This is a genomic window from Winogradskyella epiphytica (assembly GCF_003217215.1).
Lineage (GTDB): Bacteria > Bacteroidota > Bacteroidia > Flavobacteriales > Flavobacteriaceae > Winogradskyella > Winogradskyella epiphytica.
In genome coordinates this window covers 115,344-173,014 of the sequence record NZ_QJTD01000005.1, presented here as the reverse complement: position 1 = coordinate 173,014, position 57,671 = coordinate 115,344, and the positions used below count along the sequence as shown (strand labels likewise).

Annotated in this window: 52 protein-coding genes and 2 tRNA genes (2 of these 54 cut by a window edge); 22 read left to right on the top strand and 32 right to left on the bottom strand. The window is 34.2% G+C overall.

Going from position 1 to position 57,671, the window contains the following annotated elements:
• A protein-coding gene (locus DFQ11_RS11725; protein ID WP_110476067.1) for a helix-turn-helix domain-containing protein crosses the window boundary here: on the top strand, nt 1–130 show its 3' end. Its footprint begins 2,306 nt before the window's first position; 130 of the gene's 2,436 nt are visible here — the last part of the coding sequence; its start codon lies beyond the left edge, outside the window; it ends in the stop codon at nt 128–130.
• A 19-nt stretch (nt 131–149) separates the two neighbouring features.
• On the opposite strand, the gene DFQ11_RS11720 is transcribed toward DFQ11_RS11725, so the two are convergent.
• The 14 genes from DFQ11_RS11720 to DFQ11_RS11670 all read right to left on the bottom strand — a co-directional run bounded on the left by DFQ11_RS11720 (nt 150) and on the right by DFQ11_RS11670 (nt 13,287).
• Complete coding sequence (locus tag DFQ11_RS11720) at nt 150–446, bottom strand: hypothetical protein (RefSeq protein ID WP_110476066.1); 297 nt, start codon at nt 444–446, stop codon at nt 150–152.
• A 202-nt stretch (nt 447–648) separates the two neighbouring features.
• The gene (locus DFQ11_RS15185; protein WP_158525003.1) at nt 649–798 is read right to left on the bottom strand and encodes a hypothetical protein; all 150 of its coding nucleotides are present in this window, start codon (nt 796–798) and stop codon (nt 649–651) included.
• Nucleotides 799–1,032: 234 nt separating this feature from the next.
• Nucleotides 1,033–1,188: a hypothetical protein gene (locus DFQ11_RS15180; protein ID WP_158525002.1), complete on the bottom strand. Its 156-nt coding sequence runs from the start codon at nt 1,186–1,188 to the stop codon at nt 1,033–1,035.
• A gap of 36 nt (nt 1,189–1,224) precedes the next feature.
• Nucleotides 1,225–1,761, bottom strand: a complete 537-nt coding sequence (locus DFQ11_RS11715; protein ID WP_110476065.1) for a hypothetical protein — start codon at nt 1,759–1,761, stop codon at nt 1,225–1,227.
• Between the two features lie 187 nt (nt 1,762–1,948).
• Complete coding sequence (locus DFQ11_RS11710) at nt 1,949–2,206, bottom strand: hypothetical protein (protein WP_110476064.1); 258 nt, start codon at nt 2,204–2,206, stop codon at nt 1,949–1,951.
• Complete coding sequence (locus DFQ11_RS11705; RefSeq protein WP_110476063.1) at nt 2,178–2,501, bottom strand: hypothetical protein; 324 nt, start codon at nt 2,499–2,501, stop codon at nt 2,178–2,180. The genes DFQ11_RS11710 and DFQ11_RS11705 overlap by 29 nt, the downstream gene beginning before the upstream one ends.
• Before the next feature lie 17 nt (nt 2,502–2,518).
• Nucleotides 2,519–3,388, bottom strand: coding sequence for a hypothetical protein (locus DFQ11_RS11700; protein WP_110476062.1), 870 nt, complete (start codon nt 3,386–3,388; stop codon nt 2,519–2,521).
• Nucleotides 3,389–3,399: 11 nt separating this feature from the next.
• The gene (locus DFQ11_RS11695) at nt 3,400–4,002 is read right to left on the bottom strand and encodes a hypothetical protein (RefSeq protein WP_110476061.1); all 603 of its coding nucleotides are present in this window, start codon (nt 4,000–4,002) and stop codon (nt 3,400–3,402) included.
• A gap of 12 nt (nt 4,003–4,014) precedes the next feature.
• On the bottom strand, nt 4,015–5,718 hold the full coding sequence (locus DFQ11_RS11690) for a hypothetical protein (RefSeq protein WP_110476060.1): 1,704 nt from the start codon (nt 5,716–5,718) through the stop codon (nt 4,015–4,017).
• A gap of 10 nt (nt 5,719–5,728) precedes the next feature.
• Nucleotides 5,729–6,070 (bottom strand): DUF4870 domain-containing protein, encoded by a 342-nt coding sequence (locus DFQ11_RS11685; protein WP_110476078.1) that lies wholly within the window; start codon nt 6,068–6,070, stop codon nt 5,729–5,731.
• A 160-nt stretch (nt 6,071–6,230) separates the two neighbouring features.
• Nucleotides 6,231–6,383 carry a hypothetical protein gene (locus DFQ11_RS15300; protein ID WP_189343016.1) on the bottom strand — a complete coding sequence of 51 codons (153 nt, stop codon included), beginning with the start codon at nt 6,381–6,383 and terminating at the stop codon, nt 6,231–6,233.
• 143 nt (nt 6,384–6,526) lie between these two features.
• A complete protein-coding gene (locus DFQ11_RS11680; protein ID WP_110476059.1) occupies nt 6,527–7,783 on the bottom strand; it encodes a T9SS type A sorting domain-containing protein in 1,257 nt (418 codons plus the stop codon).
• A gap of 275 nt (nt 7,784–8,058) precedes the next feature.
• Entirely contained in the window at nt 8,059–11,988 is a 3,930-nt protein-coding gene (locus tag DFQ11_RS11675; RefSeq protein WP_110476058.1) for a hybrid sensor histidine kinase/response regulator transcription factor, read from the bottom strand.
• A 156-nt stretch (nt 11,989–12,144) separates the two neighbouring features.
• Entirely contained in the window at nt 12,145–13,287 is a 1,143-nt protein-coding gene (locus tag DFQ11_RS11670; protein WP_110476057.1) for an acyl-CoA dehydrogenase, read from the bottom strand.
• 89 nt (nt 13,288–13,376) lie between these two features.
• On the opposite strand from DFQ11_RS11670, the gene DFQ11_RS11665 reads away from it, so the two are divergent.
• The 7 genes from DFQ11_RS11665 to DFQ11_RS11635 all read left to right on the top strand — a co-directional run bounded on the left by DFQ11_RS11665 (nt 13,377) and on the right by DFQ11_RS11635 (nt 18,202).
• Nucleotides 13,377–14,444 carry an anhydro-N-acetylmuramic acid kinase gene (locus DFQ11_RS11665; RefSeq protein WP_110476077.1) on the top strand — a complete coding sequence of 356 codons (1,068 nt, stop codon included), beginning with the start codon at nt 13,377–13,379 and terminating at the stop codon, nt 14,442–14,444.
• Between the two features lie 150 nt (nt 14,445–14,594).
• Complete coding sequence (locus DFQ11_RS11660) at nt 14,595–15,290, top strand: MotA/TolQ/ExbB proton channel family protein (protein WP_110476056.1); 696 nt, start codon at nt 14,595–14,597, stop codon at nt 15,288–15,290.
• A 2-nt stretch (nt 15,291–15,292) separates the two neighbouring features.
• The gene (locus tag DFQ11_RS11655) at nt 15,293–15,685 is read left to right on the top strand and encodes an ExbD/TolR family protein (RefSeq protein WP_110476055.1); all 393 of its coding nucleotides are present in this window, start codon (nt 15,293–15,295) and stop codon (nt 15,683–15,685) included.
• A 64-nt stretch (nt 15,686–15,749) separates the two neighbouring features.
• Nucleotides 15,750–16,637 carry an energy transducer TonB gene (locus DFQ11_RS11650; protein ID WP_110476054.1) on the top strand — a complete coding sequence of 296 codons (888 nt, stop codon included), beginning with the start codon at nt 15,750–15,752 and terminating at the stop codon, nt 16,635–16,637.
• A 1-nt stretch (nt 16,638) separates the two neighbouring features.
• Nucleotides 16,639–17,856, top strand: a complete 1,218-nt coding sequence (locus DFQ11_RS11645) for a bifunctional folylpolyglutamate synthase/dihydrofolate synthase (protein ID WP_110476053.1) — start codon at nt 16,639–16,641, stop codon at nt 17,854–17,856.
• Nucleotides 17,857–17,919: 63 nt separating this feature from the next.
• Nucleotides 17,920–17,994 (top strand) — tRNA-Val (locus tag DFQ11_RS11640).
• Nucleotides 17,995–18,127: 133 nt separating this feature from the next.
• A tRNA-Val gene (locus tag DFQ11_RS11635) sits at nt 18,128–18,202 on the top strand.
• Between the two features lie 283 nt (nt 18,203–18,485).
• On the opposite strand, the gene DFQ11_RS11630 is transcribed toward DFQ11_RS11635, so the two are convergent.
• Both DFQ11_RS11630 and gldJ read right to left on the bottom strand, forming a co-directional pair.
• Complete coding sequence (locus DFQ11_RS11630; RefSeq protein ID WP_110476052.1) at nt 18,486–19,766, bottom strand: UDP-N-acetylmuramoyl-tripeptide--D-alanyl-D-alanine ligase; 1,281 nt, start codon at nt 19,764–19,766, stop codon at nt 18,486–18,488.
• A gap of 66 nt (nt 19,767–19,832) precedes the next feature.
• Nucleotides 19,833–21,509, bottom strand: a complete 1,677-nt coding sequence (gene gldJ / locus DFQ11_RS11625) for a gliding motility lipoprotein GldJ (RefSeq protein ID WP_110476051.1) — start codon at nt 21,507–21,509, stop codon at nt 19,833–19,835.
• Between the two features lie 324 nt (nt 21,510–21,833).
• Here gldJ and porU point away from each other — a divergent pair, with 324 nt between their 5' ends.
• From porU to DFQ11_RS11590, 7 genes are all read left to right on the top strand, one after another.
• Complete coding sequence (gene porU, locus DFQ11_RS11620) at nt 21,834–25,685, top strand: type IX secretion system sortase PorU (RefSeq protein WP_110476050.1); 3,852 nt, start codon at nt 21,834–21,836, stop codon at nt 25,683–25,685.
• A gap of 63 nt (nt 25,686–25,748) precedes the next feature.
• Entirely contained in the window at nt 25,749–27,008 is a 1,260-nt protein-coding gene (porV, locus tag DFQ11_RS11615; protein ID WP_110476076.1) for a type IX secretion system outer membrane channel protein PorV, read from the top strand.
• Nucleotides 27,009–27,087: 79 nt separating this feature from the next.
• Entirely contained in the window at nt 27,088–27,570 is a 483-nt protein-coding gene (gene cdd / locus DFQ11_RS11610; RefSeq protein ID WP_110476049.1) for a cytidine deaminase, read from the top strand.
• 112 nt (nt 27,571–27,682) lie between these two features.
• A complete protein-coding gene (gene pdhA, locus DFQ11_RS11605) occupies nt 27,683–28,684 on the top strand; it encodes a pyruvate dehydrogenase (acetyl-transferring) E1 component subunit alpha (protein WP_110476048.1) in 1,002 nt (333 codons plus the stop codon).
• A 3-nt stretch (nt 28,685–28,687) separates the two neighbouring features.
• Nucleotides 28,688–30,310 carry a pyruvate dehydrogenase complex dihydrolipoamide acetyltransferase gene (locus DFQ11_RS11600; RefSeq protein ID WP_110476047.1) on the top strand — a complete coding sequence of 541 codons (1,623 nt, stop codon included), beginning with the start codon at nt 28,688–28,690 and terminating at the stop codon, nt 30,308–30,310.
• 87 nt (nt 30,311–30,397) lie between these two features.
• On the top strand, nt 30,398–31,351 hold the full coding sequence (locus tag DFQ11_RS11595) for a M28 family metallopeptidase (protein WP_110476046.1): 954 nt from the start codon (nt 30,398–30,400) through the stop codon (nt 31,349–31,351).
• Nucleotides 31,341–32,027, top strand: a complete 687-nt coding sequence (locus tag DFQ11_RS11590) for an SDR family NAD(P)-dependent oxidoreductase (protein ID WP_229791286.1) — start codon at nt 31,341–31,343, stop codon at nt 32,025–32,027. The genes DFQ11_RS11595 and DFQ11_RS11590 overlap by 11 nt, the downstream gene beginning before the upstream one ends.
• A gap of 6 nt (nt 32,028–32,033) precedes the next feature.
• Here DFQ11_RS11590 and DFQ11_RS11585 read toward each other — a convergent pair whose 3' ends face one another.
• The 5 genes from DFQ11_RS11585 to DFQ11_RS11565 all read right to left on the bottom strand — a co-directional run bounded on the left by DFQ11_RS11585 (nt 32,034) and on the right by DFQ11_RS11565 (nt 34,564).
• Nucleotides 32,034–32,330 (bottom strand): chaperone modulator CbpM, encoded by a 297-nt coding sequence (locus DFQ11_RS11585; RefSeq protein ID WP_110476045.1) that lies wholly within the window; start codon nt 32,328–32,330, stop codon nt 32,034–32,036.
• A 2-nt stretch (nt 32,331–32,332) separates the two neighbouring features.
• Nucleotides 32,333–33,229 carry a DnaJ C-terminal domain-containing protein gene (locus DFQ11_RS11580; protein WP_110476044.1) on the bottom strand — a complete coding sequence of 299 codons (897 nt, stop codon included), beginning with the start codon at nt 33,227–33,229 and terminating at the stop codon, nt 32,333–32,335.
• Nucleotides 33,230–33,433: 204 nt separating this feature from the next.
• A complete protein-coding gene (locus DFQ11_RS11575; protein ID WP_110476043.1) occupies nt 33,434–33,829 on the bottom strand; it encodes a T9SS type A sorting domain-containing protein in 396 nt (131 codons plus the stop codon).
• A gap of 33 nt (nt 33,830–33,862) precedes the next feature.
• Nucleotides 33,863–34,102: a hypothetical protein gene (locus tag DFQ11_RS11570; protein WP_110476042.1), complete on the bottom strand. Its 240-nt coding sequence runs from the start codon at nt 34,100–34,102 to the stop codon at nt 33,863–33,865.
• A gap of 180 nt (nt 34,103–34,282) precedes the next feature.
• Nucleotides 34,283–34,564 (bottom strand): hypothetical protein, encoded by a 282-nt coding sequence (locus DFQ11_RS11565; protein WP_146221534.1) that lies wholly within the window; start codon nt 34,562–34,564, stop codon nt 34,283–34,285.
• Nucleotides 34,565–35,008: 444 nt separating this feature from the next.
• Here DFQ11_RS11565 and DFQ11_RS11560 point away from each other — a divergent pair, with 444 nt between their 5' ends.
• The 4 genes from DFQ11_RS11560 to DFQ11_RS11545 all read left to right on the top strand — a co-directional run bounded on the left by DFQ11_RS11560 (nt 35,009) and on the right by DFQ11_RS11545 (nt 42,385).
• The gene (locus DFQ11_RS11560) at nt 35,009–39,049 is read left to right on the top strand and encodes an FG-GAP-like repeat-containing protein (RefSeq protein WP_110476040.1); all 4,041 of its coding nucleotides are present in this window, start codon (nt 35,009–35,011) and stop codon (nt 39,047–39,049) included.
• Between the two features lie 31 nt (nt 39,050–39,080).
• Nucleotides 39,081–39,698, top strand: coding sequence for a SprT-like domain-containing protein (locus DFQ11_RS11555; protein WP_110476074.1), 618 nt, complete (start codon nt 39,081–39,083; stop codon nt 39,696–39,698).
• A gap of 20 nt (nt 39,699–39,718) precedes the next feature.
• Nucleotides 39,719–40,801 (top strand): mannose-1-phosphate guanylyltransferase, encoded by a 1,083-nt coding sequence (locus DFQ11_RS11550; protein ID WP_110476039.1) that lies wholly within the window; start codon nt 39,719–39,721, stop codon nt 40,799–40,801.
• Nucleotides 40,802–40,879: 78 nt separating this feature from the next.
• The gene (locus DFQ11_RS11545) at nt 40,880–42,385 is read left to right on the top strand and encodes a DUF389 domain-containing protein (RefSeq protein ID WP_110476038.1); all 1,506 of its coding nucleotides are present in this window, start codon (nt 40,880–40,882) and stop codon (nt 42,383–42,385) included.
• 1 nt (nt 42,386) lies between these two features.
• Here DFQ11_RS11545 and DFQ11_RS11540 read toward each other — a convergent pair whose 3' ends face one another.
• Nucleotides 42,387–43,157, bottom strand: coding sequence for an ABC transporter ATP-binding protein (locus tag DFQ11_RS11540; RefSeq protein ID WP_110476037.1), 771 nt, complete (start codon nt 43,155–43,157; stop codon nt 42,387–42,389).
• Nucleotides 43,157–43,894, bottom strand: coding sequence for an MlaE family ABC transporter permease (locus DFQ11_RS11535; protein WP_110476036.1), 738 nt, complete (start codon nt 43,892–43,894; stop codon nt 43,157–43,159). Before DFQ11_RS11535 ends, DFQ11_RS11540 begins: the two co-directional genes overlap by 1 nt.
• Before the next feature lie 112 nt (nt 43,895–44,006).
• On the opposite strand from DFQ11_RS11535, the gene pafA reads away from it, so the two are divergent.
• Nucleotides 44,007–45,674 (top strand): alkaline phosphatase PafA, encoded by a 1,668-nt coding sequence (pafA, locus tag DFQ11_RS11530; RefSeq protein WP_110476035.1) that lies wholly within the window; start codon nt 44,007–44,009, stop codon nt 45,672–45,674.
• 13 nt (nt 45,675–45,687) lie between these two features.
• Nucleotides 45,688–46,473 (top strand): DNA/RNA non-specific endonuclease, encoded by a 786-nt coding sequence (locus DFQ11_RS11525; protein ID WP_110476034.1) that lies wholly within the window; start codon nt 45,688–45,690, stop codon nt 46,471–46,473.
• Between the two features lie 49 nt (nt 46,474–46,522).
• Here the strand turns inward: DFQ11_RS11525 and DFQ11_RS11520 are convergent, their stop codons facing one another.
• From DFQ11_RS11520 to gcvP, 4 genes are all read right to left on the bottom strand, one after another.
• On the bottom strand, nt 46,523–47,371 hold the full coding sequence (locus DFQ11_RS11520) for a glycosyltransferase family 2 protein (protein WP_110476033.1): 849 nt from the start codon (nt 47,369–47,371) through the stop codon (nt 46,523–46,525).
• A gap of 63 nt (nt 47,372–47,434) precedes the next feature.
• Nucleotides 47,435–47,971 carry a class I SAM-dependent methyltransferase gene (locus DFQ11_RS11515; protein WP_110476032.1) on the bottom strand — a complete coding sequence of 179 codons (537 nt, stop codon included), beginning with the start codon at nt 47,969–47,971 and terminating at the stop codon, nt 47,435–47,437.
• Nucleotides 47,972–48,003: 32 nt separating this feature from the next.
• Nucleotides 48,004–49,062 carry a 3-oxoacyl-ACP synthase III family protein gene (locus DFQ11_RS11510; RefSeq protein ID WP_110476031.1) on the bottom strand — a complete coding sequence of 353 codons (1,059 nt, stop codon included), beginning with the start codon at nt 49,060–49,062 and terminating at the stop codon, nt 48,004–48,006.
• A 161-nt stretch (nt 49,063–49,223) separates the two neighbouring features.
• A complete protein-coding gene (gcvP, locus tag DFQ11_RS11505; protein WP_110476030.1) occupies nt 49,224–52,073 on the bottom strand; it encodes an aminomethyl-transferring glycine dehydrogenase in 2,850 nt (949 codons plus the stop codon).
• 120 nt (nt 52,074–52,193) lie between these two features.
• On the opposite strand from gcvP, the gene DFQ11_RS11500 reads away from it, so the two are divergent.
• A complete protein-coding gene (locus DFQ11_RS11500; RefSeq protein ID WP_110476029.1) occupies nt 52,194–53,030 on the top strand; it encodes a UbiA prenyltransferase family protein in 837 nt (278 codons plus the stop codon).
• Here the strand turns inward: DFQ11_RS11500 and DFQ11_RS11495 are convergent.
• The 5 genes from DFQ11_RS11495 to DFQ11_RS11475 form a co-directional block, all read right to left on the bottom strand.
• Nucleotides 53,013–53,270: a hypothetical protein gene (locus tag DFQ11_RS11495; RefSeq protein WP_110476028.1), complete on the bottom strand. Its 258-nt coding sequence runs from the start codon at nt 53,268–53,270 to the stop codon at nt 53,013–53,015. The two genes, DFQ11_RS11500 and DFQ11_RS11495, sit on opposite strands and share 18 nt — an antisense overlap.
• A 28-nt stretch (nt 53,271–53,298) precedes the next feature.
• Entirely contained in the window at nt 53,299–53,856 is a 558-nt protein-coding gene (locus tag DFQ11_RS11490; RefSeq protein WP_110476027.1) for a sigma-70 family RNA polymerase sigma factor, read from the bottom strand.
• Nucleotides 53,857–54,030: 174 nt separating this feature from the next.
• A complete protein-coding gene (locus DFQ11_RS11485; RefSeq protein ID WP_110476026.1) occupies nt 54,031–56,061 on the bottom strand; it encodes a M3 family metallopeptidase in 2,031 nt (676 codons plus the stop codon).
• Nucleotides 56,062–56,227: 166 nt separating this feature from the next.
• Nucleotides 56,228–56,707, bottom strand: coding sequence for a 5-(carboxyamino)imidazole ribonucleotide mutase (gene purE, locus DFQ11_RS11480; protein WP_110476025.1), 480 nt, complete (start codon nt 56,705–56,707; stop codon nt 56,228–56,230).
• Nucleotides 56,708–56,731: 24 nt separating this feature from the next.
• A protein-coding gene (locus tag DFQ11_RS11475; RefSeq protein WP_110476024.1) for a 5-(carboxyamino)imidazole ribonucleotide synthase crosses the window boundary here: on the bottom strand, nt 56,732–57,671 show its 3' portion. It continues 251 nt past the right edge of the window; only the last 940 of its 1,191 coding nucleotides appear in the window; its start codon lies off the right edge, out of view — the gene reads right to left on this strand; it ends in the stop codon at nt 56,732–56,734.

Genomic DNA, 57,671 nt, shown 5'->3' with positions numbered 1-57,671 from the left:
ATATGAAGAATTAAAACAACTTATACCTACCAAGACATTTAAAAATCTCTCAGATTTAAAACTTCAATTAGATGATAAATATACTTTTGGAGAATTGAGATTAGTCCTTGAAGAGTTAAAGGGAAGTTGATTCTAAATAATAAGTTATCTTAATGATAGAAGTAAGTACCATAAAATCTTACTGGAATGTTTTGTTTATCGAATCCGATGTCTTCTTTTTTGAACTTGAATTGTGACTCAGAGAGCTCCACATTTTTATATACTACCCTGGGTGAATTGTTCAAATCGAGTATAATTTCCATTTCATTATTTTTTAATGTCCATTTGAAAGAGACTATTTGATTTTTAGCTGTATCGATAAACTTCCCAGTTCCGTTATTATAAAATGTAGATTCAATGGTTTGACTATTATCGTAAACCCAAAATTTAATAAGAGCTTCATTCACGTCTGCATCTTGCTTATTAATAATCTTTAATAATTCATAACTCTCAAATGACCATGAACTATTGTTGACTAATACGTCTTGGTTTAGATACGTTTCTTTATCTGCAACTGTTGTATTGGAACAATACGTGAGATATCCTATAAATATAATGACTGCGATTTGAGAATTACTTTTTTTTAAGTAATCCAGCTTATTAATTTATTTACTGAGGTACATTATACTGAAACGTACCATTCACAATATGTGATTCTTTAACTACACCTCTATTAACCATTTGTTTATACACCGCAATACCTTCAAACGTTCCCTTAATATCGCTTACGTATATTGTTATGTGCAATTTCTTGTACATTAACCGATTTAGATTTAGCTTCTATATTTAGATTTTAAAACTAAAGAGCAAGCCAAAATCAATGTGCCCTTCTAAAACCTCCACTAGACCTGTTCTAGCAGGAATGCATATACTTACGTTTAGCTTCTGGGTATTGTCCATAAATACAAAGATTGCTTTTTTTAAGCTACGTGAATCGCGTTCTAGTAATACTGTAGCTATGGCTGTTATATTGGTATTTGCAATATCTGCAACTTAAATATAATACGTGTCATTAATTTGAGTTCCTGCAACGCTATAATTAATGTGTGTGTCACTTTGCAGAGCATCGTCTATGGAATCATCATTATTGTCACAGGAATAACTTGATGGAGAAATAATGATTAGAAATAATAGAATGAACCTTTTCATTCTTCGATATATTAAACATTAATAATTTTTATTTTTCTACTCATCTGCATGATATTCAAACGACCCTGTTACTGAATGATCTAGTTTCATAGGTGCCGTAGTAGGACTTGTATATGCGGTAAAATATCCATTACCTGTAAGATAACCTTTAATGTAAGACGGAACTGTTAATCCTAATCCATTAGTGGTTTCTTCAAATTCTCTAATATCAACACTTATCGTACGTGATAGTAGATTGGAATTAATATCATTTGTATTATTGTTATTACTGTCGTAAAAAGCAACATCATCATCAAATATAAATGTGATATAATACAGAGGATATACAGGGTTTCCATAAGAGTCAACTGTCGTTTCTCCAAGACCATAGACACCTTTTTGTGATGGTAATACCATTATGAAGTCATAGGGCTTTTTATTTGGACCATAATAAGTGAATCTAAAATGGGTCACTCTATTTATCCCATCATTAGCGAAGTGGGCAACCGCCGTTGCAGTGGTACCATTATTATCTTCTGGGATACTATCTCTGTAAGTCCCCCTAAGAGCGATTCCGTCAATATCAATATTCACATGTGTAGAACCAACTAATGAATTTTATGGATTTTGGTAGGTGTCGTTGTTACTGTCCTTGCTACAGTTTAGTAATGTAATCGTAATAACTAACATTATAAGGTTGAAATATTTTATAGTCTTCATGATCTATTATTATTATTATTATTAAGTTTTAAACCGCCTGCGATTACGTGTAATACACCACCTATTGGATAATTTCAAACTCTCCGTCGTTTATGGTATGCACGTCTGCTTCAACGAGGTTATGTCTATAAAAATCTCCAGAGAATGTCCCTTTGCTACGAGTTACGGTACCCCCATTTAATTCTAGTGCGGTTATATTTAGTGTAACATTTTTAGCATAATAATAGTCCTCAGTTGATTCTAGCTGAATGGCTACATTATTATCATGAGGGCCACTTTTATACCATATATTAATGAGTTCCTGTGCTATTAGGCGCAACTACCAAAAAATTAGAAGAAGAGAAAGATTTACATATATATAGTTGAATTTGATCTTCTGGTAAATTAGGTTCTTGTACCATTGTATACAAACGACCAGTTGTGTTAAATTCGTCAGATGAGCTTTCATCTCTATAATCATAATTGCCATTTGAAGTAGGGCCATATATTGTAAATTCAGCATAAGATACTGGGTATTCAACATTTTGTTCATTATCTTTATCGTCACTACAAGTGAAAAAGATTGCACATAATACTAGTGCGAAAATATTTGTAAGTTTTAAAGAATTTTTCATTGTATTTTGGTTTTAAATTAATAATTAAGTTTTCTAAAAAAGTAATCGGCATCGCTTGGTATTTTATCTAAAACTGAATGTTCGTGTTTTTTAAACCATGACGCATTGAGACCTCGTTCATGTTCTAGGTCATATTTACCTATGACTTCTGTTTTTACGATGTTCCAGCCAGGTTTATATTCTAAACTATAGACGACGATATTCTCGGCTTCAATAGTATTTGTCCCATCTCTACGAACTTTATTCCTCGTTGTTTCTGTCCCTTTCATAGTGGCCGCTTCATCTAAATACACCCATGAGAGGATATACCCTTCATCACCCATAGTTAAAGTGCTTTGGTTGGTAAGGTTGTAGGTAACTCGTACTGAATTGCCTAAGGTTAATGCACCTAGATTCGTATTGTTTTTCTCCACATATATCGTGGTCTTACCAAAGTAACCAGCTTTAGGATTTTGACAAATTAATGTTGTAATGTCTTGAATATCATGAAATACTAAGTTGCCTGCATTATCAATTTTAGTTTCTGTCTTTATCGTTTCTGGCAAATTGATTGTTATACTTCCTTTAGCATCAATATGTCCTACGTTTAACTTTTCTGGTGAAGATTCATTTTGTTTATAACGATATAGCATCACCAAATCGACCTTGCCATGTTCCCAATTTTCAAAAGTATTATTGCTACTCTTCATAGTGTTTTTCCAGTACCAATCTTCTTGGGTATTAGTAGTGTTTTTAACTCCATTTCTGATAGAACTCTTAGTTGTACCAATAATTTCGGTTGTTTTTGGTTTTGTATCACGTTTTTCTACTATTGTTTTTGACGCTTGTTTATTATTACAAGCTGTACAAATAATAAGTATGAGAAATAAATAGCTGTATGGTTTCATGGTATTATGGTTTACAGACGGTTTAATTTTGCTACATCTAACATGGCAATAGTTTGCCATAGTTCATCATAACTCAAGCCGTTACTTTCTACGGTTACTCCAAATCTCATATCGTATAAAAATAGGACTCGATAGAAGTCGTCTTTTTTTACATAAGTTTCTAAAACTTCAAACCCGTTTTTTTCATAAGTTTTTTCATAACCCGAATCTCTAGTGTTATTCATTTCTAAGTTTTGTGCCATATAATGCGACTGTATTGCTAAAAGTCCACTGTTACTAGCTCCATCGGCAATATGAATTTGCAGTTTGGTATTCTTATCGTTATCTTTATAGTATATACCTGCTACCTGGGCAATCTCTTTTTGCGAACCTCTAAAATTAAAGAAATCTGTGAGGGTATAGCCGTTTAGATTTTTTGGAAACCAATTTTTAAGCGCTTGCTCAGTTACTGGCTCGAGAGCTTTTAATCTTTCTCTGAAATCTTCGGCTTTATTGACCTTTTTTAAAGTCTTCATTGATTCTCCTAGTATTCTTTCATTATCTTTTGAATTGTTGCCACAACTAAATAGCCCTAGAAAGAAGAATAATACAGATATTAATTTTAGATTTTTCATCTGAATGTTGTGTTAGTTTTGGAATAAATTTCCACCGGAAAACATATTCAAACTTTTATAATTTTTAGTTTGAATTGTTGTTGATGTTTTATCTAAAGACTTGGCGGTTATGATAAAATTATTTTTCTTCTTTTTTTTATCTTCATAGTGCATTTCCATCACTAATCCGTTTTCAAATTGCTTTAATAATCTTGAATCCATTTCAGGTAGATTTAATTTTTTTGAAGATGAAGAGCCACCAAATCCGAAAAAGTTGCTCAATGTAACTGGCGCATTTTTAGTGTGATAAACCTTTAAGATGTATGTGTCGTTTTCTAATTGTAATCCAGTAGATTTGAAACCTATTATAGTTTTTGGAGGTAATTCAGTAATTGTAAAATCGACTTCGACATCTTTGTTATCTACCTCTGGAATATTGGTGATTTGAACCATATTATTTCCACCATGGCCATTTATAAACATTGCCATAACGTTAAGATCTAAATCAAAAACCATATACATTGTTCCCTGTTTTGAGAGTTTAGGATCTATATATTCTGAACCGCTATAAGTGGTTGTATTTGTATTGATTAAAAAATTCATATCTAAAGCATTTTGCTTTTTAGAATTTTGAACCAAAGTGGTTTTAAAGACATAATCAAACTCATAGGATTCAGGAAGCATATCTGCTGTAACCTTATTATTCTTCATTGATTTTTTTGCAGACTTTATCATGCCTTTAGAGTCGGTGGTATCATAGTCTTCTTCATCGTAATCTTCAGATTTACTATCCTTTTTATTAGAGCCCATTACCATTTCCATCAAGCCTTGTCCGGCCATTTTCTTTTCTCTCGCCGATGGTAATTTAATTTCTACAGGTTTGTAATCGTATAGAATTCTACCTTCACTAGGCTCTCGTATGCCCATTTCAAAGTTGTCTTGACTTTGATTAGCGCTCGTTTTATTGCTGTAAATTTCTACCAAACGGTCTTTATCGTCGAATAGAACGTAGCTGCCTTCATAGCCAGGTTCATTTAAAAAATCAAACTTTATATACTGTTTGCCATTGACTATTTTCTTTGATTCTTTGAAATCCTCGTACCTAAAATGTTCTGGTTCATAGATAAAAGCAAATTCAACAATTCCATTAAAGGGATTAGGAGTAAGACCTAGGTCTTGTTGCTTGTCTAGATTGGCTAAGAAAGGTTCTGGTGGTAACTTGTAAGCTTCCAACATCATGGTAGGAACCATAAGTCCTTGGCTTTGTAATTGTATAATTGATGATTTAAAATATTGACTTTCTGCTTCGTTATAAGCATAAATAAAACCTTCACTATCTATGTAACCTGATTTGGGTTGATTGTCTTGGTTTAATTTTACAGCCACTTCATCTTTGTCGAAATACTGAGTTTGTGATTTTGCATTATTTTCAAAGAGTTCAATGACCATATCTTCTTTATAGAAATCTTGTTTCGCTTTGGTGTTTAATTCTAGTGCAGAATTATCTGAGACATCATTTGTTTGATCGTCGTCTGTTCTGTCTTTTTTTTCATTTTTACTTGTAGCATCATCAATAGTCTTTTCTGTTTTTTTAGTGACTATTTCATCTGTCTTTCGTAAAATGGTACGTTCGGCAGCTTGTTCAGCTTTTTTTCTTAATTTTTTTAAAATTTGAGCTTCCGCATTACCTCCGACTAAAAGGCCGATAATAAGGAATAGTATATGTTTCGTTTTCATAATCAGTTTATTAAATGTTTTTTAACCATTCGATGTAGTGATTTCCTAAAATAGGAACAGGTTGTTCTTTCTCATTTATGGCGTTTACTAATCCCATAATCCACATATAAAGTAGTACTAAAACCCCAACCATATTTATTATCCATCCTATTATTGGAATAAGTCCGATGAGGCCTAAGGCTAAACCCGTTAGCCCTAATCCTAAGGATTGGACAATGTGGTATTTCGCAAAAGCATTCTTTTTTTCATTGTTCATTATAAAGGCTATGACTAAGCCAATAATGGTGATGTACGCTATTAAGGCTATTGTTTTACCTTCTGATGTGGTGCTGTTTGTTTGTGTAGTTTCCATAATTTTTAATTTTTTAATTGAAAATAAAAAGGGAAACAAATCCATGTTTGTTTTCAATGTTTCCCTTTTCAACCCTGATTAATAGCATCTTTAATACTGTAGTTAATTAGATGAGTATGTTGATCTGATCTCTTTGTCGATACTGTTTTTTTAAGAGGATTTATAATTTACTTACTTTAAAAGATTTGATGATTTTATTATTCAATAAGATATTTATCGTGTAACTTCCTTTTTTTAAGTGGTCTATGTTTATATAGATGTTTTGATTTTCATCTGATAATCGGCCTAACTTTTCTGTATTTAACTTTTTCATTTCTACTCCTGTTAGACCTAATCCTATCGCTAGGACAGATAGTTAAATTTGAAATTTTTAATGAAAGGAAAACAATTCAGTTTTTGGCTTCATTGTTTTCCTTATCACCCCTGATTAATAGCCTCTTTTATGTGGTTCTATCCTCATTGACCTTTAACAATCTTATAAGTTTGCACCGATTCTTTTGTTTTAATTTTTAATAGATAAATTCCGTTTTGTTGGTATTTAATTGGAATCTGGACTAGGTTTATACCTTGCTGTATTTTTAATGAGTATATTAATTTTCCTTGTACATTATAGAGCTGTGCTTCGCTTATATTAGATGTTGGGATTTTAAAATTTACGTTAATAACATCTGTAGTTGGATTAGGATAGGTACTTATATTATTAATGCTATTAAAACTTACACTTAAATCTGTAGCTTCCTCCCAGAAATAGTCACGTCTAATACTGTTTTCTAATCCTTCACCTGTATAGTCTGATTGACTTATAGTTTGGATGTAATTGTCATTATTGTCATATGTCCATGAGGTAGTGCTAAAGGTGGTCCATTCTCCTGAAGGTCCTAAATCTGCGTCCCATACTTGAGTAGTGGTAGATAAGATGTTGTTATTTGCGTTTCGAGTATAAAGAATTCTTGATTCATTTATCCAATTGCCTGCCTCATTCATTTCTATAAGGATTATTAAATCATAAGTGGGGTCAGTCCTTATATAGCTTGTTCTACTATAAGGCAGTGCTTCCCAATTGGCTGGAGACAATGTAGGATCCCAATAAAAATATTCAAAGACGTCCCATTGATCCTCTGAAGTATATGAAACTTCTACTTTTTCATCATTTTCCCAATCCGAAGTGGATACGTTCCAAAACTGTTCAATTTCTCGTATAAGTTGATTGTTAGATATAAAGGTGATTGTTTTAGTGTCTGGTTCTAATGTTCCCGTATTATTTCTTACCCAGTTTTCAGTATTATAACCATTTGCAGTGGTAGTAACAGTTGATTGATTATTTAATACCCAAGCATTAGCAATAAATTGATCGTAAAATGAACTTACCTCGGTTTGATCAGCTTGATTATAAGTGTTTTCTCTTTTGGTGCTATTTAGCCAATTGATACCATTCCACAGTTGTTTTATATCTGTTAAAAGAGAGTTATTTGAATCATAAGTTTTGGTATGACGAAAACTATCTATAAACGTAGTGCCATCTGATGACACTTTATTTAGTATGGCGGTTTCTTCTAAGCCTCCATTATCGTAATCGTAGTAAACCTCTACGATTCTTAACCAATCTTCATTGTCCCAAGTATAACTATGGGTATGATCTAAACGATATACCGTTTGTGACAGGCATAATTGCGATATAAATGCAAATACCAGTATGTGTGTAATTCTTTTCATAATATGTTGTATTAATTAGTGACTCTTTGATCTCAACATCTTTTGTACGCTCTTTGAATATTAAATCTAAAATGGAGTCGATACTTAGATATAACTAACTCGTTTTAAGAGTAATTGAATTATTAGGGAAGGGGATTCGTGCGAGATAATTGCTAATTTAAAACAGCGCCTATTTCGCTTAGTGTAAAGCTATAAGTAAAGATTAAAAGCGGATATCACTATTGTAACAAAGTATAACACTTATGTAACAGTATTCCTTGAAGTGTAGCTATTTATTAATCTGAGATGTATTCTGCAGGTGTTGCATTATAAACCTCTTTAAAACATTTTATAAAATAGGAAGGTGTATTAAAACCTACTTGATAAGCAATTTCTGATACGGTTTGTTTGGAGTTTTTGATAAGATTAAGCGATAGTTTTAATCTTTCGTTTCTAATAAAAGCAGTTGTAGACAATCCTGTGAGGGCTTTTAGCTTTCTATGAAGTTGCATTCTACTCATTAACATTTTTTTTGCTAATAATTCTGAGTTAAATGACGAATCTGTAATATATTCATTTAAAACTGCCATGAGTTTGTTAAGGAATAGTTGATCTATAGATGTAGTTGAAATTTCCTTTAATTCAAAATTATGACTATAACGTTGTTGGAGCTTTTGTCGAAGTTCAATGAGTTTTTCAACCCTTATTTTAAGTTTATCGCTATTAAATGGTTTGATGACATAATCATCTGCTCCTGTTTTTAAACCTGTAATTTCATTTTGGTCTCCCGTTTTTGCGGTTAATAAAATGATAGGAATATGACTTGTTTTTTCGTCAGTTTTAAGAACATTACACAATTCAATACCATCTACTTTAGGCATCATGATGTCGCTAATAATAATATCTGGAATATGTTTAAAGGCTTTTTTTATCCCAACTTTTCCATTGTGAGCTTCTACTATTTTATAATTGTTTTCAAAGATTGAACTAATAAATTCTCGTATGTCTTTGTCATCCTCTACAATAAGAAGTATGGGGTGGTCTTTCGAGGTATTTATTGTGCTTAAAGGAATTTCGGTAGTTGTTTCTTCAATTATTTGATCATCCTCTATGAGATGTAATTCATTATTAATTTCAGATGTATCATAAAATGAACGTTCAATCGGTAAGGTTAGAGTGAACTGTATCTCATCGTTATTCATGCAGTGCGCAACAATATTACCATGAGATAGAATGGCTAACTCTTTGACTAATGAAAGTCCTATGCCCATGCCATCTGCATTTTTACTATTTTGGTAATACCTTCTAAATAATTTTCCCAATTCTTCATTAGACATGGTGTTACCATTGTTTATTATAGTGATGACGATTTGCCCATTTTTTTCTAATGCATCAAAGTGAATTCGGCCCTCTTCGGGCGTGTACTTAATGGCGTTTGCTAATAAATTAGATATGATTTTTTCTATAACATCTATATCAAACCATGCTTCTTTTACTGAAGGAATTTTATAGGTGAAGTTGATGTTCTTATCTTTTGCTTTGAATTCAAAAGCCGCAATAATTTGTTTTAAGGCAACCGCTAGATTTCCCTTTGATACCGATAGTTTTAGATTTCCAGATTCTAATCTTGAAAGATCTAACAATTGATTTACTAAATTTAATAATCGTTTAGAATTGTTTTGAACTAGCGTGAGTTCCTTTTTGTCTTCTTTAGAGAGATTCGGTTTTGAAAGCTGTTTTTCAATAGGTCCAGAAATTAAAGTTAATGGTGTTCTAAACTCATGAGAGATATTCGTATAGATTCGAGTTTTAAATTCATCAAGCTTTTTTAATCGTTCAATTTCCTTAAGCTCGTATTCTAACTGCATTTTTATATGCCAACGCCACTTAAGGTAAGAATAGACAAGGTAAGTGCCAATGAGAAACATTAACACATAGCCGAGGATTGCCACTTTACTCAGGTACCAAGGTTGATTGATGGTGAAGGAAAAAGTTGCCGGTTCCGTATTCCATACACCATCATAATTACTGGAAATTACTTTAAAGGTATAATCATTAGGAGGTAAGTTGGTATAATGCGCTGTGTTATTATTGTCTGAGTTGATCCAATCGTTATCATAATTTACCAATTGGTATTTGTATAAATTTCTAGACGGTTGTGAAAAGTGTAAACTTGAAAAGGTGAATGTTACGGTGTTTTTATTGAATTTGTACGCTACATTTTGAGTTAAGGGTTGTTCTTTATTATAAACTTCAAAATTGGTGATTATGGTTTCTGGTTTAATAGTGTTAAACGTAAGCTGTTTCGGATTGAACCAATTTATGCCTTCAAGTCCGCCAAAATATAAATTACCCTGGTCGTCTTTATGGTAGGCACCAGTATTAAATTCTAAAGATTGTAAACCGTCATAGTTGTTGAAGTTTTCAAACTTATTGGTTTCAAGATGATTAAATTTGCTTATCCCAGAATTAGTGCTTAACCATAAGTTTCTTTCATTACCAGGAAGGATGCCGTAGATTACATTATTTGGTAAACCGTCTTCTGTTGTAAATATTTGTTTAGAATCATCAGAAGGATTGTATTTTATCAAACCTTTACCATTAGATCCTATCCACAGTATGTTATTTTCAAAATACAGTGATTTTATTTTACTATTCACTGTTGTAATATTGGTAATTACATCTGTATTTGTATCTAATTTATATAGTCCGTTAACATCACTTCCAATCCATAAAATTCCGTTGTCTCCTTGAATAACCGTTTTGATATCGTTAGTTTCTAAGGCAGAATTATCTTTATCGAATTGTTTAATAATTCCTTTATTCATATCAAAAAGTATAATTCCATTACTTTCTGTACAAAGCCAACTTTGATTATCATTTTCTTTAACTATTCGCCATATCGTGAAATCGGCTATCTCAGGAAAAGATTTATAAATGCCGTTTGCATCTCTGATATTTAGTCCGAAACCTTGATGTCCAATCCATAAATTATGATTGTTATGCATTAAACTTATAATTCTATTACTCACTAAAGGAGAGTTAGAAGTGGTATAGGTTTTAAATTCATCTTTTTTAAAGTTAATATAGGTAAGGCCTTTACCAGAAGTGCCTACCCAAATATTATTGTTGTCATCAGTACTAATACTTCTAGACACGTCTACATTTACGGTTTTAGGCACTTGGTTGTTGGTGAGTACATTAAACTTGATCAGGTGTGCATCGTAATAGTTGGCTCCAGTTCCATCAGAACCTAACCAAATAATTCCTGTAACATCTTCATATAAGCATAAGATATCATTATAGTGAATGGCGAAAGGGTTGTTTTTGTCTACTTTAAAATTTATAGCAGAGTTCGTCTCCAAGTCTAGTAGAAACGCACCGTTACCGTAGGTAGCAATCCATAACCTATTTTTGGAATCGATTAATAAATCTTCAATATTTAGATTGTCGGGTAGATTAGAGTGCTGAAATTTTAAAATTGTTGCACTGTCTTTTCCTTTGTAATAAATACCTTGACCATAGGTTCCTAACCAGAGGTTATTATCTTGATCTATCTCTATAGCGCTGAAATTAGAATTGTCATGAGAATTAATTTGAATTTCTTTATATGATCCATTATTCTTAATTTCAAAAACAGAACCTGAAGCTGCGACAATTATAGTATTATCGATTTCAACAAAATCATATACCGTTTTTAGAATGTCTTTCGACTTAAATACTTGGAGTGTGTCTTTGGTTTTAGCATCTATTTTAAACAGACCATTTCCATAGGTACCAATAAAAACATTAAGTTTTTTGTCTTGAAAAATGTTGCTTACATTTTCAAATGTTTTTATATGATCGAATTGATCTGTGCTTTGGTTATAACGTTCTAATTTGCCAGAATTGGTGATAATCCACAATCTGTTTTGTTTGTCGTTATAAATTTTACCGAGTTTGCTAAACGTGGGTCTTGTGATATCTTCAAATTGCTTATCGTAATATTTGAAGCTCCTTCCATTATATTTATTTAGCCCATCTTGAGTTGCAAGCCACAAGTAACCAATGCTATCTTGAGCAATGCTAATAACACTACTCTGAGATAAGCCGTCATTAATCGTTAAGTTATTAAATGAAAATGGTTTCTCGCCTAAAGGTTGTTGCGCATTGGCCAAAAAATGACAAGCCACAACAAAGCAAATAAAGAGTGTGAGATTTGCTAAACTTCTATACCGCGAAACCATAAATTTAATTTATAGATTCTAACATTATTTCTAAATAATGGGGGATTTTTTAGAATTGTTCTTATACTACTAATATACAGAATTTTAGTTTATGTTTTTGTATAAAAAAACCCATCAAATTTTTTTGATGGGTTTAAAATATCGATTCTAATTTTATTAGTCTCTTAGCACACCTCTAGAAATTACAATTTTCTGAATTTCAGAAGTTCCTTCATAAATTTGTGTGATTTTAGCATCACGCATTAAACGTTCTACATGGTATTCTTTTACGAAACCATTTCCACCGTGAATTTGTACGGCTTCAACGGTGTGTTCCATAGCGACTTTACTTGCGTAAAGTTTTGCCATAGCGCTAGACATATCGTAATTATTACCTTGATCTTTATCCCATGCCGCTTTCATTACTAACATTCTAGCCGCTTCTATATCTGTGTGCATATCTGCTAACTTGAAAGCAATAGCTTGGTGATTGCAAATTTCAGTTCCAAAGGCTTTACGCTCTTTAGAATATTTTAGAGCTAATTCATAAGCTCCTGCAGCGATACCTAAGGCTTGTGCTGCGATTCCGATACGTCCACCTGAAAGGGTTTTCATGGCGAATTTAAATCCGAATCCATCGTCACCAATTCTGTTCTCTTTAGGAACTTTAACATCGTTAAACTGAAGCGTATGTGTATCACTTCCTCTAATTCCTAATTTATCTTCTTTAGGTCCTACATCAAAACCAGGAGTTCCTTTTTCAACAATAAAAGCGTTAATGCCCTTATGTCCTTTTTCTCTATCTGTTTGAGCAATGACTAAGTAAACATCTGCACGTCCACCATTTGTAATCCAGTTTTTTGTACCATTAATAATATAATGGTCACCTTTATCAATGGCTGTAGTTTTTTGAGATGTTGCATCACTTCCTGCTTCAGGCTCAGATAAACAAAAGGCTCCAATTTTCTCACCTGTAGCTAATTTAGTAAGATACTTTTGTTTTTGTTCTTCAGTACCAAAAGCTTCAAGCCCGTAACAAACCAAAGAGTTATTTACAGAAACCATAACAGAAGCCGACGCATCAATTTTAGAAAGTTCCTCCATAATAAGCACGTAAGAGATGGCATCCATACCACTTCCACCGTATTTAGGGTCTACCATAATCCCCATAAATCCTAATTCTCCCATTTTACGAACTAGCGTATCAGGAAATGTTTGCGTGTTATCGCGCTCGATTACGCCTGGAAGTAATTCGTTTTGAGCAAAATCTCGTGCTGCATCACGAATCATTAAATGTTCTTCTGTTAAACTAAAGTCCATAAATTATATAGTTATTGATTTCTTAAAATTTGCTGCAAAGATAATTGTTTCTTATGGCTTTTTCAATAAGTAGCATTATTTTTACTCTTATGAAACAATCCAACTTTAAGATTCTCGCTTTAATGTCAGGTACATCCTTAGATGGGATGGATATTATATATGTCAATTTTAAATATAATGAAGGATGGAGTTTTAACATATATAATGCCGAAACTGTACCATATCCACCGCATTGGAAAAAAGATTTAAGTCGGTTGGTTACTATGTCTATGGACGAACTTAAAATTCTTGATAATAAATATTCAGAATATTTAGCCGATGTCATAGCCGATTATATTAATAGGAATACTATTGAAACTATTGATTTCATCGCCTCTCATGGACATACAGCCTTGCATCAGCCTCAAAATGGCTTGACCTATCAGATCGGTAACCTACCGGCTTTAGCTAACAAGTTGAATTTGAAAGTTATTTGTGATTTTAGAGTTCAAGACGTGAAATTAGGAGGCCAGGGTGCGCCACTAGTACCTATTGGAGATCGTTTATTGTTTAATAATTATGATTATTGTCTCAATTTAGGTGGATTCGCTAATATTTCGTTTGAATCGAATTCAGAAAGAATCGCATTTGATATTTGCCCTGTGAATATTGTTTTAAATCATTATGTTTCAAAATTAGATTTAGATTATGATGATAAAGGTTTATTAGCTTCAACAGGACGTATAAACGAAGACTTATTATCTCAATTGAATGCGCTTCAGTTTTATTCTGAACAAGCTCCTAAATCATTAGGTTTAGAATGGGTTGAATTAAATATCTTACCTTTAATAGATAGTTATAAGCTTAATATTAAAGATGTGCTTAGAACTTTTGTAGAACATGTTGCTATTCAAATTTCTAAAATTATAGAAGGAGATAAAAAGAAAGTTTTGATTACAGGAGGTGGTGTATATAACGAGTTTTTAATAAAACGCATAGACTCTTTTTCAAAAGCCGAAATTGTAATCCCTGAAAATGAGATAGTGGAATTTAAAGAAGCATTGATTTTTGGATTGCTTGGTGTACTTAAAGAACGTGAAGAAGTGAATTGTTTAAAAAGTGTAACAGGCGCAAAAAGTGATCATTCATCAGGCGTGATTTTAATACCGAATGATTAAATTATTAAAGGAGAACTAGCAATAGAAAGCCTAGTACGAAGTGATATATGATGTATTGAATAAAATGCTTTTAAAAATGGAATTATAAATATACTTTAGCCAAAAACTAAACGTTATAACAACAATAACTTAAAATAAAAATATCATAGTATGAGTTTACTAAATACTATTCAAGATGAAGCAGAGATTCTAACTGACGGAGAATCTGTTGAAAAGACTTTATCCATAATAGAATTAATTACAAGTGGAGGAACATCAGGAATGGTGATTATTCTCATTTTATTTCTACTCTTAATTGTAGCCACGTATATTTATTTTGAACGTATTTTCGCTATAAAAGCGGCATCTAAGGTCGATTCAAATTTTATGAATCAAATCAAAGATCACGTGAGTAATGGGAAGATTGATTCTGCTCAAATGTTATGCGCTCAACAAAATTCGCCGGTATCTCGATTAATTGGAAAAGGAATTACAAGAATAGGTAAACCTTTAGAAGATATTAATACAGCCATTGAAAATGCGGGTCGTTTAGAAGTTTATAGTTTGGAGAAAAACGTAAGTGTATTAGCTACGATTTCGGGAGTGGCGCCAATGATTGGTTTCTTAGGGACTGTCGTTGGTATGATTATTTCCATTTTCGAATTAGCTAACGCAGGAGGAACCATTCAAATGGATGTTTTAGCTAGCGGATTATATACAGCGATGACCACAACTGTTGGTGGTTTAATTGTTGGTATTATTGCTTATGTAGCTTACAATCACGTGGTAGTGAGAACAAATAAGGTCGTTTACCAAATGGAAGCGAACTCCGTAGAGTTTTTAGACCACTTAAATGAACCTATCTAATTATGAATATTAGAGGACGAAATAAAGTAACACCAGAATTCAATATGGCTTCAATGACCGATATTGTGTTCTTGTTACTTATCTTTTTTATGATTGCTTCAACCTTAGTAACTACTAATGCCATTGATATTATTTTACCAAAGGCTAGTGGAAAGACTGAGAACAAAAAATCTACAGCAGTAAGCATCAATAAAGATTTGAACTATTATATTGATCAGAAACGAGTTGGCGAAAGTGTATTAGAGTCTGAATTGGTTTCTATTATGGCTAATCAGGAGAGTCCAACCATCGTATTAAGAGCAGAGAAATCTGTTCCGGTTGAAAATGTTGTAAAGGTGATGGATATTGCAAATAGGAATAAATTTAAAGTCATATTAGCCGTACAGCCTAATTAATTGGCATCACTATTGAATACAAATAAAGTATCATTCAGATTTAAATTTAACAAGAATCATTAAGGTGAAATATTTAGAGACCAAACACGAACGTAATTCTGCAAAAATCACAGTGCTTATCGCATTGATTTTACTATTGCTATTGTTTGTGTCTGGATTTCAATATATGGATCCGCCAGAAGAATATGGCGTTGCTGTTAATTTTGGTACTACAGATATGGGAAGCGGTAACAAGCCATTAAGTGAACCAAGAAAGGCTGTTGAAGACAAAGTTGTTGAAGAATCACAACCCGAAGAAACCAAAGTGACTCCTGCACCAACCGAAGCCAGTACCAAAGCTGAAGATGTGATGACTCAGGATAATGCGGAAGAGATTGCTATAAAAAAGCAGAAAGATGCTGAAGCAAAAGCTAAAGCGGAAGCCGAGGCGAAGGCTAAGGCAGAAGCTGATCGTAAGGAACGTATAGAGCGTGAAAGACAAGAAGCCGAAGAGAAGAAGCGTCGTGAGGAGGAGGAGAAGAAGAAACAATTAGACAATCTTATTGGTGGTGTTAAAAATGCTGAAGGTAATACTGATGGAGGAGAAGGACCTGATAAGCAAGGAGGCAATAAAGGTCAATTAGATGGTGATCCTTATGCGCCAAGTTATTTTGGTGGTTCTGGACCAGGCAAAGGAGGTATTGGTTATGGATTGGGTGGTCGAGGAAGACCTTCACGACAGATTTATAAGCAAGACTGTAATGAATACGGGTTGGTCGTTGTTAGAATTGAAGTTAATCAACAAGGTAATGTTGTAAAGGCAGAGCCAGGGATTAGGGGAACCACTAATACACATCCATGTTTATTAGAGCCTGCAAAGAAAATAGCCATGTCACATAAGTGGCCAGCAGACCCTAATGCACCAACTACTCAGGTTGGGTTTGTGAGTATTAACTTTGATGTAGGTCAATAATATGAATTATCAAGATACAGTGAATTGGATGTTTCAACAACTTCCAATGTATCAGAATAAAGGCAACTCTGCCTTTAAAAAGGATTTAACCAATACCATAAAATTAGCACAGCATTTAGGTCATCCTGAGGATGGTTTTAAATCAATTCACGTTGGAGGTACTAATGGGAAAGGATCTACAAGTCATATGCTCGCTTCCATTCTACAGGAAGCAGGTTATAAAGTAGGATTATATACGTCTCCACATTTAAAAGACTTTAGAGAGCGGATACGCATTAACGGAAAGGTCATTAGCAAGCAATTTGTAATTGGATTTATCAAACGAAACCAAACCTTTTTTGAAGCGAATAGCTTGTCTTTTTTTGAAATGACTGTTGGTATGGCTTTCGATTATTTTGCAAAGCAGAAGGTGGATATTGCCGTCGTAGAAGTTGGTATGGGTGGGCGTTTAGATTCAACTAATACTATAACTCCAGAACTATCTGTTATTACCAACATAGGTTTTGATCATACTCAGTTTTTAGGAAACACTTTAGAAGCTATAGCAGGAGAGAAGGCAGGAATTATTAAAGAGAAAATTCCTGTTGTAATAGGTGAGACGCATTCGGAAACTCAATCTGTATTTATAGATAAGGCTAATGAAAAACATGCTGAGGTCTATTTTGCGGATCAATTGATCGATGAAACTCTAGAAAGTGATTTAAAAGGTGCTTATCAGGTTCATAATAAAAAAACGGTATTACAGTCGATAAAGGTTTTAAAGGCGCTAGGATATTCTATTGCTGATAAGCATATAAAAGAGGGTCTTCTTAATGTTATGGCTAACACAGGACTTCAAGGACGTTGGCAGATAATAGGGAATGCACCTAAAATTGTTGCTGATACGGCTCATAATAAAGATGGATTAACTTCTACCATGCAGCAATTGAAAAAGGAAGACTTCAATGTGCTTCATATTGTATTTGGTGTTGTTAATGATAAGGATTTAGATAGTATTATTCCTTTACTTCCTAAGGAGGCCATCTATTATTTTTGCAAACCTGATGTACAAAGAGGACTTGATTCTAAAATTTTGCAAAAAACATTTAAAAAAAATAAATTATTTGGAAATACTTATAAAAGTGTTTTAGATGCTCTAAGTGACGCAAAATCAAAGGCTAATAAAAATGATTTAATCTATGTTGGTGGCAGTACTTTTGTTGTTGCAGAAATAATTTAAATTTTTTTCGAAAAAAAGTTTTGAGATATTAAAAAGTAGTCTATATTTGCAATCCAATTCAGAGGGCGCGTAGCTCAGTTGGTTCAGAGCACTTGGTTTACACCCAAGGGGTCAGGGGTTCGAATCCCTTCGCGCCCACAACACATAATTCCGATTTGATCGTTTTCAAATCGGAATTTTTGATTTTATAAAGTACAGGAATGTTGTTAAGGTGCTTTTAAGTTAGATAAGTTTTAAAATGAATTTAGGAAAGCTTATTTTTGAAAAATAGGGGTCATTAACTCAGTTGGTTCAGAGTGTCACGTCGACAACGTGGAAGTCACTGGTTCGAATCCAGTATGACCCACATCAAGCAGAAAATCCACACGGTAGTGTGGATTTTCTTGTTTAAAAAAACAACCAAAGTTTTACTTTGTAGTTGTTTTTTAAACAAGAAAATAGAAATCGCTTCTTAGCGATTAGGATTTTCTATTTGCATTAGAGGTTCAAGTCTGGATCAACGGTGTTTACCGAATGCGTATTACCTTAAAATATAGTATGGATAAGGATTAGAGTAAAATAGTATTAGTGGAGATCCCTTATCTTACATTGAGAAAAGGACATGGGCTCCACTAATATTATCTAAGTATCTATAACAGCTCTAAAATGCGCTCTAAAGCCATCCCTCGAGAACCTTTTATGAGTATAGTGGCATTCGTGAAATCTAACTTATGAATTTCAGATTTTAAGTCGTCGAAGCTAGCTAATTTGTGAGTAGAGGATTTTGTGCTAGTTTTGTAGAAATTCTTACCTATTATATAAATATTCTTGTCAAATTGTTCTTCAATAAAGCTAACCAAGGATTGGTGTTCTTTTTCAGCATCAACTCCTAACTCGAACATATCGCCAAGAAACAGGAATTTTTTTTCGCCTTCTAGTTGTTTGAAATTTTTGACGGCTGCCATCATGCTAGTCGGATTGGCGTTATAGGCGTCTAAAATAATCTTTGTCGTATCTTTTTCGAGAATCTCTGAACGGTTGTTATCTGGTTTATAAGTTTCAATCGCCTTTTGTATGTTTTGGCTAGTCACATTAAAATGTAGACCAACCACTACAGCTACAGCTATATTTCCATAGTTATAATCGCCTATCAATTGACTTTTAATAGTTGAGTTCTCATACTTTAATTCAACAAAAGGATTGGCTTGTATAAATTGAATATTGTAGTCGTTACTTGTATTCGAACCAAAAGTAATCCTATGAGGATAGTCGCCAATTTGTTTTACCTGTTTAGGGTCGTCAGTATTAATAAATGCAACTTTATCGTTAGCTTTTAAGAAATCATATAATTCAGATTTACCCTTGATTACTCCTTCTGTACCTCCAAATCCTTCTAAGTGAGCCTTGCCAAAATTGGTAATTAGACCGAAATCAGGTTGTGCAATTCCGCATAAGAAGTTAATCTCTGTTAGATGATTCGCACCCATTTCCACAATTCCAAAATCTAGATTGCTAGAAAAGCTTAATAAGGTTAATGGAACACCGATATGATTGTTGAGGTTCCCTAGTGTAGCTTTTACTTTGTACGTTGTGGATAGAACGGCTTTAATCAATTCCTTTGTTGTTGTTTTTCCGTTGCTACCAGTTAGGGAAATGATAGGAATATCAATAGAGTTCCGATGGAAAGTAGCCAATTCTTGAAGTGCCAATAGTACATCATCGACTATAATACAGTTATCGTTAATTACCGCATTCTTATCGTCTACAATGCAATATTTGGCGCCTTCTTCAAATGCCTTTTTGACAAATTTGTTTCCATCAAAGTTATCGCCTTTAAGTGCGAAATACATGCAGTCTTCCTCCAGCTTTCTTGTATCTGTAGAGACCGATGAGCATTGTTTAAATCTTGAATATATATCTTCTATTTCCATAGGATTAAAAATAAAAAAAGTCCTGATACTTTTATCAGGACTTTTTAAATATTATTAAACGATTAATTACTTACGTCTCTTACTAGATTTGTTGCTCTTAGATCCTACTCTTGATACAGCACATCTGAATCCGATATAATCTGTAGCCATATCTTGTGGGAAGTAGCGACGTTGTGCTGGATCAATCCAGTATGCTCTGTCTCTCCATGAACCACCTTTGTAAACTCTAACTTCATCGTTAATTAAAGAAGTTCTACTATCAGACTTATCGTATTCTCTGATAAGTTTACCTTCAGCTGAATCTACTTGAATAGAATGCTTTGGTGAGTTGTACATTTTTCCAGTAGTGCTCTTGTCTTCACCTTCGTCAAAACTTTGTCTGTAGAAACGGGAAGAACGTTTGTCACCATCTCTAAAGTTTCTATTGTCACTCTTACTGAAATTTGTTCTTAAGTATGTGTCTTCTTCATCGATTGGAACTCTAGCTATTTCACCAGGTAAATCTCTTGCGATGATTTTACCGTTTGGTAATGTATCATAAACGATTTCGTCAACTGTAACTATTTTTACAGATCCATCTTCGTTAATAGCGTTTTTAGTATATACGTTACCTCTATAGTAGTTGAAGTCGTTAAACTCATCATCAACTATTGGTCTGTAAACATCGGCAACCCATTCTGCAACGTTTCCGGCCATATCATATAAACCGTAATCGTTAGGTTCGTATGATTTTACTTCTGCTGTAATATCAGCGCCATCATCAGACCAACCTGCGATTCCACCGTAATCACCTTTACCTTGCTTGAAGTTAGCCAATTGATCTCCACGATTCACACGCTTACCTGATCTTGTGTATTGACCATCCCAAGGGTATTTTTTACGACCTCTATGTACATTGTACTGGCGTAATTCACTCATACCTAAAGCAGCGTATTCCCACTCTGCTTCGGTTGGAAGTCTATATTTCACAGGAATTAATCCAGATTCTCTGCTTGCATAAACATTGATTGGATTTCCTTCTGCATCTGTTTGTTGTCTACGTTTTCCGCCTTCTAAAACTTCAGTGTTACCACCATAAGTTTGTGTTGGAGCGTGTAAGTAAGTGTCTGTACTAAATGTACTCTCTGCACTTACGTCAGTATATTGCGCGTCTCTTTTAATATAACCAGCTTCTTGTAAAGATAATTCGGCAACACGGTCTGTTCTCCAGTTTGCGTATTCAACGGCTTGAATCCAACTTACACCAACCACAGGGTAGTTTGCGTAACCAGGGTGACGTAAATAGTTTTCCGTCATCATTTCATTATAACCTAAACGATTTCTCCATACTAATGTGTCTGGAAGTGCCCCATTATAAATTAGAGCATAATTTGGATCGTCTGGTGGATAAACACTCTTAAGGTAATCTAAATAGAAAAGATAATTTAAATTCGTAACCTCATGTTCGTCCATATAAAAAGACTGAATGTGCTGCTGATTAGGAGTGTTGTTCCAATCATGCATTGGGTCATCTTGAACTTTACCCATGGTAAATGTTCCACCTTCAACAAAAGCAGTTCCCGGAGGAGTTTCTTGCTCTTTAAATTGAGTGTTGTACTGAAAACCACCTTTTTTATCGTTGATTTTCCAGCCTGTGGCACTATCTACATTGCCTGAATTCGAAGAACGCTTACAGCCAACAATCGAGGCGCAAAGCGTTAATGCTATTAAAAATTTTAGGTTTGAGACATTTTTCATATCCATACGTTTAAGTAAGCTCGTTTAATTTTAGAGTCGCAATATAACAATTAAAGGTAAACTAACAACTTTTTTTTACGTCTAAATGTAAAAAATTATGCATTTCATCCTTTTTTTTTAACATCACAACGGATTTTTTTCTCTTAATCCATGTATTTTGCTCTTTAATAACGAGTAGAGAAATGAATTATTGTTGTATTTTTGAAATAAAAATTGCGAAGTCATAATAACAGGCTTTAATGGCCGTTATTTTACAGTTATATATATGAATCTATTCCTCTATCGAGAAAATATGCAGTTTTTTGGGTACTAAAAAATCAAAATAGATAAATGAAGAATTGCTATTTAATTATTCTTGTTTTTTTTACAATGTTTGGCTATGGGCAGCAGAAACAATTCCGAATTAATTGGAATGGTATTCAAGTCTTACAAACCGATTATAGTAAGATTGAAGTTCCTTCTTTTGATAAAAAGTATTTTAATTACGACCAAAGTGAGGGGGTGAGCTTTATTGCGGAATGGGGTAATAGTGGCGTTTTGATAGACGAAAGTTCAGTCGCTTTATCCAATATTGTATATGAAACGATTTCTGAACCAGATTTAAAAGATTTAAATTTAGATCTAATTCCATCTGCAGCAAAATATAAACTATCTAATACGAATGCCAGAGGAAAGCGTTCTCTTTTTCTTGAACTAAGTCCTATTATTAAGGACAGAGGATTGTATAAAAAAATCAAATCATTTACGGTAAATTATAATTCTGCATCAAGTTCTTTATCATTAACAACTATGGATTCAAATGGAATTTACAATTCCGTTTTAAGTTCTGGGCAATGGTATCGCTTTTATATTGAAGAGTCAGGTGTCTATAAATTATCGAAATCTTTTTTAGAAAGTTTAGGAGTGAATACCAATGTGGACCCTCGAACGATTAAGGTATATGGAAATGGAGGCCGAATGTTGCCTTTGCTTAATTCTGCGAACTATCCTTTTGATGTAGTAGAAAATGCCATAAAGTTTGTAGGTGAGGATGATGGACGTTTTGATAACGGTGATTATATCCTCTTTTACGGAGAAGGACCAACAACTTATAGTGAAGAAAGTGAAACCAATATTAACCTTTATACAGATAAGACTTATTATTATGTAAATATAGGATCGGGTAATGGTAAACGTATTCAAGAAATGCCTTCTATTGATGCTCCGGCAGATTTTGAAATAAATACATTTCAAGATTATCAGTTTTACGAAGTCGATGAGTATAACCTTGCTAAATTAGGTCGACGTTGGTTTGGAGATCGATTTAATATTGAAACAGAGAAAACTTACGAGTTTGATTTTCCAAACTTAGTGACTACAGAACCCGTAAAACTTAATGTCGCAGTTGGTGCAGTTTCTGAAGTAGTTACAAGTATGCAATTGTCTGTTAATGGGGCTCAAGTTTCAACTTTAGGACTTAGTGCTATAAATCCTGGGTCTGTTCTTGGCTCTGCATCTTCTTATACGAATGCTCTTAATGTAAGTGGCGATGCTATTTCAATAACCTTGAATTATAATAATAGTGGTAACCCTTCAGCAAATGGGTATTTAGATTATATAAATATTGAAGCGACGAGAGGTTTGATTTATGAAGGTAGTCAATTGGTGTTTAAACACAAGGATGTCGCATTAACACCAGGGATTGTTCAGTATAATTTAACTAGTGCTTCGGCCGTCGCTGAAATATGGGATATCACAGATCGTTTTAACGTCGCTAATAAAAGGAATATCGGTAATTCGAGTGAATTTTCGTTTAAAGCACCATCTGGAGAGGAACGAATTTATGTGGCTTTTTCCAACGGAAATGTTCTTCAGCCCAAAAAGGATCCTCGGTCAGTGGTTGCTAATCAGAATTTAAAAGGAACTATATTCAACAATGCACAAGGTGAATTTGAAGATATTGATTATATCATTTTATCTCCAAGACTGCTTTTATCCCAAGCAGAACGACTAGCTCAAATTAACCGAGATCAGTATGACTTAAGAGTGAAAGTGGTTGACTTGCAAACTATATATAATGAATTCAGTACCGGAAGTCAAGATATAGCTGCACTTAGAAATTTTGTAAAATATGTCTATGATAACGCAAGTACGCCGAGTAAACGATTAAAGTATCTCTGTCTGTTTGGTGAAGGTTCTTATGATTATAAGGATAGAATACGAAATAATACAAATTTAGTTCCGTCTTGGTATTCAAAGAATAGCTTTGGATTAACTAATTCTTTCGTTTCAGATGACTTTTACGCTATGATGGATGAAAACGAAGGAGGCATGTCTAATGCAGATCGAATGGATATCGCAGTTGGACGAATTGTAGCAGAAGATTTAAGCAGGGCTAGAGACATGGTTGACAAAATACATACTTACTATCAACCAGAATCTTATGGTAGTTGGAGAAATAATGTCATTATGATTTCTGATGATGTTGATGTGGCATGGGAAAAGATAATTCAAGAAACCACTGACGGAATTGCGACGAGTATCGAAACTGAGAAGCCGTTTTTGAATATGATAAAAATTCATTCAGATGCTTTTCAACAAGAATCTTCAGCTGCGGGAGATAGATATCCAAAGGTGAACAAAGCCGTTAAAGATGCTATTGAAGTTGGTGCCTTAGTTGTAAATTACTTTGGTCATGGTGGAGAGGATGGATTAGCGAAAGAGCGAATCTTTGATAAAATAGATTCTCAAGAGGTGAATAACATCTGTAAATATAATTTATTTGTCACAGTAACTTGTGAGTATACTAAGTTTGATGATCCGCATAGAGATACAGCAGGGGAATTTGTCTTTTGGAATAAAAAAGGAGGTGCTATTGGCTTAATAACTACTACTCGTCAAATTTATGTAAATATAGGAGTAGCGTTTAATGAAGCATTAGATGATTATTTATTGGCTTTCGGATCTAACGATTACCCATCTATAGGAGAAGCGTTGCGTTTAACAAAAACGGGTAGTAATGTGAGTGGGGCAGGACAAAAACGGTTAGTATTTTTAATTGGAGATCCTGCTATGAAATTAGCCATTGCAAAACCAGATATTAGACTTACCAAAGTTAATAATGTGCCTATTACTCAAACCATAGATACTCTAAAAGCTCTTAGTCATACAACATTAGCTGGAGAGGTTGTAGATACAAATGGAAATTTATTATCTACCTATAATGGAACTCTAACAGCGACTGTATTCGACAAACCTATAGCTCGACAAACCTTAGGCAACGACGGTGTAACCGACTCCGATGGTTTAATTATAATGGACTATAATACTTTAGGAGAAGTGGTGTTTAAAGGGCAGGCAAGTATTGTTAATGGTCAGTTTGAATTTGATTTTATTGTGCCAAGAGATATTGGCATACCGGTTGGACATGGGAAAATTAGTTTTTATGCACAAACGGACAATCCTTTATCCGATCAGGCAGGAAGTAATTTTGATGTTAAGATTGGTGGAATTAATGAAAATGCCCCAGAAGATAATATCGGACCAGTAATACAATTATATATGAATGATGAAAATTTTGTTTCCGGAGGTATTACTAATGAATCACCAACTTTGTTAGCGAAGCTTCAGGATGACAACGGAATAAACACAGCAAGTGGTATAGGTCATGATATTACGGCAATTATTGATGGAGATGAAACCAATCCAATTATTCTAAATGATTATTACCAAGCCAATGTCGATGATTATACTAATGGTGTAGTTTCTTATCCGTTTAGAGATTTAGAACCAGGTTTACACACTTTGACCTTAAAAGCCTGGGATGTTTATAACAATTCGTCTACTGCCGAAATTCAATTTGTAGTTTATGATAAAGATGAAGAATTGGTAATTAATAATGTGTTAAACTATCCTAACCCATTTGTTAGTTATACGGAGTTCTGGTTTAATCATAATACCGCAGAGCCTCTAGATATTTCAGTTCAAATCTTTACGGTTTCAGGAAAATTAGTAAGAACTTTAAATGGTCAAACATCAGGCGGAACAAAAGCGCCAAGCTCGCTTTCTAAGGATATTATTTGGGACGGAAGGGACGATTTTGGAGAAAAAATTGGAAAAGGTGTGTATGTATATAAACTAAAAGTGAAATCTCAACGTTTAAATAAACAAGTTGAAAAAATTCAAAAACTTGTCATACTATAATAATAATTTATATTTGCTAACTATTTTGTGCTAACATGAGCACTTATGCTTCAAAATTTTAACATGAAAAAACAGATAATAACACTTATCGCCTTAACCACATTGGGATTTGCTTTTGGACAAAACCCCAACACCGTATTAATTCCTAAAAATAATGACAGTCGTGTAATTACTACAGGATTGCCATTTATGCTTATTGCACCAGATGCGAGATCAGCATCTTTAGGAGATATGGGAGTAGCAACGTCAGTAGATGGATTTTCTCAACAATACAATCCGGCTAAATATGCATTCTCTGAGGCTAAACAAGGTGTTAGTTTAAGTTATACACCGTACTTAACACGTTTGGTTAATGATATTTCTTTGAGCTATGTGACTTATTTCAATAGAATTAATGAATACAGTGCATTCTCAGTAGGTTTAAAGTATTTTTCTTTAGGAGAAATTGTTTTAACACAAGACGCTAATGATCCTGGAGTGGCTGTAAAACCAAACGAATATGCCATAGATGCAGCTTATTCTTTAAGATTAAGTGATCAATTTGCAATGGCTGTTGCTATGCGATATATGAGATCGGCTTTAAGAATTGATACGGTAGATCCTAATGCAAGTCCAGGAAGTACATTTGGTGCAGATATCACAGGTTATTACCAAAGTGAAGAAGAAGCATATAACGACTTTAATGGGCGATGGAGAGCAGGTTTCGCGATTCAAAATTTAGGACCAAGATTTAAATATGATGATGGTGGTAGAGAAGTGTTTCAACCAACAAATTTAAGATTGGGTGGTGGATTCGATTTTATTTTCGACGAGTATAGCAAGTTGGCTGTATCTGCAGAGGTGACTAAGTATTTGGTGCCAACGCCTCCAATTTTAGGAGATGAATATGAGTTTGTAGACAATAATAATAACGGTCAATATGATGAAGAAGAAGATGACTTAATTGGTTACCCGAACAATCCTGTAAATCGTGATATTATTGTTTCTGGTCAAGACACAGACGTTAGTTTCTTAAGTGGTGTTTTTCAATCTTTCGGTGATGCACCAGGAGGTTTTAAAGAAGAGTTAAAGGAGTTCACTTGGGCTTTAGGAGCAGAATATACGTATCAAGATAACTTTGCATTCAGAGCAGGATATTTTAATGAGTCCGATGATAAAGGAGCTCGTAAATTCTTTGCTTTAGGAGCGGGGTTTAAATACACGACCATTAACGTAGATTTATCATATTTATTCTCAGCATCAAAAATTCAAAGTCCACTAGAGAACACCTTGAGATTCTCATTGACCTTCAATTTCGGTGATGGTGAATACACAGAGTATTAAAAATATATAACTAATAAAATTATGAAAAAACTATTGTTAAAAAGCAATAGTTTTTTTGTCTCTAATAAACAGTAAACTTATGAAGGAGCTGAAAATTGAAACCACTTTAGAAGTCTATACAGATATTGCAGAGCTTCCTGAAGATATTCAAAAACTGATGAGAGATGCCATTGATGCACGAGACAATGCTTATGCCCCTTATTCCAAATTTAATGTTGGTGCGGCTATTCTATTAGATAATGGTGAAGTGATTATAGGCAGTAATCAAGAGAATGCATCTTTTCCTTCAGGTCTATGTGCAGAACGTACGGCTATTTATTATGCTGGTGCCAAATACCCAAAAGCAAAAATGTTGAAAATGGCTATTTCTGCCTCTTCACGAAATCAAGTGACTAATCAGCCAATTCCGCCTTGTGGCGCATGCCGACAATCGATAGCTGAATACGAAGTAAAACAAGAGTTGCCTATAGAACTTTACTTTATGGGAGCCCAAGGAAAAGTGATAAAATCTAAGTCCTTGGCCAACTTATTGCCTTTACTTTTTGAAAGTTCATCATTATAGGTCTTTCCTTGCGTATTATTCATTAATCCTTTATTTTTTTACGATATACTGTTTCTTTAGTATTTTCTAAAGTGTTATTTTTGTTCTTCGAATTTAACGAACTCATCAAGAAATGCAGAAAATAACGAAAGAGGTATACCTTAAGTGGTATGAGGACATGTTGTTCTGGCGAAAGTTTGAAGATAAACTTGCTGCCGTTTACATTCAACAAAAAGTTAGAGGATTCCTTCATTTGTATAATGGCCAAGAAGCTGTTTTAGCAGGAGCTTTACACGCCATGGATTTGACAAAGGACAAAATGATTACGGCTTATCGTAATCACGTTCAGCCTATAGGTATGGGAGAAGATCCTAGACGTGTCATGGCAGAATTGTATGGTAAAGCCACAGGAACTTCTCAAGGACTAGGTGGATCTATGCATATTTTCTCAAAAGAATTCCGTTTTTATGGAGGCCACGGTATTGTAGGTGGACAAATTCCTTTAGGAGCAGGTATTGCTTTTGGTGATAAATATCACGGAAGTGACGCTGTAACTATTTGTTGTTTCGGTGATGGTGCGGCAAGACAAGGTTCGTTACACGAAACTTTTAACTTAGCAATGCTTTGGAATTTACCTGTAGTATTCGTTTGTGAGAACAATGGTTATGCTATGGGAACTTCAGTAGAACGTACTGCAAATCATACAGAAATTTGGAAATTAGGTCTTGGTTATGATATGCCTTCAGGACCGGTAGATGGTATGAATCCAATTAAAGTTGCTGAGGCTTTTGATGAAGCTATTCAACGTGCTAGAAACGGAGGAGGACCTTCTTTCTTAGAAGTGAAGACTTATCGTTACAGAGGTCACTCTATGTCCGATGCACAACATTATAGAACCAAAGATGAGGTTGCAGAGTATAAGAAAATAGACCCTATCACACAGGTAAAGGATATTATTCTTGAAAACGAATATGCCTCTGAAGCCGATTTAAAAGTTATTGATAAACGAGTGAAAGCACTTGTTAACGAATGTGAGAAATTCGCAGACGAATCTCCATATCCAGACAAGAATGTGATGTACGATGCTGTTTACGAGCAAGAAGATTACCCATTTATAGACCACAAAATTAAGTAAGCTATGGCAGAAGTAATTAATATGCCGCGTTTGAGCGATACAATGGAAGAAGGAACTGTTGCCACTTGGTTAAAGAAAGTTGGCGACAAAATTGAAGAAGGTGACATTTTAGCCGAAATTGAAACAGATAAAGCCACAATGGAGTTTGAATCGTTTCATGAAGGAACATTACTTCATATAGGTGTTCAAGAAGGTGAAACCACTAAAGTTGATCAACTTCTCGCTATTATTGGTGAAGAAGGCGAAGATATTTCAGATTTAATTTCTGGTTCTAATTCTGACGACGAAGATAAAAAAGAAGCTGAAGAAGCTAAAGATGAAAGCGAAAGTGAAGCATCTTCAGGCTCTTCAGAAGATCAAGAAATACCAGAAGGTGTTACTGTTGTAACCATGCCACGACTAAGTGATACCATGGAAGAAGGAACAGTAGCGACTTGGTTAAAGAAAGTTGGAGATGAGGTTGAAGAAGGTGATATTTTAGCCGAAATTGAAACGGATAAGGCGACTATGGAATTTGAATCATTCCAATCAGGGACCTTATTACATATTGGTTTAGGAGAAGGGGAATCTGCGAAAGTGGATTCGTTATTAGCTATTATTGGTCCAGCAGGAACAGATGTCTCTGGAATTGCTAAAAACTATAGTGCAGAAGGTGATGCTAAAAAAGAGTCACAACCTGAAGCTAAGATAGAAACTCCAAAAGCTGAAACTAAAAATGAAGAGGTTAAGACAGAAGCACCAAAAACGACAAGTTCAACTTCAACTTCAGACTCTGGAAGAATCTTTGTTTCTCCATTAGCTAAGAAAATGGCTGAAGAAAAGGGAATCAACTTATCTCAAGTTAAAGGTTCTGGTGAAAATGGAAGAATCGTTAAACGCGATATTGAAAACTTTACACCTGTCGCTCAATCGGCTTCAGTTGGTAAATTTGTACCAACAGGGCAAGAAGACTTTGATGAGATTCCAAATTCTAACATGCGTAAAGCTATTGCAAAGAACTTAGCAAAATCTAAATTTACGGCACCACATTATTATTTAAATGTGGAGTTTGATATGGAAAATGCAATTGCATTTAGACAACAATACAACTCTATTCCAGATACGAAAATCTCATACAACGATATGATTGTGAAAGCTTGTGCATTAGCTTTAAAACAGCATCCTCAAGTAAATTCACAGTGGTTTGATGATAGAATGAGATTGAACAACCATGTTCATATTGGTGTTGCAGTTGCTGTATCAGATGGTTTAATGGTGCCAGTTGTAAAATTTGCCAATGAGCAAAGTTTACCACAAATTGGTGCTGCTGTGAGAGAATTTGCAGGAAAAGCAAGAAACAAAAAACTGTCTCTAGAAGAAATGGAAGGCAGTACATTTACGGTTTCTAATTTAGGAATGTTCGGCATTGATAGTTTTACATCAATTATTAATCAACCAAATTCAGCTATCCTATCTGTAGGAAATATTGTTGAAAAACCGGTTGTTAAAAACGGACAGATTGTAGTTGGTAATACAATGAAGTTGTGTCTAGCTTGTGATCATAGAACTGTAGATGGTGCAACTGGAGCTCAATTCCTTCAAACTTTAAAAGGTTATATAGAAAACCCAGTAACTATGTTGGTGTAATACCTAGATAGACGACCATAATATAATCCTGATTTGACAAGTTTCAAATCAGGATTTTTTTATATTTAGACACAAATAAAAAATATCATGAGAAAACTAATACCTTTTTTAATCTTACTTCTAGTTTTAAGTTGTAAAACTACTGTAAAGCCCGAGTCTGAAACCATTACGATTACGAGTGCAGAACTCGAAGAAATGGTGACTTATCTCGCTTCAGATGAACTTAAAGGAAGAGATACAGGAACGGAGGGTATAGAGAAAGCTGCCTTTTATTTAGAAAATAAATTAAAGTCATATAGTGTTAAACCATATTTTGAAACCTATAGAGATTATTTTAAAGTAGATACTCTCGATGCCTTTAATGTGGTTGGTGTTATTGAAGGGAATGACCCAAAACTCAAAAACGAATATGTGATCATTGGAGCGCATTACGATCATATTGGGATTTCAAGAAAAATTGTAGATAACGACTCTATTGCAAATGGTGCTAATGATAATGCAGCAGGAACGAGTTCAGTATTAGCTATGGCGAAATACTTTTCTGCTAAAAAGAATAACAAACGAAGCTTACTATTTGTATTCTTTTCAGCAGAGGAAAGAGGTTTATTAGGCTCTAAGCATATTGCTTCAAAATTAAAATCTCAAAATATTGATTTGTACACTATGGTGAATATGGAAATGATTGGAGTGCCATTTGTAGACCGAGATTATATGGCCTTTTTAACGGGTTATGAAAAGTCGAATATGGCAGAGAAAATGAATGAATATTTAGGCACAAAGGTTGTCGGATTTTCGGAAATTTCAAAAAAGTATAACCTATTCCGTCAGTCGGATAACTATGCTTTTTATAAAGAATTCAAGTTGCCTAGTCATACTATTTCTTCATGTGATTTGTCTAATTATGATTACTACCATCACGTGGATGATGAGGCTGATAAATTAGATTATAATCATATGGCGAATTTAATCAACAAAATTATTCCTGCCATTGAAACTATGAGTAATACAGAAACTAAGGAAATTGTAATGAATGATGAGTAAAAATATAATTATAACAGGAACGAGTAGAGGTATTGGATTTGAATTAGTTCAACTCCTAGCCAATCAAGGTCACAATGTTTTAGCCTTGTCTCGAAATTCAAATCCTGTAAGTCAGCTTAATTTAAATAATGTATCTTCTTTTACTTTCGACTTATGTAATGAGAACGATTATGTGAAAGTTGAAGACTTCATAAAAACGGAATGGAAGCATGTTGATATTTTAATTAATAATGCGGGCGCCATTGTAAATAAGCCTTTTGCCGAAACTACTTTTCAGGAATTTCAAAAGGTCTATCAAACCAATGTATTTGGTGTTGCCGAATTAACTAAAACGGTTCTTCCTTTTATGAAGAATGATGGTCATGTAGTGACTATTAGTTCGATGGGGGGGATACAAGGTAGTGTAAAATTCCCGGGACTATCTGCATATAGTTCTAGTAAAGGAGCTGTTATTACCCTTGTGGAGTTATTAGCAGAAGAATACAAGGAAACAGGACCTCAATTTAATGTCTTAGCATTAGGTGCTGTTCAGACTGAAATGTTAGAAGAAGCATTTCCAGGGTATAAGCCACCAACGACGGCTAAAGGAATGGCAGATTACATTCAAGATTTCGCATTAACAGGAAACAAATATTATAACGGAAAGGTGTTACAAGTTTCCAACTCTACACCGTAATTTGAATTAGAAATCTTCAAATCGCTTTAGTTTATTATGAGCGATCATCAGTTCTGTTTGTAAATTATCAATTTTATCCAATAGATTAAAGACGGCATCAATACCTTCAACGTTTAAATGAAGGTCTTGGTGCAGTCTGATCATTTTCTCTAGGTCTGCAATCTTATCTTGATGGATACAATAGGTTTTTTCAACCGAGACAATTTCAATGAGCCCATGATCGTTTAGACCATCAAAAAATGACATTTCTATTTCGTAATGCGTGCATAAACTCGGTAGTGGTATTAGATGTGTGTCTTGCATAACTATTGTAATTTTGCCAATTCTTCAAAAAGTTCTTTTTCTTTATCGGATAGTTTCTTTGGTAATTCTACATTATAAGTAATGTATAAATCGCCAAATTGTCCATCCTTTTTATATTTAGGGAATCCTTTACCAGATAGTTTAACTTGAGTTCCGTTCTGAGTTAGTGGTTTTAATTTTAGCTTTACTTTACCATCGAAGGTATCAACCATAATATCACCACCTAAGACAGCTTTATATAAACTAAGCGTAACTGTTTTATACAGGTTTGAGCCATCGCGTTTAAATTCCGTAGTATTTACAATTTTAAACTCGATTAATAAATCGCCATGAGGTCCGCCATTAATTCCTGGACCGCCTTTGCCTTTAATTTTTATAACTTGGCCATCTTGAACTCCTGCAGGAATAGTTAATCGAATATTTTTTCCATTTACGGTTAGGACTCGTTTTTCTGTGGTGTAGACATCTCTTAAATTCAGTTCAAGGTTTGCATTAAAATCTTGACCTCTAAATTTTACATTGCTACGACTCTGTCTAAATCCGCCTCCGAACATAGATTCAAAGAAATCTGAATATTCCCCTTCTCCAAAACCTTCAAACTGTTGGCCTTCTTGATATTGTCGCTGTTGCTGTGACTGACGTTGCTGCTGTTGTGCTTGCTCATAGGCTTCACCGTGTTGCCAATTTTCACCGTATTTATCGTATTTTTTACGATTTTCATCATTACTCAATACTTCGTTCGCTTCATTGGCCTGCTTAAACTTCAGTTCAGCTTCTTTATCATTTGGGTTTAAATCGGGATGGTATTTTCTTGCCATCTTTCGATAGGCTTTCTTGATGTCACTTTTGGTAGCATTTTTATCAACGCCAAGTATTTTATAATAGTCAATAAACGCCATAGTCTCTGAATCTTAATTTTGATAAGTCAATAGTAAATTTAATGGTTTTTTAGCCCATAATCAAGACAATTCATATTCAGAACTGTGAATAGGGCAGGATTATTTATGTTGAATCTATTTGATAAATACAGATCTAGTTAATTACTATTATAGAATTACCTATAATTTAATTCTTCGTTATAGCTAGTTCTTGATGTTTCTTAATTATCGTTTAATAAATCGTTTTGATACACTAGTTCCATTAATATTAGTGATTTTTACTGCATAAACACCATCTGTTAACGGGCTAATATCAATTTTATTTTTATCACTTTGAAGTATCTTTTTTCCAGTTAAATCATAAACATCAATTGTTTCTATCGCGACGTTAGAGTCAACATTTAAAAAGGTACTTGAAGGATTTGGGTAAAGGTTGATTGTGGTTCTACTTAACATTGGAACTTCATCAATACTTAAAGCTTGATTATAATTGTAGGTGGTTAAATAACCATTCTCATTAACTTTAAGTATTTTATTATAGAATGGATATTCTTCAGCAATATAATCGGTTCCAGTTTTATTTCTAAAAGGATTAGCGAAATTACTCAATAGAGCTGTCATGTCGTAGGTATACGTCTTATATACGAATTACCGTCATAAGTTTCGGTCAAAGAGAGTCTTATTACCATTAGCGTCTATTGTATAAGTGATTAATCCATCAGAAATCCAGGCACTTCCGTTCCATATCTGATATTCTGTTTTAATAATTCTATTGTTGGCATCATAGCTATATACATCTTTACCGTAAAGTTCCCAATTGCCATTTATATATTCCTCATCTATAAGTTGCGTGATATTTCCATTTCCATCGTAAGTTGCAGTATACCTATCCAACAAAACCCATTAGGTTCCATTCCATTCTTGATCTAAGGCAGAAGTTATATTGTTTCCTGTGTAGCCATAATTTATTTTATATTCGTTAGTCAAGGTGCTGTTAACCATTTCTTCATATAAAACTTCAGTGAGATTGTCATTTGCATTGTAAGTATAAGTGCCAATATAATCTGTTTCGAATTATTGAGATATATCATTATAATTTTGAGAAGTCTCTGTGAGTATTTTATTTGTCCCACCATAGGTATATACGTCCCTATATTGAGGCTCCCAATCGCTATTATTCCAATAAAAATTGGTCTCAATAATCAAATTGTCGTTGCTGTCATATTCATAGTTGAAACCGTTGCTGTTTTCCCAATTATTGCCATTTTGATATTGTTCAATTGACGATAGTAGTTTCGTTTGGCTATAGCTTATCATAGTAAATGATAGTATAAATAGAAGTGTAATCGTGCTCATAAGTGATTGATTTTGTTAAGCTTACTAATAAGATAGTTGTTTTGTTTCTATAAAGGAGAGTTGATTTTATTTTTTTTTAGAGCAAGTGGGCTTCTCATTTGTGAGCTTATAGTATTGCTATTTAGTGAATTATGTAATTTTTAGTATATGATGTGTTTGGGTTTAATTTTGCCTCAATTGGAATTGTTAAGTTATATGATTTTAATATTGTACTATAAATCTTTCATATTATTTTGAACAAGTCAATGAGAAACATGTAAAACAGAAAACCTTCGATCAATTTGGAGAATCTAAGGATTGACCTATTATTTTAATCAACTATCCAAAGCGAGATTATATGATAGACATGAGAAGTGCAGATGAAATAGTCCTTTATAAAGTCTTAATACTTATAAATTTATATAAATGTAAAAACGAATTTCTATATTTAGAAAAAATAGAATTATGATTTGCCAATTCCGTAACTTATACCTTCTTGGTTTTATTCTTTTTTTATTTGTGTTTGCTACTAAAAAAAGTAGTGCTCAAGTATTTGAACGCGTTGAAATGGTGGCAGGCTTAGGTACGCTCAAGGAAAATAATGGTATTGCCGTTGCTGATTTCGATGGTGATAATGACCTAGATATTTTTGTTGTCGCAAAGGGTAAGGATAATTCCGATAGACCTAAATCTATTAGTAGATTAATGCGCAATAACAACGATGGGACATTTACAGATGTAACTGCTGAAGCGGGATTTGTTGATTTACTGACTTCAATTGAAGGAGGAGATGCTTATTTTGGCTTAGCGGGCTTTAAACATGGCGCGTCATGGGGAGATTATAATAATGATGGTTTTCCAGATTTATTTCTTACAAACTCTTACAAGGTTCAGCTATGGAGGAATAATGGGGATAGCACATTTACTAATGTCACGGAAATGGCGGGATTTGATACTTCAGATTCATGTAGAAATACTGGAGCCACTTGGTTTGATTATAATAACGATGGCTTCTTAGATATATATATTAACGATTGGAATGGTTGTGGAGGAAATAGGTTATATAGAAACAACGGAAATGGTGGGTTTACTAATGTAACGTATATTACTAATTTGAATATCAATAATAATTTAGAGAGTTATACAGCTCTTCCATTCGATTTTAATCAGGATGGTTTTTTAGACTTGTATGTTACTAACGATTTCAACCACAGTAATAATTTATATATAAATAATGGCGGAATTTCATTTGAGGATCAAGCGGTAAATTATGCAGTTATTAGTGCGTTAGACGATATGGGAATCACAATGAGTGATTTTAATAATGATGGTGATTTGGACTTTTTTATCACCGCTATAGATGAGAATCGTTTGTATTTGAATAATGGCGATCAAACATTTACAGATTTGGCTGAAGATAGAAACGTTGGAAATACGGGGTGGTCATGGGGTGCTTGTTTTGCAGATTTTGATCTAGATGGTGATGAAGACCTTTTTGTGACGAACGGCTTCGATTTCTTTACTAGACAACAAGAACCTAATCATTACTTTAAAAACCTTCATGTTGAAGGAAATGATACTTTTCAAGATGTTTCTGCTGATTTAGGTCTCAATGAAATGACAATTAGTGTTGAAGCAATTCCATTCGATTACGATAATGACGGAGATTTAGATTTAATAGTGACTAATTCAGATCAATCTATTTTTTTATATGAAAATAAGACAATCGACCTCTTGACTAATAGCGGAACTATAAATTGGCTTAAAGTACAATTTGAAGGCACTGTTTCTAATAGAGATGCTATTGGAGCAATTGTAACAATTCATACAGAAAACAGAACTTTAAAGCGTTATTATTCAGGGGTAGGTTTTTTAGGACAAAGTTTACAAGGAGTTCATTTTGGACTTGGCAATGAAACAAATATTTCTAGTATAGAAGTTCAATGGCCTTCAGGGCTAGTAGAAACATATAATAATTTAGATTCGAACAGAACAATAAAACTCACTGAAGGCTCGGGTTATCAAATTTTAAATATTATTCCAAGCCAAAAAACATCAGGTTGTACAGACCCTTTATCTTGTGCTTATAATCCACAAGCAACTATAGATGATGGTTCGTGTACTTATATTATGAGCCAATCTATAATTGGGAGTGCTAATTCATCCTTTTTAAAAAATGAAACTTATACTTATAACATTGCTGAAGGTTCTATAGCGAAATGGGATATTACTGGTGGAGAAATTATAAATGGTCAAGGTACAAGTAGTGTTTCTGTGAAATGGGCCTTAGAAGAGTTTGGTGAAATTTCAGTAGTAGAATCAAATGAGCAATGTGTCAGCTTAAGTACGTCTATGCAAGTTGCAATTGGAGCTGATGATTTGCCGGAAGATGTTTCTATTGCTAGATTGTGGAATGAAGTATTGCTCGAAGCTATTCGAAGAGATAATGCAAGAGCAACTGTGCATGCAAGAAATCTATTCCATTCGAGCATTGCAATGTACGATGCTTGGGCGATTTATGATGAAGTTGCAAGACCTTATCTCATGGGGAATACGGTTCATGGATTTACAAGTACATTAGAAGCTTTTGAAGCTGAGGAAGAAACCAAGGAATCACAAAATAAAGCGATAAGTTATGCCATGTGTCGTTTAATTTTACATCGCTTTCAAAACTCACCAGGATTTGAAGCGACACAAAATCGGGTTCAGTTATTAATGGAGGAATTAGGATATGATATGTCCTTTACTTCGCTACTATATGAAGAAGGAGATGCGGCCGCTTTAGGAAATTTTATAGCACAAACCGTTATAGATTATGGATTACAAGACGGTTCTCGAGAAAGTACTGGTTATGATAATGCTTACTATAGCCCTGTTAATACACCCTTAGCTTTATTCTCCAATTATGCCCATCAAATCAATGATCCTAATCGTTGGCAACCACTAGCATTCGTAGTTTTTATAGATCAGGCTGGAAATATTACAGATAATAATGTGCCTGATTTCTTAAATCCAGAATGGGGAAATGTAACACCGTTCGCTTTAAGAGATGAAGATAAACTCACCTATCAGAGGAATGGTAATAACTACCATGTTTATCATGATCCATCAAATCCACCATATATTAATTTAATGGAAAATACGGCGGAGTCAGAAGCTTATAAATGGGGATTTACAATGGTTTCAGTTTGGCAATCACATTTAGATACCAACGATGGTGTCATGTGGGATATATCACCAAAGTCTATTGGTAATATTGATATCAATTCATTCCCTACTAATTTTGAAGATTATCCTAACTACTACAATTATTTTGAAGGTGGTGCAGTGAGCAACGGTCACGCTATAAATCCAGTAACGGGAAGCTCCTATGAGTCTAATATTGTTCCCCGAGGTGATTACACACGAGTTTTAGCCGAGTTTTGGGCAGATGGCCCAGATTCGGAAACTCCTCCAGGACATTGGTTTACACTGTTAAACTATGTGAGTGATCATCCTCAGTTCGAAAAACGCTTTCAAGGTCAAGGTGAGGTTTTAGATCCTTTAGAATGGGATGTTAAATCTTACTTTATTCTAGGTGGAGGTATGCACGATTCAGCTATTTCTGCATGGAGTATCAAAGGTTGGTATGATTATATACGACCTATTTCAGCAATTCGTTCAATGGCAAAGCGTGGCCAAAGTACAAATATGAGTTTGGATAACTATCATGTTGCAGGAATTCCACTAATAGAAAATTATATTGAGGTAGTAGAAGAAGGTGATCCTTTAGCAGGTAATGCAAACCGACATCTTGGCAAAATTAAATTGTATACCTGGAAAGGTCATGATTATATAAGTGATACAGATACCGATCTTGCGGGTGTTGGATGGATTCTAGCCGAAGATTGGTATCCATACCAGAGACCTACATTTGTAACTCCTCCCTTTGCTGGTTTTGTTTCTGGGCACTCCACTTATTCTCGAGCAGGAGCAGAGCTTTTGACAATGATTACTGGAAACGAATTTTTTCCAGGGGGGATGGGAGAATTTGTAGCAAAAAAGAATGAGTTTTTAGTGTTTGAAGAAGGTCCTTCTGTCGATGTGGTTTTACAATGGGCAACTTATAGAGATGCCTCGGATCAAACAAGTTTAAGTCGAATTTGGGGAGGGATTCATCCTCCTGCGGACGATATTCCAGGTCGATTAATTGGAAAAGAAGTAGCAGAATTAACATTTAGTTTTGCCGTACCATATTTTCAAGGAGCTTTAAATATCGAGAAGTATGAAATCAAATCATGGAGTGTTTATCCAAATCCAACTCGTGATGGAACCTTAACCATTACAAATACATTGGGTACAGAAAGCATTGACGTTTATGATGTGACAGGTCGGAAAATTGAAATTAAAGCTCGTCGATACATTTCGGATAATTCAACAACATTTATAGAGCTGAATACAGTAGCCACTGGCTTATATATTTTAAAAGTTGATGGGCACTCTGAAATGATTGTATTTAAGGATTAAAATTCCAATTATTACATTTAATTTTGCCACAATGCAAACACCACTTTTAGACTTTATTCCAGCTGCGGCTCATCCTTTGGTCTCTGAACTTCTAGCAATTGATAATCTGGTGATTAAGGTCAAAAACGAACGAAAAACGCGTCATGGTGATTATAGAGCTTTATCTAATGGGCAGCATGAGATTACGGTAAACTCCAATTTAAATCCCTATCGTTTTTTGATAACCCTGATTCATGAAGTGGCTCATTTCGAAGCTTATAAAAAGTACGGTCATGCCATTAAACCACATGGGAAGGAATGGAAGCGAACATTCCAGCATTTAATGTTGCCGTTTTTACGACCGGAAATTTTCCCAATGGATTTATTACCCTTATTAGCGAATCATTTTAAAAACCCTAAAGCTTCAAGCGATACAGATACAGTATTGGCATTGGCTTTAAAGCAGTACAATGAAGACAATGATAAAACCTATGTTTTTGAACTGCCATTAGGAACGACATTCAAATTATATAACGGTAGAATCTTTAAGCGTGGCATTCAACGAAGAAAACGAATCGAATGTGTTGAAGTTAAATCGGGAAAGTTATATTTGTTTAATCCTAATGCCGAAGTTGAGGTGTTAGAAGAAGAGTTTATCTCAAGACATTGAGAATTTGAAGCGTTATTATGATGAAAAATAAAAACTATTACGCCATATTAATGGCTGGAGGAGTAGGATCAAGATTTTGGCCGGTAAGTACTCAAGACTTTCCTAAGCAATTTCACGATATGTTAGGAACTGGTGATACACTGATTCAAAAAACATTTAATCGATTAGCAAAGTTAATTCCAGAAGAAAATATTTTCATTTTAACAAATGAGCGCTATAATGATCTAGTTTTAGAACAATTACCAAGCGTAAGCCAACGACAAGTGCTTTTAGAGCCAGCTATGCGAAATACCGCACCATGTATTTTGTATGCCTCATTAAAAATTCAGAAAGAGAATGCAGATGCTGTAATGATTGTAGCGCCAAGTGATCATTGGATAGAAGACGAACTAGCATTTTCTCAAAATGTGAAAACAGCCTTCGATTATTGTGAGTCCAACGATGCTTTAATGACATTGGGGATTACACCAACGTTTCCTAACACAGGTTATGGTTATATAGAATATGATAAATCTGGAAAAGAAGAGATAAAACAAGTCAGTCAGTTTCGTGAAAAACCAGATTATGAAACGGCAAAATCTTTTATCAATCAAGGTAATTTCCTATGGAATGCAGGGATTTTTATGTGGAGTGTCAAGTCGGTTATTTCAGCATTTAAGACAAATCAACCAAAATTGTTTGAACTTTTTGAGAGTGGTTATTCGACTTATAATACTGAGCTTGAAGACGATTTTATCAAAGAAAACTACGGGAAGGCTGAAAATATATCGGTCGATTATGCTTTAATGGAAACAAGTGATAATGTCTATGTAATTCCAGCAAGTTTTGATTGGAACGATCTAGGTACTTGGGGAAGTTTATACGATAAATTAGACAAAGACAAGAGTCTAAACGCTGTGGTTAACGCAAAAACCTTATTAGAAGATTCTAATGGGAATATGATTCGTTCGGAACGGGATAAGGTGGTTGTTATCGACGGATTAAAAGATTATATCGTTGTTGATAAAGACGAAGTTTTACTTATCTTTCCTAAAGCAAAAGAACAAGATATTAAACAAGTTCTTGAAAATGTGAAAGCTAAGTTTGGAAAAGAATATGGATAAAATCAACTTAAATTGCACAAACAGTTTTTATTGTAAAAGATAGGTTTTGGAATTTAAGATTAAAATTTTTTTTAAAATATGAGTGACGAAAATAAATTTAACTTTTCTGAAAAGGAGGAAGAAAAGCAAAGAATCACTAATGAGATGAATAAAGAAGCAGCTGTTGAAGAAAAGAAAGCTGCTGTAAAAAAGGATGCTCAAGGGTTATTTGCTAGTGTAAAAACCTTTTTAAATGAATTGCTCGACTTTAGGGACGACACCGATAGAGATGCTACCATAACTGCTATAAAAGCAGATATTCCATTTAAAGGTGCCACGGCTTGGATTTTAATCTGCTCAATATTCGTCGCATCGGTAGGTCTTAACGCTAACTCTACTGCAGTAGTTATCGGAGCCATGTTAATTTCTCCGCTAATGGGGCCAATTTTAGGAGTTGGCTTATCTATTGCTATTAATGATATTGATACTTTAAAAAAGTCGCTCATCAACTTAGCAACCATGATTGTGTTAAGTTTATTAACCGCTTTTCTATTCTTTTGGTTATTTCCGTTAAGTGCAGACACCTCAGAATTAATGGGTAGAACCCGACCAGATATCCGAGATGTTCTTATTGCGTTCTTTGGTGGATTAGCCTTAATTATAGCTCGCACCAAAAGAGGTACCATTGCTTCCGTAATATTTGGTGTAGCGATTGCAACCGCCTTAATGCCTCCTTTATGTACGGCAGGTTATGGACTGGCGATTGGTAATTGGGAATATTTTGGTGGTGCCATGTATTTATTTACAATTAACACCATTTTTATAGCCCTAGCCACCTTTTTAGTTTTAAAAATATTGCGTTTCCCAATGCTGAAATATGCGAATTCGGCAAAGCGTAAGCGTATATCTAGAGTGGCAACTGCTGTAGCCGTAGTTGTTATGATTCCTGCGATTTGGACGTTTTTGACGGTGTTGCAAGAAACGAAATACCAAAGAGATTTTGATAGCTTCATTGAAAATGATATTGAAAGTAATCCTAATTTATGGCTACAGAGAAAGAAAGACGATTTAGATCCAGATAAGAAAATAATCCGCCTACATTTTAACGGTGATGTGAGTGATGAGATGATTTCGGCATTACAAAACGATATGAAAGGTTATAGTAGTATCAAAGATTTTGAACTTATTATTAATGCGAATAAAACGAGAAGTGCAGATCGCCTCGTACAGTCTCTTGATAGAGCTTATGCCGATTTAGATAGAAAGGATAATATTATAGATGGCTTACAAAAGCAAATCAAAGAGTTGGAAACTAATATTTCTAACCTAAATAAAGTAATCGAGTCTAGAAGTCCTGAACAAGGAGGAGTTTCATTTAGTACTTTATCTCGTAATGCTAAATTGAAATTTAATGACCTTGAATTTTTTGGTTATGCTAGAATGTTAGAATCTAAGGATTTTATAAATATCGATACTGTAACCGTGGCCAATGTAAGGTGGAAAGTTAAACTCTCTGATAGTGTAGTTTTAAATAAAGAAAGAGAATTACAAAAGTGGTTAAAGAATGAACTTAAAGTGGATACCGTATTGATTAAACGAAACTAAATTATAGCGCATCGTCTTCAAGGTACATTTTACGTACTCTTCTAAATAATTCTGAAGAGTACACGAAATTAGTAACGGCTTCGTTATCTGTTTTAAAAATGGTATCCCTAGAGCCTTCCCATTCTTTTAGTCCGTCTTTAAGAAAAACGATTTTCTTACCAATCTCCATTACAGAGTTCATGTCGTGAGTATTAATTACTGTGGTAATATCAAACTCTTCTGTAATTTCTTGAATTAGATTATCTATGACAATCGCAGTTTTAGGATCTAAACCAGAGTTAGGTTCGTCACAGAATAAATACTTTGGCCTATTCACTATAGCACGCGCAATTGCTACACGCTTTTGCATTCCACCCGAAGCTTCACTTGGCATTTTCTTGTGAGCATCGTCTAAGTTGACACGTTTTAGTACAATATCTACACGGTCTTCCATTTCACTTTTACTTTGCTTAGTGAACATCCGTAGTGGGAACATCACATTTTCAGCAATAGTCATAGAATCGAAAAGCGCACTTCCTTGGAATACCATACCCATTTCGGCACGTAGATTGGTTTTTTCATCGCGAGTTAACTGGCTAAAGTTTTTACCTTCATAAGAGATTGAACCTTCTTCATATTCAAACAATCCCAATAAACATTTTAAAAACACAGTCTTACCAGAGCCACTTTGGCCAATGATTAAATTGGTTTGTCCTTTTTCAAAAGTGGTAGTAATTCCTTTTAAAATTTGATTAGCACCAAACGACTTTTTTAAATTCTTAACTTCAATCATTATCCTAATAATAAGCTGGTTAGTAAAAAGTTGACTAAAATAATCATGACACTAGTCCATACGAAAGAAGTGGTACTAGCTTTACCCACTTCTAAGGCGCCACCTTTCATAAAATAGCCATAATAGGAAGGGATAGTTGCAAGTAAAAATGCAAATACAAGTGTTTTCAAAAAGGCATAAATAAAGTGAAAAGGAATAAAATCCAATCGTACGCCTTCAAGATAATCTTCCATGGTCCCATAACCACCGTAAACACAAGCTATTAGTCCTCCTAGAATTCCTAAAAACATAGCGATAGAAATCACAAATGGGTAGAGTGTTAAGGCAATGAATTTTGGAAAAACCAAATAGTTAATGGCATTAATTCCCATGACTTCTAAAGCATCTATTTGCTCGGTAACTCTCATTGTTCCAATACTAGATGTAATAAATGAGCCCACTTTACCTGCCATAATTATGGAGATAAATGTTGGTGCAAATTCTAATATAATAGATTGTCTTGTAGCAAAACCTACAAGGTATTTTGGCATAATTGGGCTCGTCATATTCAAAGAAGTCTGGATAGCAACAACGCCACCAACGAAAAAGGATATAAACGCCACAATACCTAAGGATCCAATGATGAGATCATCAATGTCTTTTAGAATTAAAGGTTTCATCACCGACCATTTAGTTGGTCTGCGAAAAATATCCTTAATCATTATAAAATAGGTGCCAATATTATGCAGGTAAGTCATGTGAAATTATATTAATGCTAAAGTATAAAAAATGATTAGTTATTCATGTTAATTTAATTTAAGATAGTTTAAAAATTGTATTTTTGAAAATCAACTTAAAGTCAATATTCAAATGAAAAATCTCTTCGCTGTAGTTTCATTTCTACTTGTATTTTATTCTTGTAGTGCACAAAACACATCGATTACGTCGTCAACAGAATCCTCTATTTCCAAAGTTAATGATCAACCTAAATTAATAGTAGGAATAGTTGTAGACCAAATGCGTTACGATTATTTAACACGCTTTAAATCAAAGTTTGGTAAAGGTGGTTTTCTCCGAATGATTAACGAAGGCTTTAATTGTAAAAATAATCATTTCAATTATGTGCCAACTTATACGGGTCCAGGTCATGCCTCAGTGTATACAGGAACAACGCCTAAATATCACGGTATTATTGGAAATAATTGGTACGATAAAGAAACTAAAGAAAGAGTTTATTGCGCTGGAGATGATAATGTAGAGCCCGTAGGGACAAAGGACAGAGCAGGGAAAATGTCGCCTCATAGAATGCAAACCACAACTTTTGGTGACGAAAATAGAATGTTTACGCAAATGCGTGGTAAAACTATAGGAGTTTCATTAAAAGATAGAGGAGCAATTTTACCTGCAGGACACACAGCGAATGCGGCGTATTGGTTTCATGGCATGGATGAAGGCGCATGGATTTCAAGTTCATTTTATATGAACGATTTACCTCAGTGGGTAAAAGATTTTAATGTGTCTGAAAAAGCGGATTCATATTTAAAAGAATGGAATACTTTTTATGATATTTCCACTTATACTGAAAGTGGTCCTGATGAAAATACTTTTGAAGGAGGATTCAAAGGGAAAGATAAAGCAACATTTCCTTACGACTTAAAAGCTTTAAGTAAAGATAATAGAGGTTACGATATCTTAAAAGCTACACCTTATGGAAATAGTTTAACAACAGACTTTGCCATTGAAGCTATAAAAGCTGAAAAGTTAGGTCAAGACGAAATTACAGATGTCCTTGCTGTAAGTTATTCTGCGACGGATTATGTAGGTCATAACTTCGGCGTTAATTCGAAAGAAGTTCAAGATACTTATATTCGTTTAGATAAAGATTTGGAGCGTTTTTTTAAGTTTTTAGATGAAACGGTTGGTGAAAATCAATATACAGTATTCTTAACTTCAGATCATGGAGCTGTTGATGTTCCTGCGTATTTGTCTTCTATTAAAATACCAGCGGGTTATGTAGATAATAAAGATCGCAAGGAAAGATTCAATAACTTTTTAACCAACACTTTTGGAACTAAAGAGATTGTTGAGAACATTAGCAACGATCAAATATTCATTAATAGAGCTGTGGTGGATTCTTTAAACTTAAATCTTATAGATGTTCAAAATAAAATTGCAATGGAGCAATTAGGCTATAAAAACATTACTAAGGTTTATACAGCCAACACCTTTAGTACTACAAGTTTTTCTTTAGGAATTGAAGAATTGCTTCAAAATGGTTTTAATCAAAAACGATCTGGTGATGTGATTTTAGTAAATGATTCAGCATTTATTTCTTATAGTAGAACAGGATCTACTCATGGTAGTGGATTAAACTATGATACACACGTTCCTTTATTATTCTTTGGTAAAGGCATTAAACACGGTGAGACTTTAAATAAAACGGTGATTTCTGATATTGCTCCAACAATGTCAGCATTATTGGGAATTAGTTTTCCTAATGGATCAACAGGTCAGCCTTTAGGTTTTGTATTAGATTAATGACTTTATAGTTTTGAGGAAAAAACCGATTTATTCCATTATTGCTGTAGTTCTAGTGGTTGGCATTTATAGTTACGATTATTTTTTAAATGTTAAGGAAGGGGAAGTCGTAAAGGAAAATACCAAAACGTTTTATTTACCAACAAGCACAACTAATCAAGTTATTCATCACGAGAATTACTCTCTGTCCTATAGTGAACCGCATGAGCAAGCCGAATGGGTAGCTTATGAATTGAAGGCGTCGCATATTCAATATAAAAACCATAAGAGACCTTATTTTGAAATTGATCCGGCAGTAAAGACGGGAGCGGCGCATTGGCGAAATTATAAGAACTCCGGTTATGATAGAGGTCATTTGTGTCCGGCTGGCGATAGACGTTTTTCAAAAGAAGCCCATGATGAAACTTTTTTAACCAGTAATATTAGTCCGCAAGAACATGAGTTTAACGCTGGTGTTTGGAATCGATTGGAACAAAAAGTAAGGTATTGGGCGAAACGAAATGATGGCGTTTTTGTGGTTACTGGAGGCGTTTTACAAGATGGTTTAGAATCTATTGGTGAAGAAGGCGTTTCTGTGCCAAAGCAATTTTATAAGATTATTTTAGATGATTCGGGAGGTGAAATTAAAATGTTAGCCTTTCTATTAGATCATAAAGATTCTAACGAGTCTCTATATAAATTTGTAGTGCCAGTGGATTCTATAGAAGCCATAACAGGAATAGATTTCTTTCCAGAATTAGATGATGCTATTGAAAATAAACTAGAAGCTTCAAGTAGTTTTAAAAACTGGAAATTCTAAGGTTCAGTAGTTTTAGGAACAGCTTCAGGTCGCTCGACTTAATAGCGAATTAGCTGAATTTATTTTTAATTCCTTTCCAACGTAAATCTCTAATAAATTGTCCTTCATCTTCTGAAACTAAGAAGTCACTTTGATTAGATTTTGCTTTAAAGTAGCCACTCATATAATCTTGAAACAAGCGAAAGCTCCCTTTTTTATAGGCCAACTTAAAGGCGGAAATTAAAGTAATCCAAAAGCCATATCGCATTTTGTACATGGCTTCACCTTGTAAATATTTAGAAGCTTTATTGTATGATTGCCCTGTGGGTTTTAGGTGTTTTACGTGAAGCGAATCATCTGTAAGAATTTCCCAACCATTATATTTTGCTAATAGTTCATCTACTGTGTCCCAGCCCATAGAAGGCTTAAGTTGTCCTATTTGATTAAAACAATCCTTTTTATAGGTTTTTAGAGCACCTCTAATATGATCTTTATTGGTTAAGTTTTCTAAAATCCACTCACCGTTTTTTTCTATATAACAAAATCCAGAGGCCATACCAAGTTTCGGATTCGTTTGAAAATGATGAGCTATTTTTTCTAAATAGTTATTTGGAAAAATAAGGTCGGCATCAAATTTACAGATGACATCAAAACTAGTATCAAGTGTCGCTAAACCTTTATTAAAGGCGTGGATAATTTTGGAACCAGGTAAATGTTTATCTGATGATTTCGAATTGACTACAGAAATCCAGCTATATTTCGAAGCGTAAGCCTCGGCTATATTTTGAGTATTGTCTGTAGAGTTATCATTTACCACCACCAAAGCTTTTGGGAGTAAGCTTTGCTTCACCAAAGATTCTAAAGTCTTAGCGATATAATCTTCTTCATTATGTGCTGGTATGATGATGTAAAAATTCATTTAAAATCTCAATAATTCAGGTAGCAAATCCAAAGCTAAGTAAACCTATTTGGAAATTGGGATTTAAGATTTAGAATTTATTGCTTTTTCAGCATACACGATATAGTAACGTGGTGTAAATTGCCGCAAGAGTGGTCTAATTCCAATTTTATTTATAGGATTGGTCCATTTTTCACGGTCCTTGATTATCCATCCCGTTTTTTCTAAGAGCCAATCGAGTTGCCAATCTTCAAACTCATGATAATGTCTGTCCCTCATATCGGTTTTACTTCTATATGCTGAAGCAAACCATAAATTTAATGGCACACTGATTACGATTTTATTCGCTTGAATTGATTTTAAAACTTCGTATGGAGATAAGAGATGTTCGAAAATTTCAAAGGCTGTCACGACTTCTGTACTAGAGTTTTCAATAGCCGTGCGATTATTGTCTAAATCTTCACCTGTTGTGTTTTCAATCTGATAACCTTCAGCAGTCATAATTTCAGAAAATGGATTTTTTACTCCTAAATCTAAAATTGATTCTGAGGTACTAATGTGCTTTTGTAAAAATTTGAGGGTGTGTTTAAATCGTTTATTTGGATATGTGTTTTCGTACATATTTATTTTCCGATTCAACCCGGAAGCTTTTTTTAATACTGATAAACTATAGCATTAATATTCATACCAGCGCCAACACTAGCAAGCACAATAATATCACCCTTTTTTATTTCCTGATTATCCAGCTTACTTTTTAAAATCATATCTAATAAGGTAGGAACCGTAGCAACACTCGAATTACCAAGCGTATTTATGGTCATTGGCATAATTCCCTCAGGCATTTTCATTTTATGAAGCTTATAAAAACGAGTCACGATGGCTTCGTCCATTTTTTCGTTAGCTTGATGAATCAATATCTTTTTAACGTCATCAATGGACTTTCCACTTTTCTCTAAACAAGATTGTAGCGCCTTTGGTACGTTAGACAGTGCAAACTCATAAATCTTACGACCATACATTTTTATGTACCTGCGTTGATCTGTAATTTCTGGATTATTAGTTTTTCCGAAGTATATAAAATGCGCTTCATCTAAAGCAAAGGTTGCTGATTCATGGGCTAAAATTCCGCCTTCCTCATCGCTTTCTTCTACAATAACAGCGCCAGCTCCATCGCTATAAATCATGGAGTCTCTGTCGTGTTTGTCTACGACACGAGACAATGTTTCGCTTCCTATTACGAGACAGCGTTTAGCGACTCCGGAAGCAATAAAAGCTTTAGCATGAATGACACCTTCAATCCATCCTGGACAACCAAAAAGTAAATCGTAACCCACACATTTTGGATTCTTAATTTTTAAAAGATGTTTAACACGAGAAGCGATACTTGGAACCGTATCGCTTTGCTCGTGATCATGTCTTACATCTCCGTAATTGTGAGCAACGATGATATAATCAAGACTTTCTTTATCAATTTTAGCATCTTCAATAGCTTTTTCAGCTGCAAAAAATGCGATATCAGAATTCAATAGTTCATCTTTAATATAACGACGTTCTTGAATTCCAGTAATAGCCTTGAATTTTTCTACAATTACTTCATTAGGACTATTAATAGTCGATCCATCAGCATTTAAAAATTGATGATTATAAAAATCTTCGTTTTTTTCAATAATGCTTGGGATAAAACTTCCTGTTCCTGTTATTTTAATTGCCATTCGTTTTATTTTTCACAATTACTAAACTAATTAATATTAAATAGTTTTCTATAAATTTAAATTTAAAACTTCAATTTTTAATGAATTCATAAAAATTCATTTTTTATACTTTTAAATTCATAACAAAACTATATAAAATACATGATTTTATAAATAATTAATTAAGCATCCATATATGCTTCGATAGGAGCACAGCTACAGATTAAATTACGGTCACCATAAGCATCGTCTACACGTCTTACACTTGGCCAGAATTTATTATCTCTAACATACTCTAATGGGAAGGCTGCATCTTCTCTGCTATATGGGAAATCCCATTCGTTAGCCGTTACCATATCTAAGGTATGTGGTGCGTTTTTCAACATATTATTAGACTCGTCTTTAGATGTTTCATCAATTTCTTTTCTAATTGAAATCATAGCATCACAAAAACGATCTATTTCAGCTTTGCTTTCACTTTCCGTTGGTTCAATCATCATGGTACCAGCAACAGGGAATGAAACTGTTGGTGCGTGGAAACCATAATCCATTAAACGTTTCGCTATATCTGTAACTTCAATTCCGTTAGCTTTAAAATCACGACAATCGATAATCATTTCGTGAGCGGCTCTTCCGTTTTCACCTGAATACAATGTTGGATACGATCCTTTAAGGCGTTCTTTTACGTAGTTGGCGTTAAGGATAGCTATTTGGGTCGATTTTTTCAATCCTTTATAGCCTAACATTCTTATATAACCATAAGAAATAAGACATACTAATGAAGAACCGAAAGGCGCTCCAGAAATGGCAGAAATAGCTTGATGACCACCAGTTTTTACGATTGGGTTTCCTGGTAAGAAAGGCACTAATTGTTTTGCAACGCAAATTGGTCCAACACCTGGTCCTCCACCTCCATGAGGTATGGCAAATGTTTTATGTAAGTTCAAGTGACAAACGTCTGCTCCAATGTTTCCTGGATTAGTTAAGCCGACTTGAGCGTTCATATTTGCACCATCCATATATACTTGTCCGCCATTATCATGAATAATTTGCGTAATTTCCTTGATAGCAGATTCGTAAACGCCGTGAGTAGACGGATAAGTGACCATGATAGCAGCAAGGTTATCTTTATGTAATTCTGCTTTTTGTCTTAAATCCTCTACGTCAATATTTCCATTGTCAGATGCTTTTGTAACAACAACTTTCATTCCGGCCATTACCGCACTTGCTGGATTTGTTCCGTGTGCAGATGATGGAATTAAACAGATATTTCTATGGTGATCACCTCGTGATTCGTGATAAGCTCTAATAACCATTAGTCCTGCGAATTCACCTTGTGCACCTGAGTTTGGTTGTAAAGATGTTGCTGCGAAACCTGTAATTTCTGTTAATTGGTTTTCTAAAGCATTCAGCATTAATTTATACCCTTTGGCTTGGTCGATAGGAACAAATGGGTGAATATTTCCCCAACTTGGCCAGCTTAATGGTAACATTTCAGCAGCGGCATTTAATTTCATGGTACAAGAACCAAGTGAAATCATAGAGTGGTTTAACGCTAAATCTTTACGCTCTAATCTCTTGATGTAACGCATTAATTCCGTTTCTGAATGATAGGTATTAAATACTTCGTGCGTTAAAAATTCCGTTTGACGTTTCAGGTGATCTGGAAGTGTCTTAGCATGAGATATAGCTTCAATCTTACCTGTCGTTTTTCCTAATACCGTTTCAAAAACTGAAATAATATCATTTAAGTCTGAAATTGTAGTGGTTTCGTTTAAAGAAATCGTAACGGTGTTAGTGTCTGGATAATGAAAGTTAATTTCGTTTTTCTCAGCTTCATCTTTAACTTTAACAGCATCAGCTTTGATTTGTAAGGTATCGAAGTAATGCGAATTGACTTGCTCTAAACCTAATTTTTCTAAAGCGTTTGCTAAGGCAGAAGTTGAGTTTTTAACTTTATCAGCAATAAAAGTTAAACCTTTAGGGCCATGATAAACAGCATACATACTTGCCATTACAGCTAAAAGTACTTGAGCAGTACAGATGTTAGATGTCGCTCTATCACGCTTAATATGTTGCTCACGTGTCTGTAAGGCCATACGTAAAGCTCTATTTCCATTGGCGTCTTTGGTTACACCAATAATACGTCCTGGAAGATCACGTTTATATTCTTCTTTTGTTGCAAAGTAAGCTGCATGAGGTCCGCCGTATCCCATTGGTATTCCAAATCGTTGCGTCGTACCAACTACTACATCTGCTCCAAATTTACCAGGAGCTTCAAGTTTTACTAAACTTAATATATCAGCAGCAACAGCGACTTTAATATTTTGAGAATTTGCTTTCTCTATAAAGGATTTAATATCAGTAATCTGTCCGTTTTTACCCGGATATTGTAATAAAGCACCAAAGTATTCACTTGAGAAGTTGTAATCAGCTTCGTTACCAATAATTAAATCAATTCCTATTGGTGTTGCTCTGGTTTTTAATAAATCTATTGTCTGAGGTAATACTAAATCTGAAACAAAGAATTTGTTGACATTAGCTTTCTTTTGAGCTCTATCTCTTACCGCAAACAGTAAAGACATAGCTTCAGCTGCTGCCGTACTTTCATCTAAAAGAGAAGCATTGGCTATTTCCATTCCTGTTAAGTCAATAAGCATGGTTTGGAAATTTAATAAAGCTTCTAAACGTCCTTGAGCAATTTCTGCTTGGTAAGGCGTATAGGCTGTGTACCATCCTGGGTTTTCTAAAATATTACGCTGAATTACTGCAGGTAAATTAGTAGGGTAGTAACCTAAACCAATATAAGTTTTATAAACTTTATTGAGTTGAGATAATTTATTGATGTGCTCGAGATATTCTTGCTCACTCATAGCCGCATCAAGATCCAAATCGCTATTTAAGCGAATGCCATCTGGAATGGTTTCAGAAATTAATTGATCTATACTTGAAACACCAATGGTGTCTAACATGGCTTTTTCATCGTCTGATTTTGGGCCAATATGCCTGAGTGCAAATGAAGTGGTATCCATTAAAATATGTGGTTTAATTTGAATTGCAAAAGTACGGATTTAACAGATGTTTTTAGTTAAGGAAAGCTAAAGTTTTTAACCGAAAGTGAAGGTTATTAACACAATGACTATTTTTGTTTTATGCAAGTTTTAAAACGCATTCTCAATTTCTATTTAAACAGTAGTATTCATGTCGCCTTAGCTGCATCTGCTTTAGTGTGGATCACAATTTTAGAGTTAGATTTAGAATTGGATTTGCAACTTCTGAGTTTCGTTTTTTTTGCGAGTATAACCGGCTACAATTTTGTGAAATATTTTGGAATAGCTAAGTTTCATCATCGAAGCTTAGCGGGTTGGCTTAAAATGATTCAGCTATTTTCGTTTATAGCTTTTTTAGCCATGTGTTATTTTGCGTTTCAGCTCGATGTAGATACACTTATGCTTCTTGCTCTATTGGCTTTAGTGACATTTTTTTACGCCATTCCTATTATGATCCCAAAACGCTATTTGTTTGATAGTCATAAAAACTTGAGACAAATTAGCGGTGTGAAAGTATATGTTATTGCTTTTGTGTGGATGTTTACTACCGTTTTTATTCCTGTGTTGAACGAAGATGTTAAGGTAAGTGCAGATGTAATGCTAATTGGAATTCAGCGGTTTTTATATGTGCTTGTACTAATGCTTCCTTTTGAAATTAGAGATTTAAATTACGATAGTATAAGGTTGGCGACTATTCCGCAGAAAATAGGTATAAAAAAAACCAAGGTGATTGGCGTGTTTCTCTTGGTCTTGTTTTTTGCCTTGGATTATTTTAAGGATGATTTGAAGCATAGTACTCTAATTTCAACTTCTGTAATTTCAGTTATTACCTTATTCTTTATTCTAATGTCTCACAAAAATCAGTCGAATTATTACAGTGCTTTTTGGGTTGAAAGTTTACCCATTGTATGGCTGATGATTTTATTCATGCTTCGCTAATTCCTCTTCAAATTGCTTTTTTAATCTATTTCGCTCTTCAGATTTTAAGCAATCTATTTTTCCGTCTTTTATAGCTTCAGTAAGCTTGATGTTTTTATTGTTGTAGTTTTTCGTTATACGACAATAACAGCGTCGTATACGCAATTTAAAAATCTCCCATTTAGTTGCTTCGCCATATTGTACCTTGTCACAAATATGTTTTGCTTCGTCGCAGCTAATAAATAAAAAGCTTTTCTTCATTTCTCTTGTCCGTAATCCGGAATATTAATTATTTAAACCAATTATCTTCCATGCATTCAGCCAATGCAGTTCTTGCTCTATGGATGATTACCCAAAGATTAGACGGAGTAATATTTAATTCTTTACAAATTGTTTCTGTGTCGTAATCTAAAATCGTTTTCATTTTAAAAACTTCTGCTTGCTTGGCAGGAAGTTTTTCCAAACATTCATAAATCGCATCTCCCAATTCTGTATTTACTAAAGTGTCTTCAGCAGTTTTATCAAAGGGGTCGGAAACACGTTCCTCTAGCCAATCGCCATCAGAATCAGAATTCGTATTGTAATTCATTCTAACTTCGGCTTGTCCCTTGTTGGAATTTTTCTTTCGATAATAATCTATGATTTTTCGCTTTAGAATGGAAACAAGCCAAGTTCGTTCGCTGGCTTCACCTTTAAAGTTTTTCATGGATTTTAAACCTGCCAAGAATGTTTCAGAAATTATATCCTGAGCAATGGCCCTATCATTTACACGTGTAATAGTGTAATTGAAGAGATAATCTGAATACAATTCGACCCATTTGTTTGGGTTAATTTGATGTTTTGGCATTGTTTAATTTCATTGCTTATTCAAAAGTAAGTTAAATAAACGACAATGAATTGTGGTTTTTAACGACTCTTGATCCCGTGAAAAGAAAATAAAAAAGTTGCATTTTTTGCTTCTTTTTAATTTTAAATAAAAAAATGAAGAGCAAAAAATGCAACTGTTAATAGGGAATTGATATTATTTCAACAAACCAGCGCGACGTAATAATGCTTCTGGCTGAGGTTCTTGACCTCTGAATTTTTTGTATAAGGTCATTGGGTTTTCAGTTCCACCTTGAGACAGTACATGGGTTTTGAATTTGTTTGCCACCTCTTTATTAAAAATACCTTCTTCTTTGAAATATTCAAACGCATCTGCATCTAAAACTTCAGCCCATTTGTAACTGTAATATCCAGACGAATAACCGCCTTGAAAAATATGTGCAAAGGATGTGCTCATACAATTTTCTGCTACATCAGGATATAAACTCGTGTCTCCTAAGGCTTCAACTTCATGAGATTTTACGTCTGAAATATTTGAAGGATCAACACCATGCCATGACATATCTAATAAGCCGAAACTTAACTGTCTCAACGTTTGCATGCCTTCGTGAAAGGTTGCTGAAGCTTTTATCTTTTCAATTAATTCCATTGGAATCACTTCTCCAGTTTCATAATGAGTGGCAAATAACTCTAAGGCTTCTTTTTCGTAACACCAATTTTCCATGATTTGACTTGGTAATTCAACAAAGTCCCAATAAACACTTGTACCAGATAAACTCGGATAAGTGGTATTAGCCAACATACCGTGAAGTGCATGTCCAAATTCGTGGAATAAAGTAGTTACTTCATTAAAAGTTAATAAAGAAGGTTTGCTTTTTGTTGGTTTTGTAAAGTTGCAAACTATAGAAACATGTGGTCTTTCGTTTTTACCATCTTTAATCATTTGTGATTTATAAGAAGTCATCCACGCACCATCGCGCTTTCCTGCTCTTGGGAAAAAATCGGCATAAAAAATAGACACAAACTCGCCATCGTTATCGGTTACTTTGTATGTTAAAACATCTTTATGGTATTTGTCAATAGTGTCAATTTCTTCAAACTTCAACCCGAATAATTTATTAGCAACTGTAAATGCTCCTGAAATCACATTTTCTAATTTGAAATATGGTTTCAGTTGTTCATCATTCAGATCGAATAATTTTTGTTTTAACTTTTCAGAATAATAAGCTGAATCCCATTTTTGTAACTGGTCTATTCCGTCTAATTCTTTAGCGAAATTTTCTAATTTTTCAAACTCTTCTTTCGCCGCAGGTTTCGCTTTTTCTAATAACTCATTTAAGAATGTGGTCACTTTTTCTGGAGTTTCCGCCATGCGTTCTTCTAAAACAAAATGGGCATGAGTTTCGTAATTTAAAAGTTGTGCTCGTTTATGACGAAGTTGAGCAATTTTAAGAACGATGTCTTGGTTATCAAGTGCGTTATTTTGAAAACCTTTTCTTCCGAATGCTTTTGAGAGCTCTTCTCTAAGCTCTCTGTTATCGGCATAGGTCATAAATGGAATGTAGCTTGGGTATTCTAGTGTGATTAACCAGCCGTCTTTTCCTTTGCTTTCTGCCAATTGTTTAGCTGCTTCTTTAGCGTCTTCAGGTAAACCTGAAAGATCTTCCTCATTGGTAAGGTGCATTTCGTAGGCATTCGTTTCTGCAAGAATATGCTCACCAAACTGTAATTTTAATTGACTTAATTCTTTGTCAATTGCACGAAGCTTTTGTTTTTTGTCTTCACTTAAATTAGCACCATTTCTAGAGAAACCTTTATATTTTTTATCTAATAAGGTTTCTTGTTCTGTTGTTAAATTAAGCTTGCTGTTTGAATCATAAACCGTCTTAACACGTTTGAATAATTCTTCATTTAAAGTAATGTCATTACTGAATTCTGAGAGTAGAGGAGAAACCTCTTGAGCGATTTTTTGAATTTCATCATTGGTCTCGGCAGAATTTAAATTAAAGAATATACTTGAAATACGATCTAATTCTTCACCTGAATAATCTAAAGCTTCTATGGTATTGGCGAACGTTGGTGCTTCACTATTGTTGGTGATGGCATCTATTTCATTCCTAGCTTTTTCTATAGCGATATTAAAAGCAGGTAGGAAATCTTCTGTTTTAATTTCTGAGAAAGGGGCTGTGTTATATAGATTTTTGAAGTGTTTATTGAGAATGGTCATATTATGGTATTTTTCTTAATAAGGTTATGTGAAATGTATTTTAACTTAATTTTAAGAGCGAAAATTGCAAAGTTGTAAGTACCTTTGTGATACTATTAGCATTAAGTTTTGCTTCTAGGAATTGATTAATAGCTGAAAAGCCTCGACGTAAGTTGAGGCTTTTTTATTATAGGGTTTTGGCTGAGTCTATCACCTTACTTTTAAGGCCTTCTTTATAATCCATAATTTGTTCTAAAATGGAGGCATCTGAACTACCTAATATTTGAGCTGCTAAAATTCCGGCATTTTTGGCGCCGTTAAGTGCGACGGTTGCCACAGGAACGCCGCCTGGCATTTGAAGAATTGATAAGACAGAATCCCAACCATCTATTGAGTTACTGCTTTTTACAGGTACACCAATAACGGGTAGAGGAGAAAGAGAGGCAATCATTCCTGGCAAATGTGCTGCTCCTCCTGCACCTGCAATTATAACTTTTATGTCTCTATTATGAGCGTTTTTTCCGTAATCAAATAATTTTTCGGGAGTTCTATGTGCAGAAACAATATCGACTTCTACTTCAATATTAAATTCTTTTAAGATATCAATAGCGTCTTGCATTACTGGCAAATCGCTTTTACTTCCCATTATTACTGCTACTTTTTTCATTAAATTTATTTTTATCTTAAAATTCTAATTATTGCATTTAGAATTTGTGTCATTATTATTAATTGTGCTGATAACCTCAATAGATTCTTTGACCTCTTGAGCTATCCTTCTAGCTTGTTCTAAATCTTTATTCACAATAGTAACATGTCCCATTTTTCGGAATGGTCTAGTTTGTTTTTTACCGTAGATATGCGGTGTTACTCCATCCATTGCAAGTATGGTATCAATGTTTTTGTAAATCACATCTCCTGTATAGCCTTCGGCACCAACAAGATTTACCATAACTCCGGCAACTTTACTTTCAGTATTACCAAGAGGTAGTCCTAAAATGCATCTTATTTGCTGCTCGAATTGTGAGGTGTAGCTTGCTTCAATACTGTAGTGACCTGAATTATGAGGTCTTGGAGCTACCTCGTTTACGAGGATTTCATCGTTTTCGGTTTGAAACATTTCAACAGCTAATAAACCTACATGTTTAAATGCAGCCGCTGTTTTCAAAGCAACAGCTTCCGCTTTTTTAGCGATATCGTCAGGGATTCTTGCAGGACAAATGACATATTCTACTTGATTAGCTTCAGGGTGAAATTCCATTTCCACTACAGGATAGGTTTTGAGTTCACCTTTTTCATTTCTTGCTACAATTACAGCTAATTCATTTTTAAAAGGAATTAATTTCTCTGTAATACATTCTACATTCGGCAAATCTGTTAAGTCTGAAATACTTCGAACTACTTTTACTCCAGTCCCATCGTATCCAAAACGAGCGCTTTTCCATACAAATGGGTAATTTAACCCTCCGTTATCTACCGCTTCATCAATTTCAGATGTGTAAGCAAATCTAGAAAAGTCTGCAGTTGGGATATTATGATCGCGATAAAATAATTTCTGAGTAGATTTATTTTGAATGGTTCTTAGCGTTTTTGAGGATGGAAAAACTTTGACGCCTTGTTTTTCTAATGTTTCT

Excerpts from the sequence above, each read along its gene's own strand:
- DFQ11_RS15185 (WP_158525003.1), bottom strand. The coding sequence starts at position 798 with ATGTACAAGAAATTGCACATAACAATATACGTAAGCGATATTAAGGGA.
- DFQ11_RS15180 (WP_158525002.1), bottom strand. The coding sequence starts at position 1,188 with ATGAAAAGGTTCATTCTATTATTTCTAATCATTATTTCTCCATCAAGT.
- DFQ11_RS11705 (WP_110476063.1), bottom strand. The coding sequence starts at position 2,501 with ATGAAAAATTCTTTAAAACTTACAAATATTTTCGCACTAGTATTATGT.
- DFQ11_RS11700 (WP_110476062.1), bottom strand. The coding sequence starts at position 3,388 with ATGAAACCATACAGCTATTTATTTCTCATACTTATTATTTGTACAGCT.
- DFQ11_RS11695 (WP_110476061.1), bottom strand. The coding sequence starts at position 4,002 with ATGAAAAATCTAAAATTAATATCTGTATTATTCTTCTTTCTAGGGCTA.
- DFQ11_RS11690 (WP_110476060.1), bottom strand. The coding sequence starts at position 5,718 with ATGAAAACGAAACATATACTATTCCTTATTATCGGCCTTTTAGTCGGA.
- DFQ11_RS11685 (WP_110476078.1), bottom strand. The coding sequence starts at position 6,070 with ATGGAAACTACACAAACAAACAGCACCACATCAGAAGGTAAAACAATA.
- DFQ11_RS15300 (WP_189343016.1), bottom strand. The coding sequence starts at position 6,383 with ATGAAAAAGTTAAATACAGAAAAGTTAGGCCGATTATCAGATGAAAAT.
- DFQ11_RS11680 (WP_110476059.1), bottom strand. The coding sequence starts at position 7,783 with ATGAAAAGAATTACACACATACTGGTATTTGCATTTATATCGCAATTA.
- DFQ11_RS11675 (WP_110476058.1), bottom strand. The coding sequence starts at position 11,988 with ATGGTTTCGCGGTATAGAAGTTTAGCAAATCTCACACTCTTTATTTGC.
- DFQ11_RS11670 (WP_110476057.1), bottom strand. The coding sequence starts at position 13,287 with ATGGACTTTAGTTTAACAGAAGAACATTTAATGATTCGTGATGCAGCA.
- DFQ11_RS11665 (WP_110476077.1), top strand. The coding sequence starts at position 13,377 with ATGAAACAATCCAACTTTAAGATTCTCGCTTTAATGTCAGGTACATCC.
- DFQ11_RS11660 (WP_110476056.1), top strand. The coding sequence starts at position 14,595 with ATGAGTTTACTAAATACTATTCAAGATGAAGCAGAGATTCTAACTGAC.
- DFQ11_RS11655 (WP_110476055.1), top strand. The coding sequence starts at position 15,293 with ATGAATATTAGAGGACGAAATAAAGTAACACCAGAATTCAATATGGCT.
- DFQ11_RS11645 (WP_110476053.1), top strand. The coding sequence starts at position 16,639 with ATGAATTATCAAGATACAGTGAATTGGATGTTTCAACAACTTCCAATG.
- DFQ11_RS11630 (WP_110476052.1), bottom strand. The coding sequence starts at position 19,766 with ATGGAAATAGAAGATATATATTCAAGATTTAAACAATGCTCATCGGTC.
- gldJ (WP_110476051.1), bottom strand. The coding sequence starts at position 21,509 with ATGGATATGAAAAATGTCTCAAACCTAAAATTTTTAATAGCATTAACG.
- porU (WP_110476050.1), top strand. The coding sequence starts at position 21,834 with ATGAAGAATTGCTATTTAATTATTCTTGTTTTTTTTACAATGTTTGGC.
- porV (WP_110476076.1), top strand. The coding sequence starts at position 25,749 with ATGAAAAAACAGATAATAACACTTATCGCCTTAACCACATTGGGATTT.
- cdd (WP_110476049.1), top strand. The coding sequence starts at position 27,088 with ATGAAGGAGCTGAAAATTGAAACCACTTTAGAAGTCTATACAGATATT.
- pdhA (WP_110476048.1), top strand. The coding sequence starts at position 27,683 with ATGCAGAAAATAACGAAAGAGGTATACCTTAAGTGGTATGAGGACATG.
- DFQ11_RS11600 (WP_110476047.1), top strand. The coding sequence starts at position 28,688 with ATGGCAGAAGTAATTAATATGCCGCGTTTGAGCGATACAATGGAAGAA.
- DFQ11_RS11595 (WP_110476046.1), top strand. The coding sequence starts at position 30,398 with ATGAGAAAACTAATACCTTTTTTAATCTTACTTCTAGTTTTAAGTTGT.
- DFQ11_RS11590 (WP_229791286.1), top strand. The coding sequence starts at position 31,341 with ATGATGAGTAAAAATATAATTATAACAGGAACGAGTAGAGGTATTGGA.
- DFQ11_RS11585 (WP_110476045.1), bottom strand. The coding sequence starts at position 32,330 with ATGCAAGACACACATCTAATACCACTACCGAGTTTATGCACGCATTAC.
- DFQ11_RS11580 (WP_110476044.1), bottom strand. The coding sequence starts at position 33,229 with ATGGCGTTTATTGACTATTATAAAATACTTGGCGTTGATAAAAATGCT.
- DFQ11_RS11575 (WP_110476043.1), bottom strand. The coding sequence starts at position 33,829 with ATGACAGCTCTATTGAGTAATTTCGCTAATCCTTTTAGAAATAAAACT.
- DFQ11_RS11565 (WP_146221534.1), bottom strand. The coding sequence starts at position 34,564 with ATGAGCACGATTACACTTCTATTTATACTATCATTTACTATGATAAGC.
- DFQ11_RS11560 (WP_110476040.1), top strand. The coding sequence starts at position 35,009 with ATGATTTGCCAATTCCGTAACTTATACCTTCTTGGTTTTATTCTTTTT.
- DFQ11_RS11555 (WP_110476074.1), top strand. The coding sequence starts at position 39,081 with ATGCAAACACCACTTTTAGACTTTATTCCAGCTGCGGCTCATCCTTTG.
- DFQ11_RS11550 (WP_110476039.1), top strand. The coding sequence starts at position 39,719 with ATGAAAAATAAAAACTATTACGCCATATTAATGGCTGGAGGAGTAGGA.
- DFQ11_RS11545 (WP_110476038.1), top strand. The coding sequence starts at position 40,880 with ATGAGTGACGAAAATAAATTTAACTTTTCTGAAAAGGAGGAAGAAAAG.
- DFQ11_RS11540 (WP_110476037.1), bottom strand. The coding sequence starts at position 43,157 with ATGATTGAAGTTAAGAATTTAAAAAAGTCGTTTGGTGCTAATCAAATT.
- DFQ11_RS11535 (WP_110476036.1), bottom strand. The coding sequence starts at position 43,894 with ATGACTTACCTGCATAATATTGGCACCTATTTTATAATGATTAAGGAT.
- pafA (WP_110476035.1), top strand. The coding sequence starts at position 44,007 with ATGAAAAATCTCTTCGCTGTAGTTTCATTTCTACTTGTATTTTATTCT.
- DFQ11_RS11520 (WP_110476033.1), bottom strand. The coding sequence starts at position 47,371 with ATGAATTTTTACATCATCATACCAGCACATAATGAAGAAGATTATATC.
- DFQ11_RS11515 (WP_110476032.1), bottom strand. The coding sequence starts at position 47,971 with ATGTACGAAAACACATATCCAAATAAACGATTTAAACACACCCTCAAA.
- DFQ11_RS11510 (WP_110476031.1), bottom strand. The coding sequence starts at position 49,062 with ATGGCAATTAAAATAACAGGAACAGGAAGTTTTATCCCAAGCATTATT.
- gcvP (WP_110476030.1), bottom strand. The coding sequence starts at position 52,073 with ATGGATACCACTTCATTTGCACTCAGGCATATTGGCCCAAAATCAGAC.
- DFQ11_RS11500 (WP_110476029.1), top strand. The coding sequence starts at position 52,194 with ATGCAAGTTTTAAAACGCATTCTCAATTTCTATTTAAACAGTAGTATT.
- DFQ11_RS11495 (WP_110476028.1), bottom strand. The coding sequence starts at position 53,270 with ATGAAGAAAAGCTTTTTATTTATTAGCTGCGACGAAGCAAAACATATT.
- DFQ11_RS11490 (WP_110476027.1), bottom strand. The coding sequence starts at position 53,856 with ATGCCAAAACATCAAATTAACCCAAACAAATGGGTCGAATTGTATTCA.
- DFQ11_RS11485 (WP_110476026.1), bottom strand. The coding sequence starts at position 56,061 with ATGACCATTCTCAATAAACACTTCAAAAATCTATATAACACAGCCCCT.
- purE (WP_110476025.1), bottom strand. The coding sequence starts at position 56,707 with ATGAAAAAAGTAGCAGTAATAATGGGAAGTAAAAGCGATTTGCCAGTA.